This window comes from Scytonema sp. PRP1, from assembly GCF_036697665.2.
In the GTDB taxonomy this organism is placed as follows: Bacteria; Cyanobacteriota; Cyanobacteriia; order Cyanobacteriales; family Nostocaceae; genus Kalymmatonema; species Kalymmatonema gypsitolerans.
In genome coordinates this window covers 1-57671 of sequence record NZ_JBAHYJ020000074.1, presented here as the reverse complement: position 1 = coordinate 57671, position 57671 = coordinate 1, and the positions used below count along the sequence as shown (strand labels likewise).

47 protein-coding genes and 4 pseudogenes (1 of these 51 running past the window's edge) are annotated in these 57671 nt (G+C 43.3%); 34 read left to right on the top strand and 17 right to left on the bottom strand.

The window, feature by feature from the left end:
• From V5G28_RS16955 to V5G28_RS16945, 3 genes and pseudogenes are all read left to right on the top strand, one after another.
• Positions 1-1420, top strand: partial view of a Tn3 family transposase gene (locus tag V5G28_RS16955; RefSeq protein ID WP_336231016.1) — the end only. The gene continues 1583 nt to the left of window position 1, outside the view; 1420 of the gene's 3003 nt are visible here — the last part of the coding sequence; its start codon lies beyond the left edge, outside the window; the stop codon is at positions 1418-1420.
• Between the two features lie 467 nt (positions 1421-1887).
• Entirely contained in the window at positions 1888-2106 is a 219-nt protein-coding gene (locus V5G28_RS16950; RefSeq protein WP_336231015.1) for a hypothetical protein, read from the top strand.
• A gap of 330 nt (positions 2107-2436) precedes the next feature.
• A pseudogene (locus V5G28_RS16945) lies at positions 2437-3340 on the top strand (IS630 family transposase).
• Positions 3341-3559: 219 nt separating this feature from the next.
• Here V5G28_RS16945 and V5G28_RS16940 read toward each other — a convergent pair.
• Positions 3560-3817: a hypothetical protein gene (locus V5G28_RS16940; RefSeq protein ID WP_336231014.1), complete on the bottom strand. Its 258-nt coding sequence runs from the start codon at positions 3815-3817 to the stop codon at positions 3560-3562.
• 337 nt (positions 3818-4154) lie between these two features.
• Between V5G28_RS16940 and V5G28_RS16935 the strand changes: the two genes are divergently transcribed.
• From V5G28_RS16935 to V5G28_RS16905, 7 genes and pseudogenes are all read left to right on the top strand, one after another.
• Positions 4155-4316: a hypothetical protein gene (locus V5G28_RS16935; RefSeq protein ID WP_336231013.1), complete on the top strand. Its 162-nt coding sequence runs from the start codon at positions 4155-4157 to the stop codon at positions 4314-4316.
• Between the two features lie 1311 nt (positions 4317-5627).
• The gene (locus tag V5G28_RS16930) at positions 5628-7754 is read left to right on the top strand and encodes an AMP-binding protein (protein WP_336231012.1); all 2127 of its coding nucleotides are present in this window, start codon (positions 5628-5630) and stop codon (positions 7752-7754) included.
• A gap of 15 nt (positions 7755-7769) precedes the next feature.
• Positions 7770-9059 carry a cytochrome P450 gene (locus V5G28_RS16925; protein WP_336231011.1) on the top strand — a complete coding sequence of 430 codons (1290 nt, stop codon included), beginning with the start codon at positions 7770-7772 and terminating at the stop codon, positions 9057-9059.
• Positions 9060-9104: 45 nt separating this feature from the next.
• A complete protein-coding gene (locus tag V5G28_RS16920) occupies positions 9105-16772 on the top strand; it encodes an SDR family NAD(P)-dependent oxidoreductase (RefSeq protein ID WP_336231009.1) in 7668 nt (2555 codons plus the stop codon).
• Positions 16769-20977, top strand: a complete 4209-nt coding sequence (locus V5G28_RS16915; RefSeq protein WP_336231008.1) for an amino acid adenylation domain-containing protein — start codon at positions 16769-16771, stop codon at positions 20975-20977. Before V5G28_RS16920 ends, V5G28_RS16915 begins: the two co-directional genes overlap by 4 nt.
• A gap of 197 nt (positions 20978-21174) precedes the next feature.
• Positions 21175-21810 (top strand): annotated as a pseudogene (locus tag V5G28_RS16910) (IS630 family transposase); the annotation flags it as partial.
• 485 nt (positions 21811-22295) lie between these two features.
• Positions 22296-25538: a DUF3987 domain-containing protein gene (locus V5G28_RS16905; protein WP_336231007.1), complete on the top strand. Its 3243-nt coding sequence runs from the start codon at positions 22296-22298 to the stop codon at positions 25536-25538.
• Between the two features lie 133 nt (positions 25539-25671).
• Here V5G28_RS16905 and V5G28_RS16900 read toward each other — a convergent pair whose 3' ends face one another.
• The gene (locus V5G28_RS16900) at positions 25672-26088 is read right to left on the bottom strand and encodes a type II toxin-antitoxin system VapC family toxin (RefSeq protein WP_336231006.1); all 417 of its coding nucleotides are present in this window, start codon (positions 26086-26088) and stop codon (positions 25672-25674) included.
• Positions 26072-26374 (bottom strand): hypothetical protein, encoded by a 303-nt coding sequence (locus tag V5G28_RS16895; protein WP_336231005.1) that lies wholly within the window; start codon positions 26372-26374, stop codon positions 26072-26074. The genes V5G28_RS16900 and V5G28_RS16895 overlap by 17 nt, the downstream gene beginning before the upstream one ends.
• A gap of 302 nt (positions 26375-26676) precedes the next feature.
• Between V5G28_RS16895 and V5G28_RS16890 the strand changes: the two genes are divergently transcribed.
• Entirely contained in the window at positions 26677-26988 is a 312-nt protein-coding gene (locus tag V5G28_RS16890) for a hypothetical protein (RefSeq protein ID WP_336231004.1), read from the top strand.
• 462 nt (positions 26989-27450) lie between these two features.
• A pseudogene (locus V5G28_RS16880) lies at positions 27451-28835 on the top strand (IS4 family transposase).
• Between the two features lie 11 nt (positions 28836-28846).
• Here V5G28_RS16880 and V5G28_RS16875 read toward each other — a convergent pair.
• Positions 28847-29458, bottom strand: a pseudogene (locus V5G28_RS16875) (RNA-guided endonuclease InsQ/TnpB family protein); the annotation flags it as partial.
• A 401-nt stretch (positions 29459-29859) separates the two neighbouring features.
• Between V5G28_RS16875 and V5G28_RS16870 the strand changes: the two are divergent.
• The 4 genes from V5G28_RS16870 to V5G28_RS16855 all read left to right on the top strand — a co-directional run bounded on the left by V5G28_RS16870 (position 29860) and on the right by V5G28_RS16855 (position 32862).
• The gene (locus V5G28_RS16870; RefSeq protein ID WP_336231001.1) at positions 29860-30582 is read left to right on the top strand and encodes an SDR family oxidoreductase; all 723 of its coding nucleotides are present in this window, start codon (positions 29860-29862) and stop codon (positions 30580-30582) included.
• Positions 30583-30715: 133 nt separating this feature from the next.
• Positions 30716-31105 (top strand): DUF6130 family protein, encoded by a 390-nt coding sequence (locus tag V5G28_RS16865; protein ID WP_336230999.1) that lies wholly within the window; start codon positions 30716-30718, stop codon positions 31103-31105.
• Positions 31106-31161: 56 nt separating this feature from the next.
• Positions 31162-32577: a mercuric reductase gene (locus V5G28_RS16860; RefSeq protein ID WP_336230997.1), complete on the top strand. Its 1416-nt coding sequence runs from the start codon at positions 31162-31164 to the stop codon at positions 32575-32577.
• A gap of 90 nt (positions 32578-32667) precedes the next feature.
• Positions 32668-32862: a hypothetical protein gene (locus tag V5G28_RS16855; RefSeq protein ID WP_336230995.1), complete on the top strand. Its 195-nt coding sequence runs from the start codon at positions 32668-32670 to the stop codon at positions 32860-32862.
• A 95-nt stretch (positions 32863-32957) separates the two neighbouring features.
• Here V5G28_RS16855 and V5G28_RS16850 read toward each other — a convergent pair whose 3' ends face one another.
• Positions 32958-33200 carry a hypothetical protein gene (locus tag V5G28_RS16850; RefSeq protein ID WP_336230993.1) on the bottom strand — a complete coding sequence of 81 codons (243 nt, stop codon included), beginning with the start codon at positions 33198-33200 and terminating at the stop codon, positions 32958-32960.
• The gene (locus tag V5G28_RS16845; protein WP_336230991.1) at positions 33193-33477 is read right to left on the bottom strand and encodes a hypothetical protein; all 285 of its coding nucleotides are present in this window, start codon (positions 33475-33477) and stop codon (positions 33193-33195) included. The genes V5G28_RS16850 and V5G28_RS16845 overlap by 8 nt, the downstream gene beginning before the upstream one ends.
• 553 nt (positions 33478-34030) lie before the next feature.
• Between V5G28_RS16845 and V5G28_RS16840 the strand changes: the two genes are divergently transcribed.
• From V5G28_RS16840 to V5G28_RS16810, 7 genes are all read left to right on the top strand, one after another.
• Positions 34031-34384, top strand: coding sequence for a plasmid mobilization protein (locus V5G28_RS16840; protein WP_336230989.1), 354 nt, complete (start codon positions 34031-34033; stop codon positions 34382-34384).
• A 5-nt stretch (positions 34385-34389) separates the two neighbouring features.
• Positions 34390-34533: a hypothetical protein gene (locus tag V5G28_RS16835; protein WP_336230987.1), complete on the top strand. Its 144-nt coding sequence runs from the start codon at positions 34390-34392 to the stop codon at positions 34531-34533.
• Positions 34530-36158, top strand: coding sequence for a relaxase/mobilization nuclease domain-containing protein (locus V5G28_RS16830; RefSeq protein ID WP_336230985.1), 1629 nt, complete (start codon positions 34530-34532; stop codon positions 36156-36158). The genes V5G28_RS16835 and V5G28_RS16830 overlap by 4 nt, the downstream gene beginning before the upstream one ends.
• Before the next feature lie 249 nt (positions 36159-36407).
• A complete protein-coding gene (locus V5G28_RS16825; protein ID WP_336230984.1) occupies positions 36408-36701 on the top strand; it encodes a hypothetical protein in 294 nt (97 codons plus the stop codon).
• 20 nt (positions 36702-36721) lie between these two features.
• The gene (locus tag V5G28_RS16820) at positions 36722-37003 is read left to right on the top strand and encodes a hypothetical protein (protein ID WP_336230983.1); all 282 of its coding nucleotides are present in this window, start codon (positions 36722-36724) and stop codon (positions 37001-37003) included.
• Positions 37004-37203: 200 nt separating this feature from the next.
• The gene (locus V5G28_RS16815; RefSeq protein ID WP_336230982.1) at positions 37204-37653 is read left to right on the top strand and encodes a DUF6932 family protein; all 450 of its coding nucleotides are present in this window, start codon (positions 37204-37206) and stop codon (positions 37651-37653) included.
• Positions 37650-38168, top strand: coding sequence for a hypothetical protein (locus tag V5G28_RS16810; protein ID WP_336230980.1), 519 nt, complete (start codon positions 37650-37652; stop codon positions 38166-38168). The genes V5G28_RS16815 and V5G28_RS16810 overlap by 4 nt, the downstream gene beginning before the upstream one ends.
• Positions 38169-38303: 135 nt before the next feature.
• Here the strand turns inward: V5G28_RS16810 and V5G28_RS16805 are convergent, their stop codons facing one another.
• Together V5G28_RS16805 and V5G28_RS16800 are read right to left on the bottom strand one after the other, a co-directional pair.
• Positions 38304-38552, bottom strand: a complete 249-nt coding sequence (locus tag V5G28_RS16805) for a DUF4058 family protein (protein ID WP_336230978.1) — start codon at positions 38550-38552, stop codon at positions 38304-38306.
• Positions 38553-38774: 222 nt separating this feature from the next.
• Complete coding sequence (locus tag V5G28_RS16800; protein ID WP_336230977.1) at positions 38775-39668, bottom strand: tyrosine-type recombinase/integrase; 894 nt, start codon at positions 39666-39668, stop codon at positions 38775-38777.
• Between the two features lie 87 nt (positions 39669-39755).
• Here V5G28_RS16800 and V5G28_RS16795 point away from each other — a divergent pair, with 87 nt between their 5' ends.
• Both V5G28_RS16795 and V5G28_RS16790 read left to right on the top strand, forming a co-directional pair.
• Positions 39756-40238 carry a double zinc ribbon domain-containing protein gene (locus V5G28_RS16795; RefSeq protein WP_336230976.1) on the top strand — a complete coding sequence of 161 codons (483 nt, stop codon included), beginning with the start codon at positions 39756-39758 and terminating at the stop codon, positions 40236-40238.
• Positions 40239-40246: 8 nt separating this feature from the next.
• A complete protein-coding gene (locus tag V5G28_RS16790) occupies positions 40247-43225 on the top strand; it encodes a Tn3 family transposase (protein ID WP_336230974.1) in 2979 nt (992 codons plus the stop codon).
• A gap of 8 nt (positions 43226-43233) precedes the next feature.
• Here V5G28_RS16790 and V5G28_RS16785 read toward each other — a convergent pair whose 3' ends face one another.
• The 6 genes from V5G28_RS16785 to V5G28_RS16760 all read right to left on the bottom strand — a co-directional run bounded on the left by V5G28_RS16785 (position 43234) and on the right by V5G28_RS16760 (position 49938).
• Positions 43234-43836 (bottom strand): DUF4058 family protein, encoded by a 603-nt coding sequence (locus V5G28_RS16785; RefSeq protein ID WP_336230973.1) that lies wholly within the window; start codon positions 43834-43836, stop codon positions 43234-43236.
• Between the two features lie 298 nt (positions 43837-44134).
• Positions 44135-44638, bottom strand: a complete 504-nt coding sequence (locus V5G28_RS16780) for a hypothetical protein (protein ID WP_041032066.1) — start codon at positions 44636-44638, stop codon at positions 44135-44137.
• A 102-nt stretch (positions 44639-44740) separates the two neighbouring features.
• Positions 44741-47173, bottom strand: a complete 2433-nt coding sequence (locus V5G28_RS16775) for a hypothetical protein (protein ID WP_336230971.1) — start codon at positions 47171-47173, stop codon at positions 44741-44743.
• Between the two features lie 758 nt (positions 47174-47931).
• Entirely contained in the window at positions 47932-48957 is a 1026-nt protein-coding gene (locus tag V5G28_RS16770) for a helix-turn-helix domain-containing protein (RefSeq protein WP_336230969.1), read from the bottom strand.
• Entirely contained in the window at positions 48954-49568 is a 615-nt protein-coding gene (locus V5G28_RS16765) for a hypothetical protein (RefSeq protein WP_336230967.1), read from the bottom strand. Before V5G28_RS16765 ends, V5G28_RS16770 begins: the two co-directional genes overlap by 4 nt.
• 166 nt (positions 49569-49734) lie before the next feature.
• A complete protein-coding gene (locus V5G28_RS16760) occupies positions 49735-49938 on the bottom strand; it encodes a hypothetical protein (protein WP_336230966.1) in 204 nt (67 codons plus the stop codon).
• Positions 49939-50693: 755 nt separating this feature from the next.
• Between V5G28_RS16760 and V5G28_RS16755 the strand changes: the two genes are divergently transcribed.
• From V5G28_RS16755 to V5G28_RS16730, 6 genes are all read left to right on the top strand, one after another.
• Positions 50694-51173, top strand: a complete 480-nt coding sequence (locus V5G28_RS16755; RefSeq protein ID WP_336230964.1) for a hypothetical protein — start codon at positions 50694-50696, stop codon at positions 51171-51173.
• Entirely contained in the window at positions 51160-51960 is an 801-nt protein-coding gene (locus V5G28_RS16750) for a hypothetical protein (RefSeq protein ID WP_336230962.1), read from the top strand. The genes V5G28_RS16755 and V5G28_RS16750 overlap by 14 nt, the downstream gene beginning before the upstream one ends.
• Positions 51961-52070: 110 nt before the next feature.
• The gene (locus V5G28_RS16745) at positions 52071-52391 is read left to right on the top strand and encodes a hypothetical protein (RefSeq protein ID WP_336230961.1); all 321 of its coding nucleotides are present in this window, start codon (positions 52071-52073) and stop codon (positions 52389-52391) included.
• Positions 52378-52830 carry a hypothetical protein gene (locus tag V5G28_RS16740; RefSeq protein ID WP_336230960.1) on the top strand — a complete coding sequence of 151 codons (453 nt, stop codon included), beginning with the start codon at positions 52378-52380 and terminating at the stop codon, positions 52828-52830. Before V5G28_RS16745 ends, V5G28_RS16740 begins: the two co-directional genes overlap by 14 nt.
• A 33-nt stretch (positions 52831-52863) precedes the next feature.
• The gene (locus V5G28_RS16735) at positions 52864-53190 is read left to right on the top strand and encodes a hypothetical protein (RefSeq protein WP_336230959.1); all 327 of its coding nucleotides are present in this window, start codon (positions 52864-52866) and stop codon (positions 53188-53190) included.
• The gene (locus V5G28_RS16730) at positions 53190-54740 is read left to right on the top strand and encodes an ATP-binding protein (protein WP_336230957.1); all 1551 of its coding nucleotides are present in this window, start codon (positions 53190-53192) and stop codon (positions 54738-54740) included. The genes V5G28_RS16735 and V5G28_RS16730 overlap by 1 nt, the downstream gene beginning before the upstream one ends.
• Before the next feature lie 69 nt (positions 54741-54809).
• On the opposite strand, the gene V5G28_RS16725 is transcribed toward V5G28_RS16730, so the two are convergent.
• Positions 54810-55061: an HU family DNA-binding protein gene (locus V5G28_RS16725; RefSeq protein WP_336230955.1), complete on the bottom strand. Its 252-nt coding sequence runs from the start codon at positions 55059-55061 to the stop codon at positions 54810-54812.
• Positions 55062-55203: 142 nt separating this feature from the next.
• Here V5G28_RS16725 and V5G28_RS36745 point away from each other — a divergent pair, with 142 nt between their 5' ends.
• Together V5G28_RS36745 and V5G28_RS16720 are read left to right on the top strand one after the other, a co-directional pair.
• Positions 55204-55377: a hypothetical protein gene (locus V5G28_RS36745; protein ID WP_442994271.1), complete on the top strand. Its 174-nt coding sequence runs from the start codon at positions 55204-55206 to the stop codon at positions 55375-55377.
• 77 nt (positions 55378-55454) lie between these two features.
• Positions 55455-56096 carry a hypothetical protein gene (locus V5G28_RS16720; RefSeq protein WP_442994270.1) on the top strand — a complete coding sequence of 214 codons (642 nt, stop codon included), beginning with the start codon at positions 55455-55457 and terminating at the stop codon, positions 56094-56096.
• Positions 56097-56266: 170 nt separating this feature from the next.
• Here V5G28_RS16720 and V5G28_RS16715 read toward each other — a convergent pair whose 3' ends face one another.
• Complete coding sequence (locus tag V5G28_RS16715; RefSeq protein ID WP_336230954.1) at positions 56267-56701, bottom strand: Hsp20/alpha crystallin family protein; 435 nt, start codon at positions 56699-56701, stop codon at positions 56267-56269.
• Positions 56702-57030: 329 nt separating this feature from the next.
• Here V5G28_RS16715 and V5G28_RS16710 point away from each other — a divergent pair, with 329 nt between their 5' ends.
• A complete protein-coding gene (locus V5G28_RS16710; protein ID WP_336230953.1) occupies positions 57031-57240 on the top strand; it encodes a hypothetical protein in 210 nt (69 codons plus the stop codon).
• On the opposite strand, the gene V5G28_RS16705 is transcribed toward V5G28_RS16710, so the two are convergent.
• Positions 57237-57458 (bottom strand): hypothetical protein, encoded by a 222-nt coding sequence (locus V5G28_RS16705; protein WP_336230951.1) that lies wholly within the window; start codon positions 57456-57458, stop codon positions 57237-57239. The two genes, V5G28_RS16710 and V5G28_RS16705, sit on opposite strands and share 4 nt — an antisense overlap.
• Positions 57459-57671 lie beyond the last annotated feature (213 nt).

Genomic DNA, 57671 nt, shown 5'->3' with positions numbered 1-57671 from the left:
TGCTAATTTACAGCGACAGATGCACGAAGCATTAACGCTCTTGGACAAAGGATTACCTAAAAACAAGTATGTAGAAATCCTTCAACGCCAAAACAAAAATAGTTGGATGAAACTATCCCCTCTGACTGCTCAAGACGAACCTGCCAACTTAGTCAGGTTAAAAACAGAAATTACCCGTCGCTGGGCGATGACTAGTCTACTAGATATTCTCAAGGAAACTGATTTACGAGTTGGGTTTAACGAGCAGTTCAAAAGTGCATCTCAAAGAGAAATTTTAGAACGTGATGTTCTACAAAAACGCTTGTTACTGTGTTTGTACGGTTTGGGAACAAACACGGGATTGAAACGTTTAAGCAGCGTTATTGGCGACGAAAGTTATCACGATTTATTGTACGTCAAGCGTCGCTTTATCCACAAAGAACAGTTACGTAATGCTATTGCTAGCGTTGCCAATGCAATTTTCAATATCAGAATGCCACAAATTTGGGGAGAAGGGACTACTGCTTGTGCTTCTGATTCTAAAAAGTTTGGTGCTTGGGATCAAAATTTGATGACTGAATGGCACATCCGCTATGGTGGACGTGGTGTGATGATTTATTGGCACGTTGAGAAGAATTCTGTCTGTATTTATTCACAGTTAAAGACTTGTTCAAGTAGTGAAGTGGCAGCAATGATGGAAGGATTGTTACGCCATTGTACTGAAATGAAGGTGGAGAAGAACTATGTTGATACCCACGGTCAAAGCGTTGTCGCTTTTGCCTTTTGTCATCTACTGGGTTTTCAGTTAATGCCGCGTCTCAAAGGTATTCACAAACAAAAATTATACAAACCTGACGCTGGTTTAAGTGGTGTTTATCCTAATTTACAACCTGTCTTAACCCGTTCAATCAACTGGGATTTAATTCGCCAACAATACGACCAAATGGTAAAGTATGCTACTGCGCTCCGTTTGGGCACGGCAGAAACGGAAGCCATCTTAAAACGGTTTACCAAGGGGAATTTAATGCACCCTACGTACCAAGCATTATGCGAATTAGGTAAGGCTGTCAAAACAATTTTTCTCTGCCAATACTTACATTCTCTTGAGTTGCGACGAGAGATTAATGAGGGTCTCAATGTCGTAGAAAATTGGAATAGTGCTAACAGTTTTATTTTCTACGGCAAGGGTGGCGAAATTGCGACTAATCGTTTAGAAGATCAAGAATTGGCTGTTTTGTCGTTACATCTATTGCAGATATCGTTGGTGTATATTAATACTTTGATGATTCAGCAGGTTTTATCGCAACCGGAGTGGATGAAACTGATGAAGCCGGAAGATTTGCGGGCGCTTTCGCCGTTGATTTGGGGTCATGTTAACCCTTATGGTACTTTTAAACTGGATATGAGTGAGCGGTTATCGATTGAAGCTGTGGCTGCGTGAAGTCTACTGCTTTGGGCTATTTGAGCGAGTGAGTCTCGTTCCAATAATGGTCGGTATTTAAACTATACGGTTTAGTTTGCCCCTGGTGTCAGCTACGCTATATCTGCCCCAACTTGGCAACACAGTCGCAAATTTCATTCAAGCTTCAACTGCACGCGAAGTCAATTTTTATGACTGGTGTGAATTAGTAAATGATCTGGCGTGATTAGCTTGCTCAATCGCGCAAACCTTCAACAAGCGCTTTGAAGCCGTCTCTAACTTGTAGCTTAACTTAGCAAACTTGAGTGTTCTGAATCAAATGAATCTTGAAGAATGAAGACAACGGAACACCTGTTTCTCAATCCAGCAAGTGGAACTGACTTTTCACGTCATGTGGAAAAGTCCACAAAAAATCTAACTTTCAAATCCAAAATTCAAAGTCTCTCTCCTTATAGGAGAGAGATTTAGAGAGAGGTTTTCGAGATACCGTGAAAAGTAAGCTTGTAGATTGGGTCACTCTCAACCCAAACAGTGACAGCCGCAAGAGTCCATCTGTTACCACCAAACCAACTACTCATGCACCAGAACGCATTGTAGAAGCTACTGGGTGGGTGATAAACTCTAAAGGTGAAGTGGAACTCACAGCCAATGCCGCCACTACGCCGAATGGTTCCTGGCAGAAACCCGTATCTTGCCGTGCTTCTTAGATGTCAGTGTCCATATATTAAGTAATCGTGATAACTGCGCAATTAATTATTGTACGTCTTGCGTTGTTTTTTGCCCGTTTACGATCGCAACGCCTTTTTAGCCAATCGACCAGCCTGCACGATTAGTCTTTGCGGTAATTTGAGTAATGAACATTGTACACGTCCTTAAATATAGCTATTTCGGCTTGACCAGTTGCACAAAAGTAGCTGGTCTATTTTTTTTGTACAGGGGAAGTACAGTAGCTGCGGTTAGCGTTGCTCTTGATATAGCAGTCGCCATCTCAGTTAGGACGTAGAATCTATAAAGAAGTGATTGATCTGCGCATTCTTATGGCAAACCCTTACAGTTATGACCTGCGACGAAAAGTGATAGAGGCGATCGAACTCAATGGGATGAAGCGCTCTTGAGCCAGTGAATTCTTCAACATCAGTCGTAATACCATCAATACATGGTTTCAGCGTCGCAGAGAAACGGGTGACTTTAATGCTAAAGTCAGAGCGCATCGGGGCAATGGGCACAAAATCACCGACTGGGAAAAGTTTCGAGCATTTGTAGAAACCTACGGGGATAAAACTCAGGCGGAGATGGCCGAACTGTGGGAGGGCAATATTAGCGATTGCCCAAGGGGCAGTGCCGAAGGCAATCGCACCATCTCACGAGGGCTGAAGAAAATCGGATTCACGCGAAAAAAAAGACCTATGGGTACCGCGAACGAGATGAGGACAAACGGCGGGAGTTCCTCAAACAGCTAGCCACGGTTAAGCCTGAGTTGATTGTGTATGCCGACGAGGCTGGTATGGATGAGCGCGAGGACTATGGCTACGGCTACAGTCCCCAAGGAGAACGCTTCTATGATTTCAAGTCAGGTCGGAGAACGGGGCGAGTTAATATGATTGCCGCGTTGTGTGCGACGCAGTTGCTTGCACCGTTCACGATTGAGGGAGCGATGCTTCCGCCAAGTCTTTGAGACATGGTTAGAAATATGCCTGATTCCAGTATTAAAACCAGGGCAGAAGTTGGTGATCGACAACGCCACCTTTCATAAGGGTGGACGCATTGACCAATTGGTGCAGGCTGCTGGTTGTGAGGTCTGGTACTTGCCAGCTTACTCTCCTGATTTGAATAAGATTGAGCGGGGAAAAGTCTTGGCTAAAAAGTCGTATCCGCAAGCAACTGGAGTACTTCCCTACCTTGCGGACGGCGATGGAGCATGTCCTGAGCTTAGTGTCCTAACCAACCTGGCGGTTGCTATACCTGTTAACTACCTCACGAAACCTACAAGGATAAATGAAAAACACGCACAAGCTATACGTGAAATCTCCTGGGGGCAAAACATTGTCATTTTTGAAGAGGGCTGAAGTCTTGCGTTTTCCCCGTTTTTATTTTATAAAAACAGACTTCCCAAAATCAGAAGCCTGCCAGAACCTACTTATTCAGTAGACAATTTATTAATTAACTGTGATTGAATTCAGCTTCTTGAAAGTGCTCAAAGTCGTAGCGCTCATGGTAGGGGTAATCTCCTTGCGGGTCTAGAAAAGAGGCTTGAGCTTGCAGTGACATGGCTGCATTCCAGCAGCATTCAGCTTTTTTGTAGACTTGATGAGCTACTTCGTCGGAGATTTCTTTACTAGAGGCCATAATTAGGGCTTGGCGATAGTTGACGTAGGCTTGATAGCCAAATTCTCTAATCCACTCAGATAAATGTCTCATAGTACCTGCTGTTGGCGAAATATTAACAACAAATTAATTGAGCTACTTATGCAACTAAAGTCGGATAAGATTTTCCCTACTCATAACGAGCAAGGTAATTGAGAATTACATTCTTTTTTTGGCTTGGTCAGAAAGCTGACTACAGCAAACTAATTCCCTTTTAAAGTCTTTATTGCAGCAGTTTTGTCAAGCTGAAGCGTTTACTTTAAGCAAGTTCTAGCGCCAATCTCTACTAGTGCAGTAACCTAAAAAGGAGGATTATTTTAAGGCCATAAGCTATTAGTTCAACTAATGGAACTTTAGAACTTTCTGGCAAAAAAAGTGCCTGAAATCCTTTGTGGATAAGGCAAATACGTCAACAGGGAAAAGTGGTAAGAAAAATGCAGTAGCTGCGGTCAGTACTTGCTTACTGTGGCTGTCGCTGGTTCAAACTCTGATTGAGTTTGCCGAAAAACCGGATATACTAGCTGGTTTTGTCCGTTTAAGCGACCAGCGGTAACTGTGTATGACTGAGACACACCCAAGACTTAGAAGATTTTAACCGCCACTGGCAGATGAGTTTGGAAGCAAACAACCCTCATACACCTACAGGGCTAAAGTTAGCCCCACCAGCAATCAGCGGCGCAAATAAGTTAGAGCCTATTTATAAAGTAAATATTAAGTAGGGTGTCCTGCGGCTATGCAAGGATTTCGGAGTTTGAGAGATTGAGGATTAGCCGCAGGGCACCATCTTTCTCGGTGTGTTAAGCGTTGCCATAACGCACCCTATAATTTAAGGTTTACTTTATAAATCATCTCTTAATGCAGGATTATTTTATAGTTTTCTAGCTTAAGTAGGAAAAGTAGGAAAAGTAGGAAAAAGTAGGAAGTTGTGTATCAATCGTTGACTGCTTTATTACAATATTGTAACTTGATGCATATTAGTTACAGCCTAGATAAACACTGAATTAATAAAGCTTAATTATTGGCCGAATTGTTCTGACACTTTAACTTTTCAAACGATCAGCTTTGCGTCACTACCTATGTAGAGATTGCTAATCAAGTTTGTTAAGGTTCATAACCGATACTACGATAAATTCAGAGATCAGAAGCCCTAAATTCTGATTCCCGGATTTAACGAAAGAATAGGCATCTACCTGGAGATTTCTAGAGAAATCGCGTTTATTTATTCAAGAATTCGACGTGTTATTCATGAAACTTCCAAAATTCCCTGTATTGCTTGCGATGGTGACTTGTTCATCGATTCCCTTTGTGTTTGCAGTTTCATCCGCTCAGGCTGCCGATTTCGCATTCAGCGCGAATTTTAGCAATTCCACGTCCCTATCGATTTTCGACTCAACTAATACACTTCTTCAGAGTGGTAGTGGGGTTACTTAGATCTTGCACCTAGGGGATAAACCAGGAGTATGGGAATAAAGCGTACAAAAAAATCACATCAGTTCGAGAAAAATCTACGTGAATAAATGTAAAATCAATTACTATTAAAATGAGAAAATAGCGTAAGCGATAGAGAGAATCACGACTTCTGCTTGTTCAGGCGATTGCCTCCGGCACTGCGCTCCGCGCAATCGCTAATTTTAAAAATCGCTCTCATTTGCTTTTGTAACCAGAAACTAGTCTAAACTCCAGGCTTTTGCCAAACCGCTGAAAGCTACAGAAATTTTTTGTGACTAACAACGCCGAAAAACTCTTTATTTGTATGCACTAGGACTAACTGATCTACACAAATTCAAGAGTGTCGAGAAAAACCCGCTCGATCTTGTACAAATATTCTCACTTTACTGATGCTTATAACGAGGCAGGAGAATTGATGGACAACAATTTATTTTCAGTACCCACTTTCAGTGAAGCGACTTTAGTTGACCTGTTACGCAAAAGAGCGCTACAGCAACCAAGGCAAGTAGCATATACCTTTTTGGTAGATGGAGAAGCTCAAGAAGTTAGCTTAACTTATCAAGCATTAGACCAAAAAGCGCGATCGCTTGCCGCTGTGCTACAAAGCATGAAAGCTACTGGAGAAAGAGCGCTGCTTTTATACCCGCCAGGACTGGAATTCATTGCCGCTTTTTTCGGGTGTCTGTACGCAGGTGTTACTGCTGTTCCCGTATATCCACCACGCCGCAATCAGCGCATGACAAGACTGCAAGCTATTGCACAAGACGCGCAGGCAACTTTGGCACTCACCACCACAACCGTGATTACCAACTTGGCGCAAAGCTGGAAACAAGAACCAGAATTAGCAGCTTTGCAATGTATAGCAACTGATGATATTAGTAACGACCTTGCAAGTAATTGGTTGAAACCAGAGATAACCAGCAACTCACTGGCATTTCTCCAGTACACTTCTGGTTCGACAGGGAAACCCAAAGGAGTGATGGTCAGTCATAGCAATTTGTTGCACAATTCTGCTTTAATTCACAAGTGTTTTGGGCATACGCCTGACAGTCATGGTGTCATCTGGCTTCCTCAATACCACGATATGGGATTGATTGGTGGAGTGCTACAGCCCCTATATGGGGCTTTTCCGGTGACACTGATGTCACCAGAGACTTTCCTACAAAAGCCTTTTCGCTGGTTAAAAGCTATTTCTCAATATAAAGCGACTACCAGCGGTGGACCCAATTTTGCTTACGACCTGTGTGTTGACAAAATTACGGACGAACAGCGATCTCAACTGGATTTGAGTAGTTGGGAGGTCGCTTTTAGTGGTTCGGAACCTGTGCTTGCCCAAACTATTGAGCGGTTTTCAGCCACTTTTGAAGATTGCGGCTTTAAAAGAAGTGCTTTTTACCCCTGCTACGGAATGGCTGAAACAACTTTAATTGTGTCTGGGGGTTTGAAAACCGCTCCACCAGTTATTCGCTTCGTTAAGGATAAAGCTTTTCAGCAAAATTTGGTAGAGACTGCACCTGAAGAACAAGAGGATACCAGGGCAATTGTTGGTGTGGGTAGAAGCCCCTTAGACCAAAAAATTGTCATTGCTCACCCTGAGTCATTAACTAAGTGTCGAGATGGACAAATAGGAGAAATCTGGGTCTCGGGACCGAGTGTGGCTGGTGGCTACTGGAAAAAACCTCAGGAAACTCAACAGACTTTTAATGCACAACTGCAAGACACAGGAGAAGGACCGTTTCTGTGCACGGGAGATTTAGGATTTTTACTTGATGGCGAGTTATTCGTCACGGGTCGTATCAAAGACATGATTATCATCCGGGGGCAAAATCATTATCCCCAGGATATTGAATTGACAATCCAAAAGAGTCATTCAGCACTGCGACCGAATTGCGGGGCTGCATTTTCTGTGGAGGTAGAAGGTGTTGAACGGTTAGTCATTGTTCAAGAGGTAGAACGGAGTTACTTACAAAAGCTAGATCTAGATGAGGTCGTTAGGGCTATTCGTCAAGCGGTGTCCGAGCAGCACCAGCTACAAGTTTATGCTGTTGTGCTACTGAAGACAGCCAGTATCCCGAAAACATCCAGTGGTAAGATTCAGCGCCATGCTTGTCGGGATGGTTTTTTGAATGGAAGTTTGGATGTTGTCGGAGATTGGACAGCAAGCCTTCAACAAATAGACTTACTACAACTCCAACAAGAAGCAGAAGCCCAATGTGACTCAATGCATTCAAAAGATGAGTCGCAGACCGATGGAAAATCGTTCAAACCAGCTTTTACAGAAGAAGCGATCGCAACCTGGGTTGTTTCTCATGTCGCCTTATACCTAAAAATATCTCCCGATGAGATAGGCATTGTACAGCCTTTTGCGACATATGGCTTAGATTCAGCAGTAGCAATTAGCTTGACGGGCGAATTAGCTCAATGGCTAGATTGTGAACTTGAACCCACTATTTTTTGGGAGTACCCCAATATTAAAGTACTAGCTCAATATCTAGAGGCAGAATGCCACCAGCTGCGTGAAGATTCTTTTATCGGTATTTGAGGAGAAATCTAAAAAATGGAGTCAGTTACCAATCTCAACCACCGAGCTATTAATTTTTTTGAGACTGAAAAATCAGGAGCAGCAAAAACGTTCAAATTTAATCCTCTCGACCCAGAGTTTCAAGCTGACCCCTATCCCACTTACCACCACCTCCGCTGTTTTGAACCTGTACACCGAACCTTTATGGGTGTGTGGCTACTTACTCGTTACATCGATGCCAAGGCAGTTTTACGCGATTCTCGCTTTTGCATTTGTGCGACACCAAAAAAGATAAAAGAGAGAAGCCATTACTTGGAACAGGGCGATTTCAATGGACTTGTACAAGCCACTGGCAAATGGTTAATCTATTTAAATCCGCCCGATCATACCAGGTTACGAGGTCTGGTTAGCAAAGCCTTTTCTTCTGCAACCGTTAAACGCTTGCGTTCCCAAATCCAGGAAGTAGCGGACGAACTGATTGACAAAGTTTGGGATAAGGGTTCTATGGACATTATGTCCGATTTTGCCTGCCCATTACCTGTCAAGGTCATTACCACAATGCTGGGTCTGCCGATGGAGGATTGTTCCAAGCTGCATCGTTGGACTGATGAACTGTCTTCTGTTTTAGATCCACTCAGGTCTCTGGAAGACTATGAGCGGATGAATAAAGTTGCCTTGGAGTTCACGGATTACTTCAAAAGCCTGATTGCAGAACGACAAAAAAAACCTCAACAGGATCTGCTGAGTGCCCTGATTGCAGCTAAAGAACAGGATAAGAAGCTCAGTGAAGAAGAAATTGTATCCGTGTGTATGCTGTTGTTTGTTGCTGGTGAAGAAACCACAATAAATCTTATAGGCAACGGTATGCTTGCCCTGTTGCGTCACCCGGACCAGATGCAAAAGCTGAAACAGCAACCAACGCTCATTCAAGGAGCTGTGGAGGAACTGCTGCGGTACGATAGCCCAATCCAACTCACCACACGAGTAGCAACTGAAAACGTTGATATAAATGGTGTGACCATTCGAGCAGGTGAGAAAGTTTTTGTTTCCTTGGGAGCTGCAAACCGCGATCCTGCCCAATTTACTGATCCCGATCACCTCGATATTACACGACAAAATAACAGTCACTTGTCTTTTGCCGACGGTATCCACTATTGTTTGGGTGCAGCACTGGCAAGGCTCGAAGCTGAAATTGCCATCAACACACTTGTGCAACAACTGCCTGCCCTGAAGCTATCTACACACAAGCTGAAATGGCGAAATAACGTCACTTTACGCGGTCTGAAAGCTCTCCCTATTGCCTTTACGCCAGAAACTACTGAATAAAACCAAGCCATCAATTGCAACATTGAGAGATCAAAGTCAAAACCCATGAACAGCATGATAAATAGAGAACCGATTGCAATTATTGGCATAGGATGCCGTTTCCCTGGTGCTGAGAATCCAGAAGGCTTCTGGCAATTGTTGCATGGTGGTGTGGATGCCATCACAGAAGTGCCTTCTTCGCGATGGAATTTAGAAACTTTTTACGAGCAGGACACAGAAAAGCCCGAAAAAATGAGTATCCGTTGGGGTGGGTTCCTTAAGCAGGTAGATTTATTCGATCCCCAATTTTTTGCTATAGCTCCACGAGAAGCTGTGAGCATAGATCCGCAACAGCGGCTTTTATTAGAAGTGGCTTGGGAAGCTCTAGAAGATTCCGGACAAATTCCGGAGCATTTGGCAGGTAAACCAACAGGCGTCTTTATTGGCGTTTCTAGCTTCGACTACTACGAGCTTTTAATAGGCAATCCCAGCAACATTGATGCTTATGCAGCCACAGGTAATACTAATTGCATTGCTGCTAACCGTATCTCCTACATATTTGGTTTTACTGGGCCAAGCATAGCAATTGATACTGCCTGCTCATCTTCTCTAGTTGCAGTTCATCTAGCTTGCCAAAGCTTATGGAGTGGAGAGTGCAGCTTGGCGTTAGCGGGAGGCGTGCATGTGATGTTATCACCCTGGGTTACGGTTGGCTTTGCCAAAGGGGGTTTCTTAGCTCCCGATGGTCGTTGCAAAACCTTTGACGCTCGAGCGAATGGCTATGTTCGCAGCGAAGGGGCTGGGATGGTTGTATTGAAGACATTATCACAAGCTCTGGCAGATGGCGATCGCATTTATGCAGTTATCCAGGGGAGTGCAGTTAACCAAGACGGGCGTAGCAATGGACTGACAGCTCCCAATCCCAAAGCACAAGAGGCAGTGCTGCGAGAAGCCTACTTTAAGGCGGGTGTCTCCCCTGGACAAATTCAGTATATTGAAGCACATGGTACTGGCACAAAGTTGGGCGATCCAATAGAGATGAAGGCTTTAGGAAAGGTGCTAGCAGAAGGACGCCCTCAAGGAAGCTATTGTAAGGTGGGTTCGGTCAAGACCAATATAGGACATCTAGAAGCAGCAGCGGGAATTGCTGGGTTGATTAAAGTGGCGTTATCTCTTAAACATCGACAAATTCCACCAAGCCTGCATTTCCAAAAGCCAAATCCTTATATTCCCTTTGATAAACTGCCGCTACGAGTTCAACAAACTTTGTCGCCTTGGCCGCAAGCAACTGGTTTGGCACTAGCTGGGGTAAGCTCCTTTGGTTTTGGCGGCACAAATGCTCATGTGGTTTTGGCAGAAGCACCACTAGAAAGTCAAAATTCAAAAGCTAAAAGTCAAAAGAAAGAAGCAATTGAACGTCAATTGCATCTTCTGACCTTGTCAGCTAAAAGTGAGAAAGCACTCTTAGAGATGGCGCAAAGTTATCAGGAGTTTCTTTTGAAACATCCTGAGGTGTCGCTAGCAGATGTTTGCTTTACTGCTAACACGGGGCGATCCCATTTTGACTACCGCCTCGCTATTATCGCTGAATCTAAGGTGCAGTTGCAAAAAGAACTATCTGCTTTTACGGCTTCAGGTGAGACTAACACAGTTGTCAGTGGTCAGGTAAAAAGCAAGAAGCGTCCAAAAGTCGCATTTTTATTTACTGGGCAAGGTTCACAATATATTGGCATGGGACGCCAACTCTATGAAACTGCGCCTATCTTTAAGCAAACCTTAGACCGTTGTGATGAAATTTTACGTTCTTATTTAGGCAAGTCACTGCTAACCGTTCTTTACCCCGAACCAGGAGAAACTTCGCCATTAGACCAAACAGCTTACACCCAACCTGCTTTATTTGCCATTGAATATGCACTCTCTGAGTTATGGAAATATTGGGGTGTCGTACCCACTGCCGTGATGGGTCATAGTTTAGGAGAATACGTTGCTGCTTGTGTGGCAGGAGTATTGAGTTTAGAAGATGGACTCAAGCTGATTGCAGCAAGAAGCCAACTGATGCAGAGTTTACCTGCTGGTGGTGAGATGGTAGCAGTGTATGCCTCGGAGGAGACCATACGTGCTATCACGGAGCTATATACTGATAAAGTAGCGATTGCCGCCTTAAATGGACCAGAAAACACAGTGATATCTGGTGAAGCGCAGACAGTCGGAAGTATCTGTGCCTCCTTAGAAGCAGCAGGAATCACAACGAAAAAGCTACAAACATCGCATGCCTTCCACTCACCACTGATGGAGCCAATACTGGCTCAATTTCGTGAGGTTGCTGCTACAGTCAACTACGCCACTCCCCAAATTGAGATCATCTCCAACCTCACAGGAGAACAACTGACATCGCAAGAGATTTCGCCTGATTACTGGTGTCAACATTTACGCCGTCCTGTACAATTTGCCAAAAGTATCAAGACACTGAATGCAAAAGGTTATGAGGTATTTGTAGAGATCGGAGCCAAACCGACATTGTTGGGGATGGGGCGCAACTGCTTAAGCGAACAAGTGGGAGTCTGGCTACCCAGTTTGCGTCCAGGAGTGTCAGATTGGCAGCAGATGCTACAGAGCTTAGCGGGATTATACGTACGTGGAGTCGAGGTAGATTGGGTAGGTTTTGACCGAGACAATAACCGTAAGCGAGTGGCATTGCCAACTTACCCATTCCAACGCCAACGTTATTGGGTGGAAAATACAAAGGTTACAATTGATAAAATAGTTAAATTATCCACAAATAGAGATCAATTTCGGCAAACACATCCCCTCCTTGGTCGGCGACTCAATTCTCCATTAAAGTTAAAAGAAATTCAGTTTTCATCTCAAATTAGCCAGAATTCGCCAGCATATCTACAGCACCATCGCGTTTATCAGAAAGTGATAGTGCCTGCTAGTGCTTATATAGAAATGGCTTTGGCTGCTGGGGCTGCTGTTTTGAAGTCCGATGATTTAGTTTTAGAAGATATCGTCATCCAACAAGCATTAATGCTGGATGATGAACAAGAAAAGACAATACAGTTAATTTTGACACCTGATGAAAACTCAGCCTACTCTTTCCAAATTTTTAGTCTAACAGAGGAGTCAGAAGACCAACAAACAGTTTGGACACTGCATGTTAGTGGAAAAGTCTTTAAAGCAGACCAATGTAGTCAAAGTTCGCCGGAAAATTGGGAGTCTTTCATTACACAAGACACACAAGAGATATCGCCGATTAATTTGTACCAAGAGTTTCGCAGCCGAGGAATAGATTATGGTGAATCGTTCCAAGCAATAGAAAAACTCTGGCACAAGCAAGGAGAAGCCATCAGCCAAATTCGCTTACCATTAGCATTAACTGCAACTGCAACTGAGTACAAACTACACCCAGTTTTACTAGATGCGAGTTTTCAAGTATTAGGTGCGATTTTGGCAAATGATCATGGCACAGATGCTTATTTGCCCGTAAAGATAGAACGTCTGCAATTTGCTTATCGTCCCAGTATCAATTTGTGGAGTTCTGCTCAAATCAATCCTGTCAAGAACTCGAATTCCGGGGTGCTTGAGGGTAACTTGTGTCTTTATAGCGAAGATGGGCAAGTCATAGCACAGTTAAAGGGTTTACAACTGATACGAGCGAGCCGTGAAGCTCTACTGAGGACGACAGAGGAATCTTGGCACAATTGGTTCTATCAAGTCGAGTGGCGTCCTCTTGTGCGTGTGGGAACAAAGCAATTACCGCCCGACTACCTATCAGCACCCATAGAAATTGATGCTCATCTCCGCTCAGAAGTGGCTGAATTGATGGCTCAAAAAAACTTGGAAGCTTATGGGGAATTACTGAGGGGGTTGGAAGCATTAAGTATTGAGTATGTACTCAGCGCCTTAAGTACAATGGGGTGGGAATTTCAGCTGGGACAGCACTTTTCCACAGCATTTATAGCACAGCAGTTGGGTGTAGTCAGTCAACATTGGCGGCTACTAGAGCGTCTGCTGATGATGCTAGTTGAAGTTGGTGTGGTGCAATCTATCGATTCGATGTGGGAAGTGGTTCGAGTACCACACAAGCCAAACCCGGAAAAGCAATTGAGTCAACTTGCACTTGAGTATCCAGACGCTGTAGCAGAATTAACCCTACTGCAACGTTGCGCTTCTAATTTGGCACAAGTCTTACGAGGAGAGTGTAATCCGTTAGAATTGCTATTCCCTCAAGGAGATTTAACCACAGCCACCCAATTGTATCAAGATTCTCCAGGGGCACAGGTGATGAACACTCTGGTACAAAAGGTGGTCAAAAAAGCTTTAGAGCGTTTGCCTTCTTCTCGTAGGGTGCGAGTGCTAGAAATTGGAGCCGGAACAGGGGGAACAACCTCCTATATTCTGCCTGTACTTCCCGCTCATCTAACAGAATATGTTTTTACCGACCTATCCCCCAAGTTTAGTACAGCTGCACAACAGAAGTTCCGAGATTATCCCTTTGTGCGCTATGAAGTTTTAGATATCGAACAAAACATTGAGCCTCAAGGGTTTGAGTTCCATCAGTACGATATAATCGTGGCTGCTAATGTGCTGCATGCGACCAAAGATTTGCGTACTAGCTTAGAGCATGTACAGCAGTTGTTAACACCAAATGGTATGCTTGTGCTGTTGGAAGGAACTACTCGCCAACGTTGGTTAGATTTGATTTTCGGGTTAACAGAAGGTTGGTGGCGCTTCGGTGATTTAGATTTGCGACCCGATTATCCCTTGCTGGCTACTTCCCAATGGCAAGAAGTGTTGCAGCAAATGGGATTTCAACAAGTTGTAACAATTCCGTCTACACAAAAGAGCCAACAAGTTATCTCTCAACAGGCTGTGATTGTGGCGCAAACTTCATCTGAGCCTAGGTGGGCAATTTCCCAGCCCAAGAATTGGCTAATTATGGCTGATAGCAACGGAGTTGGTCAGCGCTTAGCCACACAACTGCGATCGCAAGCACAGGCATGTACCTTAGTCTTTAAAGGGAAGGAGTATGAACAACTAGGCTCACAAGAATTTAAGATAGACCCAACTAAACCAGAAGACTTCAAGCAGCTACTAGCAGCAGTGGGAGCAAATCAATCTCTGCACGGAGTAGTCAACTGCTGGAGTTTAGATGCAGTGACAGCACAAGCCTTAACAAGCGATAATTTACGAATAGCTTCACAGGAAATATGCGGCAGTACCTTGCACCTAGTTCAAGGAATAGTACAGGCAGGGTTTTCTCAGCTTCCGCGCTTGTGGTTAGTAACCCGAGGAGCGCAGTCTGTCGCAAGCACAAATTCTCAGGTTCCAGGAGTGGCTCAATCTCCCTTATGGGGTATGGGAAAAGTGATTGCTCTGGAACATCCAGAACTGAACTGCGTACGGGTGGATTTAGACCCTGAAGCTGTGGGGGATGAGGTGCAAGACTTGTTTGAGGAAATCTGGTCAAAAGATGCTGAAGACCAAGTTGCTTTCCGCAACCACGTTCGTTATGTAGCTAGGTTAGCTCCTTATCAAAAGACCGAAGATTCAGTTGTGGAAAACAGGCTTGAGATTCCGCAAAACGAGCCTTACCGACTAGAAATCTCCTCTCGGGGAACCTTAGAAAATTTGACGCTACAGGCGACGACACGCCGTAAACCCAATCCTGGTGAGGTAGAGATTCGGGTAATGGTTACGGGGCTGAATTTTTTAGATGTCTTGGATGCTTTGGGCGTGCTACCCTTTGAACGAGGTTGGTTTGGGGGTGAGTGTGCAGGCGAGATAGTCGCCATTGGCGAAGGAGTAGAAGGTTTTGAGATTGCAGACGCGGTTGTAGCTATAGCTTTTGACAGTTTTAGCCAGTATGTTACAGTCAATGCTGCGATGGTGGCACATAAGCCAGAAACTCTGAGCTTTGAGGAGGCTGCAACAATTCCTATCAATTTCTTAACAGCTTACTACGCTCTGCATCATCTAGCCAAAATATCAGCACACGACCGCATATTAATTCATGCTGCTGCTGGGGGAACTGGGATGGCGGCGGTTCAACTAGCTCAACAAGCAGGAGCAGAGGTTTTTGCCACAGCCAGTCCTAGCAAGTGGGAATTTCTGAAGTCCCTAGGGGTGAAACATACGATGAATTCTCGCACCCTGGATTTTGCGTCGGAGGTCATGGCTATCACTAAAGAGCAGGGGGTTAACATTGTACTGAACTCTCTGACATCAAAAGAATTCATTCCCAAAAGTTTGTCGGTTTTGAGTACCCAAGGTCGCTTTTTAGAAATGGCCAAGAGGGGTGTTTGGGACGCTAATGAAATTCTTAAGGCAAGATCTGATGTTTCCTACTTTCTTATTGATTTAGTGCAGCTGTGTCAACAAGAGCCTACCTTAATCCAATCAATGCTGCGCCACATAATGCAGCAGTTTGAGTCCGGGAATCTTAAGCCTTTACCACAAAAGGTTTTCCCTATCCATAACGTGGTAGATGCTTTCCGTTATATGCAGCAAGCCAAACATATTGGCAAGATTGTTGTCACCCACTACCCAGAAATTGTTGAAAAAACCGCGCAATTGCCGCAAGCCTTCTGTGAGGATAGTACCTACCTTATTACCGGGGGTACAGGCGGTCTGGGTTTGCTGGTGGCTCGTTGGATGGTACAAAAAGGAGCACGCCACTTGGTGTTGGTCAGTCGCAGTGGTGCGAGTTCATCTATCAGTAGCCAACTCAAAGAGTTAGAGTCGGCTGGCGCTCAAGTTATTGTAGCGAAAGCAGATGTGTCTGATATTGAACAAGTCACCGAAGTCCTGTCAAAAATTGAGCAATCTCTGCCACCATTACGGGGAATCATTCATTCTGTGGGTGTTTTGGATGATGGGATTCTACAACAGTTGAGTTGGGAACGCTTTGCGTCGGTGATGGCTCCCAAAGTCCAAGGAGCTTGGCATCTCCACGCTTTGACACAAAATCTGCCTTTAGATTTCTTTGTGCTGTTCTCCTCTGCTGCTTCTTTACTCGGCTCTCCGGGTCAAGCCAACCACTCAGCAGCAAATACTTTTCTGGATGCCTTGGCATATTATCGTCGATCTATTGCGCTACCAGGATTGAGCATCAATTGGGGAGCGGTTACCGAGATAGGAGCCGCAGCCAAGCGCCAAGCAGGTGAGTGGGTCAAGACGAAGGGAGTAGGAACTATAGCCCCCCAACAGGTTTTGGAGGTGCTTGAAGAAGAATTGTTCAATCAATCCTCTGTTCAAGTTGGGGTAGTGCCTATTAATTGGTCACAGTTTAATGAACAATCTGCACGCTGGTCTTTCTTAAGTGATTTTCAGCAAGCATCTGGGCAATTAGCACAACAGCATTCTCAATTGGTTCAACAACACGAGTTTTTCGAGCAATTAAAGAATGCTACCACTCATGAACAACAAACGCTTTTGATGACCTATGTTCGTTCCCAAGTTGCCAAAGTTCTTGGTTTAACCAACCAACTGGACGTAGATAAGCCTTTGAACAATATGGGACTTGACTCATTAACGGCTCTAGAACTAAGGAACTGGGTTCAAAATAACTTCGGGGTGGACATCCCGATAGTAAAATTTATGGAGGGACTCAGTGTCGCGAGTATAACAGCCTACGTGAGCGAACAACTAACAGAGGTGAAATCTACAACAGAAACATCTGTCGAATTAGCAGTGACATCAAACTTAGATAATTGGATTGAAGGTAGATTATGAATTTAGCACAGTTCCTCCACAATCTTTCGACGAAAAATGTACAACTGTGGGTTGAGGGTAACGAACTGTGCTACCGATCACCTCGGGACGTATTGACTCCAGCACTATTAAGCGAAATTAAGCAACATAAACTAGAAATTATAAATATTCTTATTAGGCGTGCTGCAACGCCTAATACAATTCCTCTGTCTCACGGTCAGCAAGCACTATGGTTTTTGTACAAGCTGGCACCTGAAAGCGCAGCTTATAACGTTGCCTTTACAGCCCGCATCTGCTCCAATTTAGATGTTCTAGCCTTGCGACAGGCTTTTGGAACGCTGATAGCTCGCCATCCAATGCTACGTACCACTTTTCGTGAGCAAAACGGTGAACCAGTTCAAGAAGTTCATCAGTTTCAGGAAGTCTGGCTTGAAGAGGTGGATGCTTCCACTTGGAATGGGGAGGAACTAAAGCAGCGGGTTGTTGAAGCGTACAAGCGTCCAATTAATTTGGAAACTGGACCTGTCATGCGGGTCAATTTGTTTGGTGTCACAGAACAAGACTATGTTCTGTTACTAACCATCCACCACATCGCTTGCGATGGATGGTCTCTTTGGATACTTGTGAACGAATTGCGGTTGCTGTATGCAGCCCAAAAAGAAAGAGTCAAGGCAACTTTACCAGCAATAAATTTTTTCTATCAAGATTTTATTCAATGGCAGGCTCAAATACTAAGTGGTTCTCAACGAGAGGATCTTTGGAAATACTGGCAACAACAATTAGCTGGTGAGTTGCCATTACTAAATTTACCAACAGACCGACCTCGACCATCAGTACAAACTTATCAGGGAGCCTCCCATGCCTTTAAGTTATCTAAAGAAGTGGTACAAAAGCTTAAAGAGTTAGCCCAAGTTGAGGGAGTAACCCTTTACATGATTCTTCTGGCAGCTTTTGGGGTGTTACTCCATCGCTACACGGGGCAGTCAGATATTTTAGTGGGTTCTTCAACCACAGGTAGGAGTAAGACTGAGTTTGCAAACATTGTTGGTTACTTTGTCAATCCAGTTGTACTGCGAGCAAATTTTTTGGGTAATCCTACTTTTAAAGCATTCCTAGCTCAAGTCCGTTCTAGGGTATTAGGAGCGATCGCCCATCAAGATTATCCCTTTCCATTATTAGTCAAACAATTGCAGTCGAATCGCGATATCAGCTATTCGCCAATTTTCCAAGTATCGTTTGTCTTACAAAAACCACAGCAAGATCAGGTCGTAGATTTACTCAACAACAGCGAAACAGGAATCCCAGTTAATTGGGGTAGTTTACTGCTGAAACCATTTGAAATGGCGCAACAAGAAGGTCAGTTTGATTTGACCTTAGAAATGGTTGAAACAAAGGAATCGCTTAAGAGTGCATTCAAGTATAATACAGACCTGTTTGATGTGGCGACTATTGAGCGAATGGCAGGACATTTTCAAACTCTGTTAGAGGCAGTTGTGAGTCATCCCTCTCAACGAGTATCTGATTTGCCATTGCTAGATGATGCACAACGCCATCAATTGTTGGTGGAGTGGAATCAAACACAAGTGAGCTATCCGCAAGACAAATGTATCCATGAATTATTTGAGCAGCAGGTAGAATGGACACCAGATGCAGTGGCAGTTGTGTTTGAAGAGCAACAACTGACATACCGAGAATTAAATAGTCGTGCCAATCAACTAGCACATTACTTGCAGAGTTTGGGTGTTGGAGTTGAGGTACTGGTCGGCATTTGCGTGGAACGCTCACTGGATATGGTAGTGGGACTGTTGGGAATTCTCAAGGCGGGTGGGGCTTATGTGCCGCTTGACCCCGCCTATCCAAAAGAGCGCTTGGCTTTTATGTTATCAGATGCCAAGGTACCTGTGCTGTTGACTCAACAGCGGTTTTCAGAAAATCTTCCCAAACAGCAAGCACAGATAATCTACCTAGACAACGACTGGGAAATTATTGCCCAGCAGAGCAAGGAAAACCTAATCAGCAAGGTAGTAGCTGACAATCTAGCCTACGTAATTTATACATCAGGAACCACAGGTAAGCCCAAGGGGGTAATGATTTCTCACCGCGCCATTTGCAATCATATGTTCTGGATGCAAGAAACCTTCCCGTTAACTGAGGCAGACAAAGTCCTACAGAAAACTCCATTTAGTTTTGATGCTTCAGTTTGGGAGTTTTACGCGCCATTACTTGTGGGAGCGCAATTGGTCATGGCTCGACCCGGAGGTCATCAGGACAGTGCTTATCTCATTAAAGAGATTGCTGATCGCAAAGTCACTGCTGTTCAACTTGTCCCATCTTTGCTACAAATCCTTCTAGAGCAAGGGGGTATCGAAACCTGTGACTCTTTAAGACGAATCTTTTGCGGGGGTGAAGTTTTGCCTGTCGCTCTTCAAGAGCGCTTGTTTGCAAATTTGAATGTAGAGTTGCACAATCTTTACGGACCGACTGAAGCTTGCATTGATACAACTTACTGGACTTGCAACAGCGGAATTCATCAGCAAACTATCCCGATTGGTCGCCCAATAGCCAACACGCAAATCTACATCCTAGACAGCAATCTGCAACCAGTGCCGATTGGCGTACCAGGAGAATTGCACATCGGTGGCGCTGGTTTAGCGCGAGGCTACCTCAACCGTCGGGAGTTAACACAAGAGAAATTCATCCCCAACCCGTTTAGCACTGACCCCAATTCCCGCCTCTACAAAACCGGAGACTTAGCACGCTATTTGCCCAATGGCAATATCGAATACCTGGGACGTATCGACAATCAAGTAAAGATTCGCGGCTTCCGCATCGAATTGGGGGAGATAGAAGCAATATTGAGTCAACACCCATCAGTTCATTCAGTTGTGGTCACAACCAGAGTAGACACTCCTGGAGATCAGCGCTTAGTCGCCTACATCGTGCCACAACAGCACACAGCACCCACAATGAGCAAGTTGCGCCAATTCCTGAAAACAAAGCTGCCAGAGTACATGGTGCCATCTGCAATAGTCATGCTGGAGTCGTTGCCCCTGACGCCCAACGGTAAGGTAGACCGCCGTGCCCTGCCTTCCCCTGATACAAACAACCTCGCTATGCAAGCTAGCTTTGTCCCACCGCTTGACATCGTAGAACAGAAACTGGCACAAATTTGGGCAGAAGTTCTGAAAGTCTACCCTGTTGGAATAAAGGATAACTTCTTTGATATAGGTGGCCATTCTCTTTTAGCCGTGCAATTGATGGCTCGGATTGAGCAGCAATTCAAGAAAAATCTACCCTTGGCGGCACTATTCCAAAACTCAACTATTGAACAACTAGCGACTATTCTCCGCCAGCCGATAGATGCTTTAAATTGGTCTCCAATAGTACCTATTCAGCCTAATGGTTCTAAGCGACCTTTCTTCTGCGTGCCTGGAACTGGTGGCAATACCATCTACTTGTACAACCTGGCACATCATTTAGGTAAAGAACAACCATTTTATGGATTGCAATCACTCGGTGTTGATGGGGAATCAAAGCCGCACACACGAATCGAGGACATGGCAGCTTATTACATTGAAGCAATACACTCCATTCAACCCTCTGGACCCTACCTTTTGGGTGGTCATTCCTTTGGCGGTATGGTAGCTTTTGAGATGGCGACTCAGTTACACGAGCGGGGATATGAGGTGGCTCTACTAGCCCTTTTGGACTCTCGTGCACCAGGTTATAGAACTAATGAACTAGATTTTGATGGCGATGATGCTGGATGGCTGAACATGATTGCCAGCATATATGAAAATATCTACGGAAAGAGCTTAAACGTATCCTCAGAAGCTCTCAAAGTTCTTGATCCTCTGGAGCAACTGAACTACTTCAAAGAGCGGTTGCAAATGGTGAATTTACTGCCTCCCGATGTTGGAATCAAGCAACTTCAAGGTATAATGCAGGTTTTCAAAACTAACTTTCAAACAGCTTGTGTTTATATGCCACAGGCAATTTATCCTGCTCAGGTTACGTTTTTCAAGGCTAGCGAGATAGATGCTGTTAGTCATGCCTACTCTGAGATTTTAGATGAACTAGGATTGGGCTGGGACAAGTTTTCTGCTCAACCTCTGGATATCCACCTTGTTCCAGGTGACCATTTCACAATGCTCAGTGAACCTCACGTTCAGGTTTTAGCAAAACAGCTGACAATCTGCATTGAGCGGTCACAGGCAGATGATTGAGGAATCACAAGATGGCGTAATATCCAACAACTATCAGTAGACCGAAAAGATTTCTAGAAGGCTTACCATCCGTTCATTTGACGGATTGCATACAATCTGCCAGAATGCGCGTATGTATCATCTGCTTTTTGAGCAATAGGGTTGTAAATGAGTTCTCCTGCTGTGGTAAGCGATTGCCCAAGGGGCACTGCGCAGAGCGCAATCGCTCGCTCAAACTGAGTCCCGACAGGCTAAGACGGGTACTCAAAAAAAGGGGATCATTTGGAAACGAGCGCGAAGGAGCCATAAGGGTAAGCAAGACCCGGTAGCGCGAGAAATAAAACAAGCAGACCTGGATATGTTGGAGTTAGCCGCAGCAGTGGGGGAAATTGACCTGAAGTATTTAGATGAATCAGGATTTTGCATGTGGAGCATTCCTGGTTACACATATTACCCAGTGGGTGAACAAAAACGTCTAGAACACTCCCTTGCGACGTGGCAGAAGACTTAGCATTCTCGGCTTAATTCAACCTTTAATTAGTTTTGTCTACGGTTTAGTAATTGGAAGTTTTAGTAGTATATCTTACATCTATATGATAGAGCAGGAGGCACAACAGGCTGCAACCATTGGACGCATTCGGGTAATTGTACAAGACAATGGTTCAATACATCGATGCAAGCAAGTACAACAATACTGGTCAAAGTGGGAAAGTCAGGGTTTATATCTCTTCTTTTTACCCAAATACTGCTCAGAAATGAACCCAATTGAATTGGAGTGGCAGCAACTTAAGAATTATGAACTGTCTGGGCAAATGTTTGATGACGAGTTCAACGAGTGCATATGCCGTCATTGAGGGCGTTGAAGCTAGAGGAGAAAAAGGAAACTACACTACACAACGTTTCAAATTTAACTCTAATCCTTCTGTTAACTTTTCGTTACATACTTAGAAATTTTTCCGCCGACCTACTTAGCGTACTAATTTTTCTGCAAAATCAGAAAGTTAAAATTTGTAGGTAGTTGCTCAACGGCTTTCAAAATCAATTTTAGCTCTAACTGTAGTTAATGTATAATTATTGCACCTGTCTACAAAAATAAGGGAGGAAAGAACAAAAATTATTTCTTTAAAACCAATAAGGCGTAGAAATGCAAAAGCACCCTGAGACGTAGGAAATCTAAGGTGCTTTTATCAAAACAAACCAACGGACAACTTGGACAACTTTAACAAGCATATAGTTGTTCCGCTTTAGCTATGGCTATTATAGCCTAAGCGATCGCCAAGAACAACTAGTTGCCCGAAAGTTGTTGTCCACCAAAATCAAGCATCTTGAGGACAACTAAATGCACAGCGAAGAGACAAGTGGACAACTAGTAGTTGTCTGCGGACAACTAGCTCAACAGCTAGCCCTGCTTGGATACCAAAAAGGCGACACCGTTTACATTAGGGCTTTTTACCATAAGGACGACCCACGCAAAGCAGCAGACGGGGGCAAGAAAGCTGAGGCTAGAAGTTTAAACGAGCTTATTGAGATTATTCAAAACTGGCAGGCAGAGGGCAGAGGAGTTTACCTAGTTGTCAACGGTGGCGGACAGCGCGACAAAGACGTTACTCAGTGTCGGGCTATTTTCTATGAACACGACAAGTTAGATAAAGAAATTTCTAGGGAGCTGTGGCGCAGACTTGAATTACCTGAGCCAACTTTCCAAATTGACACGGGCGGCAAGTCCATTCACTCTTACTGGGTATTTGACCAACCAATAGAGCCTGTAAGCTGGAAAGCCCTACAAACTGACCTCTTAGAGTACGCCAATGCTGACCGAGCGCTTAAAAACCCCTCACGGGTAATGCGTTTGGCTGGGGCTTACCATATTTCTCCTAGTGGTACACACCTATCAACAATTATTGCCGCTAGTGGAAATCGATACAACTTTGACCTACTACGGGCAATTGTACCAGTAAAACAAGTAACACCAGTTTCTGTGCAAGACACTAGGTCAAATACACTGCCTTCCATATCACCATTAACGGTTGATGAGAAGATACCGCTGCAAGAGTGTTTAACCCTAGAACAGAGGCATTTAATTGCCAACGGCGCACCCGATGGCAGAAGAAACGACACAGGCGCAGCCATAGCCCGAAACCTTATCGGGACAAGTGTAAGACTGCAATATTTAGGTGAAAACTATAGTGGTGAACCCAGACAACTGTTTGACAACTACTGTGCTAGATGCTCCCCACCCCTAGACTCTAAGGAAGCAGACCAGATTTGGAAATCGGCTGAGAAAGACAACCCCAGCCCAACCCTGACTGACGATGTAATTCTTAATTGCATCAAATCATGGCGCAGGCGACAGCAGACTTTAACTAGCAAAACTAATAATACCAACCAGTCAAGTAATAATGTCGCCCAGATTAAACTCCCTGTAGAAGTGTCTTTGACGGAGCGGATTCGAGAAATTCTCTCTCGTGGCTTAAAATCCTTTGAGGAGAAAGCCGCTCTGCTGGAGTTGGCTAAACAAACTGGTACTCAAAGTAAAGATATTGAGGGAATTGCCAAACTACTGCGCCAGGACTTAGAGCAAGAGGAGGGCAGGGAGGAGCGAAAAGCCGAAATCACCGAGCTGCTGACAGGCGACAACAACTCAATAGATTTAGCCAACTTTCTACCCAAGCCACTGGCCGACCCGCTCAAACTATGGTGCGGCTGGCTAAATATCCCTGAGTCGGTGGCGCTGACGGCAGTTTTAACTACAGTTTCCACTTTGCACCCAGTCGGGACGGAACTAGTAATCCACCGAGCAATGGATTTTTCTGTGCCTCCCATTCTGTTCTCGGCGGTGGTGGGGGAGTCGGGGCAAAAGAAGTCGCCAGTTTACAGGACACTAATTAAAAAACCTTTAAGACTGCTGCAAAACGAAGCTAAAGACAACTATCTGCGCCAGTTGACCCAATACGAGCAAGATTTGGCTGAGTGGGAGCAAAGTGCAGGAGAAGACCCCAAACCAACAAAGCCAGGACTGCCAGTTTACTTTTTCACAGATGCCACAGGAGAGGGAATCAAAACGCAGGCGCAGGAAACCCCTACTAAGGCCATGTTTGCCCTGATTGACGAACTGGCAGGACTTTTCAACTCAGCCAACCAGTACAGGGGAGGCAAGGGGTCGGACAGGCAGGATATGCTGTCTTACTACGATGGTCTTGGGCAAACGGTTCTGAGAGCAGGTGGCATCAAAGTTGATGTGGAGCGCATCTATGTATCAATTTTTGGTGGTATCCAGCCAGAAGTTCTAAAGGAGCATACTAAAGACTTAAAAGACTCCGATGGGCATTGGGCAAGATTCCTATTTGCTATCCAACCGTTGGCTGCTTCCACCCTTCCAGACGATGACACGGATATTAATCTGAATGAGCTGCTCTCTGGCTGCTATCGCCGTATTGCCTCCCTGCCGCTGTGCCAGTATAAACTGTCGAGGGAAGCCTTTAAGCGATACCAAACAGTTTACAACGATTTGGAGCAAAAGCGGGTTAATCACCCTCAACCTGGCATGAGGGCAGTTTACTCCAAAATGGAAGGGGCAATTGGACGCTTGGCTCTAAATTTGCACGTACTGGAGATGTCTTTTAATGGCAGCGCGGTTGCCAACGCTTTTAATGAAATCTCCCTAAAGACCATGAATCAAGCGATCGCCCTGGCTGAATTCTACACCTGTCAGATTAAAACGCTTCATGCCGAGAGCAAAGCTGACAAGGGTGAATTGTCCGCACTGCTAGCTAAGATTTTAGAATTTGCTACTGAAAAAGGTAGTATCACTCCAAGAGATGCTGCTCTTAAATTTTATGCCCTCAGAAGTAGCCAAAAAGCCCTTGAGCATTTTCGCGAACTAGAGGCAATGGGTTACGGCAAGGTTGAGAAGCAAAAGAGAAATTGGGTCTTTACACCTATTATCTTTTGGCGTGATGGTCTCAAAACTTTATCCAGTAATAGTTTGGGAAGTTCGCGTGATGAATCAACGTTTTTGCGTGATGACTCGCGTGATGGTTTTTTCAAGGAAAAATCCTTATCCAACAATACTTTGGGGAGTTCGCGTGATGAACGTGATGAACGTGATGAATTTCCCGAAAAAACAAACTCGTCTTTTGTAAACTTGGATAAACAGGACTTAGAAAAAAACCAAAAAACATCACGCCCATCACACCATCACGCCAACGTGATTGTAGAAGGTCAAGAGCTTACAGAGCCAGCCTCACAGCCGCGTGATGACTCGCGTGATGGATTAACATTTTTGCGTGATGACCAGTGCGTGAATCAAAATGCAGTAGAAAATTCTAAACCAGTTGATAGTGCTGACACCTCTCTCAAACCTTTGGGCTTCTCCCTAAAAGCAGGGGAGCGTATCAAATGCTATCCCAGTGAGCGCCACTTTGAGAATAAATGGGAGGTGAGCGCCACCATAACCGAGCTGGAAACAGAACGCGGCTGGTTTGTGGGTTGCTCAATCCAGTATCAGAACAAAAGTAGGCAGACGCTAACTACTCGAATCTCGGGGGGTAGGGCTGATTGGATTTTAAAGAAAATTGACTGAGGTGGTACAAAAAACAGTAAAAGTGCAGTAGGGCTATAAAATCCCAACTAGAGGGCGTTGTTGCCTGTTTTTGAGCAACTGAAGTTGTAGAATCGACCACCAATGCAGAGTTTTTGACTTTTTATAAGTCAAACTACTTTTTTGGTGCAGTTTCAAAATAAAACTTCTTTAGTTTCAACTTGCCTATTTTTTCAAAGTCCTGGTAGTTGAAGGTTGTTAAGGTCAATTTATGATTTATAGCCTGAGAAGCAAGTAAAACATCTAAAGAGTCATTTCTATTCCCAGATTTCTTTAAGTTGTCGTAAATCTTGCTGGCTTCACGGGCATCTTCTAGAGTAAAATCTAAAATCTTGTAAGTTTTGGCTATGTCGTTGACATATTCCATGCCTTTCTTGCTCTCAATATAGCCAAAGCCTTTTAAAAGTTCAAATATAGTTAGGCTGGAAACAAAAATATTTTGAGCTTCAATATTTACAAACCAGCTAGCGAATGCCTCATGCTTACCGTAAAAAAAGTAAATCAGGCAGTTGGTGTCAATTAGTAAATTCATACTCTCTGCTGGCAACTGTTTTATTCTCTTCTAAATATTGAGTTAGTTTTTCAAACTCTTCTTTACTTTTCTCGGACTGTCCGTAACCTTTCCAGTGAGCTAAGGGGTTGCTTGATTGGGTAGTTTTATCTCTACTGGCAATATACTGCTCCAGTGCCTGATTCACAATGTGGCTTATAGTGGTGTTATCAAGCTGGGCATAATATACAAGCTTTGGCTTCAGCTTAGTTGACCTGACCTGAATATTGTTGCTTGCTTTAGTCTTTATAAATTGTATGACACTCATATTTCAAGTGTCATACAGATTTAGATTACTGTCAAATTTTCACACACTCTATTTCGTGAAAAACAAATGGTTTAGAGTTTTTTCAATAGGGTTTGTAAATATCGCCAAAACTCGCCAGCCACAACTAACCACTGAGATTTAGGAATTTAGACAAAAATCCTAGATTCTAGTTAGTTCGTAATCTATTACGAGAAATTTGATTAACAAGCAACCGCAAACCTACACGCTTTAGAAGGGAGTCAAAGCTATAAAAATTGACAAAAATGGTTTAGCAAACCAGAATTTGAACACTAAACAAATGTATGGCTGTAACTACCAAGTTAAAACTTACTACTGGGCAAGCCAAAAAAGCAGCTCGTAAAACTGTGCGCGTTGTCATTGATGATTCTCTACAAACTGTTATTGATGCCCGCAAAAGCTCTAACGCCCTGCTGGCTGATAGCGATGTGGTGAAAATCTTGCTGGGAGAGAAAGTAACGGAGGAATTGAGAAGCAAACAAAAGCAGGCAGGTCAAGAATTATTGAATTTAACAAAGCTTGTGCAAAGTCCTCAATCTTTTTTAAATAAAACTCCAGAAGAACAGGAGGCTTATATCGACAGTATCTTTTCATGACCAGAAGCAGACTTGTTTTCGATTCCGTTTTTTATTTCAGCTTAGCCTTGCAAGGTAAAATTGCCACTAAAATTTGGGAGCTGGTTTTAAACCAAGCCCACCTTGAGTTGTGTTTATCCGCTGCCCATTTTAACGAAATCAAAGCCAACTCACATCTTGCACCAAGAAAAATTGATGGAAATGAATAACTCAGTATTAAATTAAAACCCTTAATTTAGCGATAAAAGCTAACAAAAATCAGGTAGCCTTATTGCGTATATTTTTACATTCCCTGGGTTTGTACCCAGAGGTGCAAGATCTGAGCCAAGCTCTATGGTGAGCAGATGCGCCAGATACTTGGTATCCGGTACGATGAACTGACTTTTCCCGTTAAGTCTCAAAAAGCTTGCTCACAAAGGATTCTGGATAAAGCACAGCATATACGGTACAGTAATTGAAATCCGGTGTTAAAGGTGACAAGTCATGTTGGACTGGTGGGAGAAAAATTTTGCCACCTGTGATTTAGGCGATCGCAGATTAAATGAGCGTGCAATGTCGATTGGCAAGGCTCTTAGCCAAGGATTTGGCAAGGCGCTGTCAGAAATCTTCAACCGAGCAACCGTACTTAAGAGAGCGTATGAGTTTTTGCTAATTCCAAGGCAGAATTTGCCAAGCTGATTGAGCCTCACTGCCAGATGACGGCGGAGACGGTTGCGGAGCATAAGGTAGTGCTGTGTGTCGGAGACACCACTTTCCTTGATTATAAGAGCATTGTGGCTAAAACATTTATGTTACGGTCCGATTGGTAAGGGAGGCAATGGCTTAATATTGCACAGCGCTAAGCGCGATAGAACCTGAGAAAGGTCAATCGATAGGTCTGCTGTGGCAAAAACTTTGGAACCCTTGACCAAAACAGAAGCTACCAAAAGATGAAACCCCAACACAGAAGAAAAAACGGCAAGCAGCAGCCCGTTCTTCAGCCCGAAAACGCCCCTTTGAAGAAAAAGAATCTTACAGGTGGGTAGAGGCACTCACCACTGTGGAAAATCTTGTAAGTAAGTCCACTCGTGTCATTCATGCTTTTGATAGAGAAGGTGATATCACAGAAGTTTTCGACAAAGTTCGTCAACTTCAGCACACAGGAATTTTGGTACGACGGTACGAACCGTAGTTTAGATCAAAATAGTGAACGCCTATGGGCAAGGCTGGAAGCGCAGCCCGTCTCTTTTCACCAGAAAATTGATCTGCCAGAAACGAGCAAGCGTTCTGCCCGCAAAGCTAAATTAGTGGTGCGGTTTTGTCCAGTTAATCTCCGTACTCCCTACCGTTTTGACAACCGTGACCCTCTACTGGTGTATGCTGTTTATGCCACTGAGATTGATTGTCCAGAAGATGAAACACCCTTGGAATGGATGTTGCTGACAACAGAAGTAGTTGCTGATGCCCAGATGGCTACTACGATTTTACGTTGGTATTCTTACCGTTGGCACGTGGAGGAATATCACAAAATATTAAAATCCGGTTGCCAGGTGGAGCGATACAGACTTGCTGCTGATGGCATGAAAACTTTGCTTGGTTTCTTGAGTGTGATTGCTGTTGAGCTTTTGCAGTTGACTTATCTACATCGCACCCAGCCAACCGCTGGCGCTATTGAAGTCCTCAATCCCCTTGAGCTTCAAGTTTTGAAAGTCAAATCATCCAAACTACCCAAGGTGTTAACAGTTGCTTGGGCTGTGGAAGCGATCGCCCGTTTAGGAGGTTACTTGGAACATCGTCATAATACACCCATTGGTATTGGGGTACTGTGGCGGGGCTGGTTAAAATTGCACGACCTCTGTGAGGGTTGGCAGCTTGCTAGAGAGACTTAACGGGAAAAGTCAGGTTCTACATTGCCTTTGTTATCAGCGATGAAGTACTTCAAACCCAAGTCAATGCCAACTACTTGACCAGTTGGTTCAGTCTCAACTTTCAAGTCAACATCAACAGCAAATTGAGCATAGTACCCGTCAGCACGACGCACCAACCGAACACGCTTAATCTGCTTGATGTCGTAGTAGTTGAGGTCATAGGTTCCTTTTAGTTTCAAGGTTCCTATGTTTTTTTTATCTGAGAAAGTTATTGCTTTTCGAGTAGTAGAAAGCTTCCATCCTGATGTTTTGTATTCCACTGAACGACAGTGTTTTTTAAAACTTGGGAAACCTTTTTTACCTTTAACTTTCTTTTTGCAGTTATCGTAAAACCGAGCTATTGCGCTCCAAGCACGTTCCGCCGCAGATTGTCTAGCCATTGAATTAAGTTCATCAGCAAAAGGAAATAAAGCCGCCAGTACAGCGCAATGTTTATTCAAGTCGTATCTGTTCAAGTTCGCGCTTTTATTATCCATCCAGTAACGTAGGCACTTGTTTTGAATGAATTGACTAGTACGGATAGCATCGTCTATCGCGCGGTATTGTCTGTCTTTTCCTTTGACTTTGAACTCGTAAATTATCATCGGCTCGACCTAACCAACTACTATTTTATGTTAACACGATTCACATAAGACATATGAAGATATCTTCTGTTCCTTCAGCTCGCGCTGCCTTCTGCCCTCTGCCTTGCCCGAAGGGGCTTGGTCATACCTGTCAAATTTGTCAGTTTATCAGTTGCCTCATTTGTCAGCTTATCAACTGAAGTTTTTCTCAGCGACACAATCGACGAAACTCTCTAAATTAAGATTATGTAACAGATAACAGAGCGGCATTGGCCTACCCAATTGAGAAAGAGGTTTCATAGCAATCATCTGTCTCTACCTGCTGCACTCCTGTTGAAAGCAACCCACTGCGAACGATTCTTTCACCCCTCAACAATCACAGGACTCATCCAAAATGAAAAAACTAGAAGGAAAAGTTGCTCTTGTCACCGGCGGTACTTCCGGCATTGGTCTTGCCACTGCCAAGCGCTTTGTCGCCTTTATGTGCCTTTGTCTTCATCACGGGTCGTCGCCAAACTGAACTTGATGCCGCCGTCAAAGAAATCGGTAAAAACGTCACGGGTGTTCAGAGTGATGCCTCCAAAATGGAAGACCTTGATCGCTTGTTCGCCACGATCGAGCAAGAGCAAGGACACCTCGATGTACTCTTCGCCAATGCTGGCGGTGGAGGAATCGTCCCACTCGGAGCAATCACCGAAGAACAGTTTGACAAAACGTTCAACACTAACGTCAAAGGTCTGCTGTTCACTGTGCAGAAGGCACTGCCTCTGTTGCCAGAGGGTGCTTCCATTATTCTGAACGCCTCGACGGCTTCTACCGTAGGCACCCCAGCGTTCAGCGTTTACAGTGCTACCAAAGCCGCCGTGCGCTCGTTTGCCCGGAATTGGACACTCGACCTCAAAGAGCGCAAGATTCGGGTTAACGCTATTAGTCCTGGCGTGGTTCCTACTCCTGCTTTCAATCACTTGGGACTGAGTGATGAGCAGGTGCAGGAATTCGTGGATAGCCAAGCCAAGAATATCCCACTGGGAAGAGTAGGCACGCCCGATGAGATTGCCAAAGCCGTTGTCTTTCTCGCTTCAGACGACAGCAGCTATGTGAACGGCATCGAGCTGTTTGTCGATGGCGGTATGGCACAGATTTAAACGCTCTAAAGCGATCGGTAATGTTCCGGGCGGGCTGTGTATCGTTCACTTTCCGCTCCGGAGCTATGACCCTGCGCCTGTTCCCCTTTTCAAAGGAACCGTCATACAAACTACTTTCAAGTACCTAACAGCTATGGACAACCACACCCCGAGCGCCAAGGATATTCTAGGACCGTCACCGTTGATCCCTATCGAAAATGAAGCACCAGCCAAGCTGATTGTTGATCCACCGCTTCCCGAACCGCTAGCCCAGGGTCGCGTCTTCATCCAGTACCGGACCGAGAACCTGCGCGTGCTGCCGGTATTCGGCAAAGGTGCCCTCGAAGTATCGCCGCGCATCGGGCATATCCACATCACTGTTGACGACACGCCGTGGCACTTTGTCGACACCAGCGGCGAAACGTTGATCCTGGTGGGACTGGAACCTGGTCCGCACAAGGTGCTGATCGAACTAGCCGACCCTACGCACAAAGTAATCACCAGCGAAACGGTGACGTTCACGGTACCCGATCCTGAGCGATGAGTAAACACCCCGCTCTTCTAGCTGACCTTCGCACGTCAAACTCAAAGGAGATAGAAATGGATATCCAATACTATGACGACATTATTATCGGTAGCGGTAAAGCGGGTAAAACCCTGGCACCTGCACTAGTCGCGGACGGACGCAAAACCGCTCTGGTGGAACGTAGCTTAAATATGATTGGTGGCGGGTGCCCTAATATTGCCTGCGTTCCCAGCAAAACGATGGTGGCAAGTGCAGAGGTGGCAAATACTGTGCGAAACAGTGCTGCCTATGGCATCAACACGGCACCGCCCACGGTTGATTTGGCGGCAGTGATTCAGCGCAAACGATCAGTCGTGCAGTCCCTGCGACCAATAAATTTTAACAACTTACACACCTCATTAGGAGATGGTCTGATCATTGGCACCGCTCGCTTTGTGGCACCTAAAACGATTGAAGTGGCAACGGCTGAAGGCGATACTCGCTTACTCACCGCAGAACGATTGTTTATCAATACAGGCACGCGACCGTTGATTCCATCGGTGCCGGGACTCAAAGAAGCTGAGTTTTTGACCAGTGAGTCGATTATGGAGCTAGAACAGTTGCCGGAGCACCTGATCGTGCTTGGGAGTGGCTACATTGGGTTGGAGTTTGCCCAAATGTTTCAGCGCTTTGGCTCTCGCGTCACCGTGATTGGGCAGAGTGAGCAAATCCTGTCACAGCAAGACCCAGATATTGCGATCGCCGTTCAAAGGCTGCTGGAACGAGACGGCATTGAATTTCTGCTGAAGGCGAAGGTGTTAAGGGTCGAGCGCTCTGGCAATGCAACTAAACTTTTTCTTCAAGTCGCTGATCAGGAAATGGAACTTCAAGGAACGCAATTGCTCGTTGCCGTTGGTCGTACACCAAACTCCGAAAGCTTAAATCTAGCTAGTGCTGGTATAGCAACCGATGCACGCGGATTTATTCGAGTCAATGATCGCTTGGAGACAAACGTACCGAATATCTGGGCGTTAGGTGATATCAATGGGGGACCGCAATATACTCATATAGCATTGGACGATTATCGGATTGTCAAAGCGAATCTGATTGATGGGGGCAACCGCAGCACGCGCGATAGCGAAGCGCTGCTGCGAAGCGCAGATCGCTTGGTACCATCTTGTCTGTTCATCGACCCAGAACTGGCTCATGTGGGTCTGACCGAAACCGAAGCGCAACAACAAGGGTATGCCATCCGAGTGGCAAAGCTGGATGCAAGAGACATTACGCGAGCCCAAACAGAAGGTAAAACCGATGGACTAATGAAGGCGATCATTGATACCGAGACAGGTCGTATTCTCGGTTGTTCACTCTTGTGTCATGAAGCAGGTGAAGTGATTTCGACGGTGCAGATGGTGATGCAAGCTCAGATGCCCTACACCGTTCTGCGCGATGGAGTTTTGACTCATCCCACGATGACCGAAGGGTTAAATATGCTGTTTTCAAAGTTTTAGGCAGCAAGTGCAATACCACTGGACTAATAATCATGAAAAAACTAGAAGGAAAAGTTGCTCTTGTCACCGGCGGTACTTCCGGCATTGGTCTTGCCACTGCCAAGTGCTTTGTCGCCTTTATGTGCCTATGTCTTCATCACGGGTCGTCGCCAAACTGAACTTGATGCCGCCGTCAAAGCGATCGGTAAAAACATCACGGGTGTTCAGAGCGATGCCTCGAATCTTGCAGACCTCTCACGCCTGTTCGCCACCGAAACGCTGTACATCACAGGTGGTCTTCGTTGATTTGTATCAGGGCGTAAAGCTAGAGGTGCGATGTAGAAAGTCGAGTGTTAGAGGATTAAATAAATCCTCCCAAAAAGTGAGTGGAGAGGTAATTCTCAGGCGTGGAGTCTGTCCCACCGTCCCCACGTAAAAGGGGCGATCGCTCTACTCACTCGTACTCCACCGCTCAACGTGGCATAAAAGTTGTTCGGCTTGGAGGTTCGGGGATGCACCGTACGCTCTGTACAAGCGTTTCCATTCGAGAAGTCATAGCAGTGACCAACTCCATCAACAATGAGCATGGTGTAGCAGTTGCCATTGCTCTCATAGCCAATCCGGATTTCTACCGGATTAGTCATTCAATCCAAAATAAATCTTCATCTTTAATATATGGCTCTCCAAGTGGCGGATGCACCAAAACGCCGCTTCTTTGGCTTTTTCTTGATTTCCCTCACGCTCCAACACAAACGGCCAGTACAAAAGCCAAGCCGCCTGCAACACCAACTGACTCGCCGTCTTCCCATCTTCGTTGATCCAATGATTGTAACAATTCATTAAGAACTGAAACAGCCGACCTGCACTTGAGTTTTTATTTCTTCTTATCCTAATTTCAACAACATCCGTGCTTTTCGTCATGAACTTCGTCTCAGTATAAATAAGTTTTTTATTTTACTTTTTTAGCACGCAGGGACAAATATCACCTTGTAGTAGGGTAAAACTTTCCAAAACTGTCCAAAACTCGCCTCATTATGGACAATTCTTTCTTCATAAAAAATTACTAATTATTCTACATAGAAAAAATTGTCCATATTTTTCCATCAAAAGTAGGCATAACACTCCCAATTATGTCCAAAACTGTCCCATTGATTCCAATACCCCAGACCTCGCCACAAATACTCCGAAACCCCCTCTGTACAACACGCGAGCGTGTTTGCTAGACTCATCGTATCCCGCCGGAGCATTTTGGCTAGCGAGCAATGGCGGCGTATTACATTTTTTCTGGGAAATTTTAGTTTGTAGCGCCGCCTGCTCGCCAAAAGGGGGTGTCCCCCTTTTGGATTACCCCCAATACTCGATAGGAAAATCGTATATTTATGTCACCAATATATAGCGATCGCGCTATTAATCACATATAAATTTATTGACTTGCCGTAGATTAAAAAACTTTCTTATATACTTCCTTATATATATGGATAAAAAAACTGAAACCAAAAAAGTTTTTAAAGCAGGACGCTCTTCCCAACCCAAGCCAAAGCGCACTAATCTTATCAGCCTCAGACTTACCGACTCAGAAAAAGAAGATTGGGAAGCAAAAGCCCTTGCTGCTGGTATGGGGAAGAACCTCTCCAAATTTATCCGCTACTGTGTAGAACGTGAGCGTATTTACCTCGCACCCCCAGTACCCGCCATCAACTCTGCGACATATGCACAACTTGGTCGAATTGGCAATAATATTAACCAAATCGCCTATGCAATCAACCGGGCTGTGAAAATGGGAGAACCCATCGATGATGTAGACCCCGTCCGGAAATCGAAGCCTTAAAACCATTGCTGCTGTCCGTAAAGCAGATATTACTGGGAATGCCCGAACATCCCTCTGAGTCTTCTGAGTCAGAACAATCTGCACCTGTGGCTAACCAACCCGAACAATCCGACCTAGTGGTTGCTAGAGAGGGGGAAGACTCCGAATGATTGGCAATATCACTAAGGGGAACGGCTTCTACGGTTGTGTTGCCTATGTTCTGGGTAAATCAGACGCGCAACTAATCAATACTAATATGGCAGGAGGAACGCCCGCCCAACTTGCCTGGGAATTTCGCTCCTTCGCCAATAAAAACCCCAGAGTCCAAAAACCAGTACTGCACCTATCGTTTAGTCCCGCCGTTGGTGATAGAATGCTCGACGAGTGGGAACTGTGCCAGATAGGACAACACTTGCTTGACGGGTTGAAACTGTCGAACAACCAGTTTATTTTAGTTCAGCACAATGATGCTGAATTTGACGGACAACCCAGACCCCACGCCCATATGGTCATCAATCGGGTATCCTACAACGGTGAGTGCAATGATGACTACTTAGATTACTACCGTACTGAGAAATTACTGCGCCAAATTGAAAAACAATACGATTTGATTATTCAACCATCCAGTTGGGAAGTCCAGAAGAAAAAAGCATATCCCAAACACATCCAACAAGCAGAAGCAGAAGGCGAATTAAATTTAGTTGAAAGATTGCAGAGTGCGATAGAACAAGCGGCGGCAGATAAACCCGCGATGCCAGTATTTGTTGCCCGGTTGTTAAAAGAAAATATCCAAGTCGATTGCAAGTTTACCCGTACTGGCAAACTCAAGGGGATAAGCTACTGCTTGGAGGGACAAGCATTTAAGGGTGGGGATTTAGGTAAGTTATACACGCACATAGGTATCAAGGAACATTTAAAAGTAGGTGTTCATGAAGATTATCGACACCCAATTGAGTCGCTAATCGAAAGCTACAAACGTGGGCGAACAATTGACAATTACCGGATAAATCATCTACAAACTTGGATTGATAACCGCAAGCATTCTACTGATGACACTAACTCCAACTACGAGGAAGAATCCACAAATTTAGAATTAGCCGCGACACCAACGCAGCCAGTAGCAACAACACCAACAAGCAATATTATTCTGCTACCAACTCAACAACCAAAAACCAAAATTAATTCTTTATATGTTCCATCCGAGGAACTTCAACAGACGGTGGTGTCAGGAGAAACAACAATCTCAGAATCAGAAGCAATTACACCACGCGCAATTTTATCACAGTCGGAACAATTAGTACCACCAGAGGCTCGAGCAATAACGTTATTGGGAGAATTAGGTTCACCCAAAACACCGCCAAAATTGGAGCCAGAAGAAGAAGCGATGGCGAGCGAGCGCCCGCCGCTCCGGGCGCTCGCACGATTGGAAGTTTTAGAAGTTGCAACAAAAGCCAACAGTGACAACAACCTTTCTCAGCAACACTCTTACGCTATGGCGATCGCCTCCGGCGCAGCGAAGCAGATCGCACAAACTGTACGTCAGTTGTGGGAACGACAAGACCTGGTTAAAAAATCGAAGAAGTACGGACTCCAGCTTGGTGAGGACAACGTTATATATTTAAGCCGCAAATCAGGAGAAACAATTGCGTCCATACCTCTCGATGATTCCCAAACCCCACAAGGGATTGCACTTACCCAAGAAGATGTAAACAACTTCCAAAAAATACAAGAAATATTGGATGCACTAAAGCAACAGACTAAATCAAGTAAAAAAGCTAGCGATATAGAATACTAAAGCACATGAATGCGCTCACAACAATAATATAAAGTCAAAAATTGTTCATTATTATTTACATCTCTGGTGATGAAAGCACGTTTTATTGGCAGACATATATAGGCTACACGCAATAAACGAAAAGCTCTCCATCCCACACCAATTAAAATAGGAGTCAGTGTCATACAAGCATCTAAATTATCAAGCTAATTATCCCCTCGACTACCGCAAGCTATCCCATCTTCCCCAATGCTGCTCGATTGTAAAACAATGACTGGGGTAATTCATAATTGCCCCAACTTATCAGAATGCTTGAGAAATTCTCGCCTCAACCGAATCCAAGCGCTGGTACTTTATTTCCTCAATCAGGGAATTAAACCCTCAGATATCAAAGTCGATGGTCAACCTTTACAAGTAGGTCAAATCCTAAATCAATTATCTGACCTCGACCGAACAAATTTTGTTTACAGCAGGGACTATCAAACTAGAGATACAATTATTTTTGGCACTTCTTTAGAGTGGTCAGAGGTATTTGGTGGTGCTAAAAATTTTTCTATAACCTAAGTATTGACCAATTGCAACAATTGGTTGATTCGGGGTTTGCTTCTCCTATTGAGAAGCATAATGAGTCGCCCGCTATTATTGAATTTCTAACATTTGCTCGTATCCAGCTTTTTAAGGGATTTATATTTACGTTTGAGGGGTATGTAGTTAGCCCCTTCCGTGAAGATTATCGGGTGAGTATTGATGGAATTGTTTTTAATGGTACTTGCGAGCCGGAGTTAGTTGCAGATTTCCAAGCATTTGTTGGTTGTCCAGATGAACTTGATATTAAACCTAATTATCTGCGGGCTTGGTGGGATTAGAAAGATTAGTTGTATCGGCTGTCGTTAAATATTAAGTAGATATAAGGCACGAAAATGCTCCGCTGAGAAAAAGACTTCTCTTTTAACAATCTTAGTGTTGGTATTTTACTTGGATTATTTTGACAAGACTGCTTTGCTCTAATATCTATTAGTATTAATGGTATGCTTATTAACGTTAATTGGCTGCTGTTTATTAACTAATGATTCCGGATTTTGATGAAAACGGTAATCTACCACCAGGGGTACACTTTTGTAATTGGGAGGAGTTTAAAGAAAGATTTGGTTATACCATAAGACGCGCACAAATGATTTTAGGAATGGAAACAGCAATGGTTGAATTAAAAGCTGCTGGATGCAGGACTTTTTATATTAATGGTTCGTTTGTAACAAGCAAACCCAAACCCAACGATTTTGATGCTTGTTGGGAGCCAGATACTGTTGATATGGACTATTTAAGAAACAATGCTCCAACATTATTAAATTTTGCGAATAAACGAGCTGCTCAAAAAGCCAAATATAAGGGCGAGTTATTTCCGTCTGACCAGCCAATTGATGATGAAGGTACTACATCTATAGATTTCTTTCAACTCGACAGGAGAGATAATAGAAAAGGTATCATTGCTATAGATTTGTCGAGGTGGGAGCCATGATTAAAAATGAGCAAGAGTATGCTGTCACCCTCTCTTGGGTAGAGAGAATGGGGCGAGCAATCGCGATGTTAGAAAAAGATGAAGATAAGAAAAAGAATCAGCCTGATGTTTGGCAACTTCATTATGATGGGGTCACTTCCCAACGAAGTGACCTTCAAGAACAGGTCGCTGAATATGAAGCACTCGTTACTCATAACCCCAACGAATCTATCACACTCCAAGTCGAGTGTATGAACAAAATATCCGACTTATTAATAAAAGCCAGGATTGCATTCAAAATTACGCAAAAAGAACTGGCTGCACTGTGCGAACGCAGCGAAGAACAAATTAAATTATTTGAAGATAAAGACTATCAAAACGCAACATTTCTGGATTTTTTAGCAGTTTCTGATGCTTTGGGTGTTGAAATTATTGATGGTAAATTTCTTGCCAAAATGGATGAATTTTACCTCAAACGTTTAGAGGCGATGCGCTCTTCAGAAAATATGGATGCTGGGCTAAAAGCAGCATCTTAATATTAAGGTAATACTAATTCTCCAAATAAAAACTACAGATAGGGCAGAGCGTTTAAACCTATCATTAAATGAACCTACTTCCTCAATGAACCATCTGTAGTCAGCTGGAAGCAAGTTGGTATAACTCTACACGCGCTACGCAGAAGATTTTCCCAACCGTGTTTGCATCCACTCGATATCAGCTTTACTAAATGCTGGTGGGGGTGGAGTCTGGGTATAATCTATCGACAAGTCGTACCCAGCTTCATCATAAATTGCCTGAAGGGCAGCTTGCAGGTCGAGAACAGCATCGGGGTCGGGGTTGCGAAGAGGAACGGGAATTGTGGGAAGCGTATCTTGTAACGTTACGGGCCACACGTCGATAACTCCAGATCCCGGCGTCACCGTGCCAAAACGGGAAAATTGTACGCTAAGGCTGAAACCCTTGTCCTACAATCGTTTCAGACCTGGAAACAAGTGATTTGACTAATACTTGTATAATAAGCAACTGGAAGACTGTTTACCCTCAGTTTGTTGGTGCAGAGTAGTATGTATTCCCTGCACCTTGATAGTATTTTTGGAAAAAAGTATTTTTTACTGCCACATTTGGGAAGTTATACACTGAAATTATTCAGAAAAATTTGGCAGGTTTTTTAACGCCAATTGTGCTACTTCTTCAGCACGTTGTGACGTTATTTTTTGATACCGTAATGTTGTCTGAATGTTCTCATGTCCCATCAGGGCTCTGAGTTCTTCAATTCCCATCAGTCCCACTCGCTCTGTAGCAAAAGTATGTCGTAGGTCATGAATACGAATCTCTTGGAGTTCTGGAGTTTCCCCAATTAGGCTTGTCCAGGACTTATGCGCCATTCGGTACGAAAGGCGAGAGACTTCAAATGTTTTTGGCTGTTGAGCAGTAAACAGTGCTGGATGATTGGGGTGTCTGTAATATTTAATGTAGTAATTCAGACTCTTGAGCGCAACTTCGCTGTAAAAGCACCAACGTTGCTTGTTGCCTTTGCCAATAACCTGAAATTTCCTGGCTTTGAGGTCAATGTCATCTAAATTTAGAGCCAACATCTCCGCAATTCTAGCGCCACTGGTATGTAATAAACGCACCAAAGCAGACATCCGAGCATCTTTTTGAATGACACGATACAGAATATTTAATTGATGGTGAGTAAGGTAGCGCACAGCTTCATCCGTAGCATGTTCTCCTTTGTCTTGGTTGGGTTTGCGCCTTGAAAGTCCCACAACCGGATTTGATTTAAGATAGCCCATATCAACAGCAAAGTTGAATAAAGCTGTGATGACAGCTTGATGACGGTGGTGGGTAGTGTAAGAAAGGTCAGTCAGTTGATTGAGATATTCCACCAACACTTGTCGGTCGATGATTTCTATTGACCATCGACCATACTGCTTGAGTAAGGGGATAATCGTAGATTCATAGGAACGCAGAGTACTTTTGGCTAGTCCCGGACGTTCTAAAAACTCGGTGGCTAAAGCGGCTAAAGTCATCATCACTTTAGAGGGGCTTTTTGCAATTCATTTGAATAAAAGTTTTGATATTAAATTATCATTAACAAATATATTTTCAGATATATTTTGATGGTTGTAACAGAACATTCGACGCTTCCAAAGGGGGAAGAAGGGCTTGCTAATTACGTCCAGAGATTACGGGGTCAGCTTTCCTTAACCCAAAAAGAGTTGAGTTTAAAAGCTGGAATACATATCCAAACCATCCGCAAAATTGAAGGTGGACAAACTTCAAGGCTCAATCAAAAGGCTAAAGGTGGTTTGGCTTCGGCGTTGGGGATACCACCAGAGTACTTGGATGCAGCAGCTAAGAAAGTCTCTCCAGAAACCATAACTTCGCTCAAGTTTTGCCCCAAATGTTGGACTCCAGGAACTACCCCTGACCAAATGTGGACTGACTTACGGTCGAAGTATTGCTTTGCTTGCGGTACAGCTTTACGGAATCGTTGCGTTAGTTGCAATGAACCAATTATGTCGCTGAAATTTAAATTTTGTCCTTACTGCGGTACGAACTACAAGCAAAATCAAACCACTTCTGATAAATCAAATATATAGGTATCTAATTGGCAACGCGCGAACTTTTATCTCCAGCACAGCGACTACAATTTACTGAAATTCCCGATTCTATTACCACAAGAGATATAGCTCGCTACTATACTTTTAGTAATGACGAACTCAAAGTTATAAAAGAGCGTCGTAGACCACACAATCGTCTGGGTTTTGCCGTACAGTTGTGTTACCTACGCTTTCCCGGCCGTGTTTGGAGTCTAGGAGAAATAGTACCGGAATCTGTACTATTTTATATTGCATCTCAATTAAAACTTGACCCAGCAATAATAACAGAATATTCCCAAAGGGATACAACTCGACGTGAACATTTGGCAGAAATTCAAAATAATTTTGGATTTCGGACTTTTAATACATCTACATACAAGCAACTCTCGAAATGGTTATTACCATTTGCCATATCATCAGATAAAGGGATGGCGCTTGTGGGAGTATTAATTGATGAGATGCGCTTGCGCCAAATTATTATTCCAGCTATTTCTACGGTAGAACGTTTAGCCTGGGAAGTCAGAAATCGCGCTCAAAAATTAGTATGTCTTGAGTTAACTAAAAGTTTAACAACATTACAAAAGACAGCACTGGATAAGTTATTAGTTGTAGAGCCTGATAAAAAGCTGACTGATTTAATTTGGCTGCGTCAAGCACCGGGTCTAGCTAATCCGAGAAACTTTTTAAAGGTGGTGGAAAGACTAGAGTTTATTCGCCATCTCAATCTCGACTCTGGATGCTTGAAAACAGTACATCAAAATCGCCTGCTGCAATTTACCAGAACTGGTGCGAAGTCTACACCTGCTCACTTATCTAGGTTGGATGAATTGAGACGCTATGCTATTTTAGTTGCTTTTCTCATTGAATGGAGTGCTTCATTGGTCGATTATGCCATAGGTATGCACGATAAAATGATGGGTAAGTTATTTAATAAAAGTGAGCATCAACATGGCGATAAGTTTCAACGTGATGGCAAAGCAATTAATGAGAAAGTCCGATTGTATGCTCAAGTAGGTAAGGCATTAATTGCAGCTAGAGATGAGTCCAATGATGCCTATCAAGCAATTGAGTCTGTATTGGATTGGGAGAAATTTATCAGTAGTGTTGCCGAAGCTGAGAAGCTAGCAAGACCTGCAGATTTTGATTATCTTGAATTGCTTGATAACCGTTATTCACAGTTGCGACGTTATACACCCAAGTTGTTGGAGGTGTTTGAATTCAAAGCTACCAGAGCTAGTTTACCAGTGTTAAAAGCTTTGGAGATAATTAAAGAATTAAATATATCAGGTCGGAGAAATGTGCCGGAATCTGCGAACACTAGTTTCGTTAAACCTCGTTGGTCAAAACACGTATTTAAAGGCGATACTATTGAGCGTCACTACTATGAGATGTGTGCTTTAACTGAGTTACGCAGTGGTTTGCGTTCTGGAGATATTTGGGTAGCGGGGTCGAAACAGTTCCAAGATTTTGAGGATTATCTGTTAGCAGATAGCGCATGGCAGTCAATGCGTTCTTCTCTCACGATACCTGTGGCAGTAGCGACGGATTTTACTACCTATATTGAACAACGAACACTCGAATTATCTGAACAATTATCGCTGGTTTCTTCTTTAATGGCAGAGAAGAAACTGGTTGATGTCAGATTAGAAAACGAGCAGTTAATTATCACTCCTCTTACCAATGCTGTGCCGAATAATGTTGATGAATTTAGCAGAAAATTTCATAGTTTACTGCCAAGAATTAAGTTGACTGATTTGTTAGTAGAAGTTGATTGTTGGACGCAATTCACTAAACATTTTACGCATTTACATTTAGGAGAACAAGTATCCGATAAAGTTGTTTTGTTAAGTGCCTTGCTTGCTGATGGTATTAATTTAGGTTTAACGCGGATGGCTGACGCAATTCAAGGAATGTCCTTTGAGCGTTTAGCATGGGTGGCAGATTGGTATATTCGGGATGAAACTTATTCCAAGGCTTTAGCAGAGGTGGTAAATTTCCACACACAAGTGCCATTTGCTGCTTATTGGGGTGATGGGACAACATCTTCTTCTGATGGTCAACGGTTTAGAGCAGGCGGACATCGCAGTTTTAATGAAGAGATTAATGCCAAGTATGGTAAAGATAGAAGCGTGATTTTTTACACGCATATCTCTGACCAGTATGTCCCATTTCACGTTAAAGTAATTAACGCCACGATTAGGGATGCAACTCACGTTTTGGATGGTTTGTTGTATCACGAGAGTGATTTACAGATTCAGGAGCATTATACGGATACAAGCGGTTATACCGAGCATGTGTTTGCGATGTGCCATTTATTAGGGTTTAGATTTGCACCTCGAATGCGAGATTTACCTGATAAGAAATTGTATACTTTTGAACCTACTCCTGCTGATTCTGTTTTGGCACCCTTGTTAGGCGACAAGATTAATGTGAAATTGATTCAAGAGTCTTGGGATGAGATTCTACGCCTTGCTAGTTCAATTCGGACGGGTACGGTGACAGCTTCTTTGATGTTGAGGAAATTAGCTTCCTATCCTCGCCAGAATCGTTTAGCTTTAGCTTTACGGGAGTTGGGAAGGATTGAGCGGACTTTGTTTACTTTGGAATGGTTGCAGAGTCCAGAATTGCGGCGACGGGCGACTGCGGGCCTAAATAAAGGTGAGGCGAAACATACCCTGAAAAGAGCGGTGTTTTTTAATCGGCTGGGGGAAGTACGCGATCGCTCTTATGAAGACCAGTTTTATCGGGCTAGTGGGTTGAATTTGGTGATTGCTGCTATCGTCTTGTGGAATACGGTGTACTTAGAAAAAGCCGTTGATTATTTGAAGCAACAGGGGATGGATATTCCTAAAGAATATCTGCAACATTTATCGCCGTTGGGTTGGGAGCATATTAATCTTACGGGTGATTATGTCTGGAATTTGAAACAGGCGACCAGTTTTGACAAGTTGCGTCCTTTGCGAGTGAAGGAAAATAAGTATCGCTGAAACCCTTCTTAATCATACGTTTTAGCCTTAGCGTACAATTTTCCCGTTTTGGCACGGTGATGCCATCCCGCACGGGTGAGAGTAACCAAGTAGGGAACGTCTGGGAGACGGGGATGGTTGAAGGGGCGCGTCCCTCGGCGTAGTAAATCGATTTCAATCAAGTGGACATTGGCATTGTATAACGAGGAGCGTTTTTTACGGTAATCGGTCAAATTGGGTTCGCGTTTGTTTACGGGGGAGAGGATTTCGATACAGCTTACCAGTACGTTGTTGGCTGTATCCCGAATCTCAACGGTGGGGATGCGGACAACGACTGGTTGAATGACTGGAAGCGTTAGTGGTGCGGGGGTTGTTGCAATATTTGATGTGGGGGTAGGAGGAGTTACGTCGCGGCGTTGTCTTATCTGCAATACCTCGACATCTGGGTACAAAATACCAATTTCACTTGAAGGGGAAGTATCCTCTACGACATATACGAACAGCCGTGCGGCATATTTGGGACGCAGTTGTGGGGCGAGGAAAGCACGAAGTTTGCTGGAAAGCGCGTTATGCACGTCGGGCCACAGCCCTGCTTCGAGGTATGGGTCCATGCCGGGGAAGGGAGAGGGCATCGCAGCGACCAATGTATGTGAACCTACGCCTTTATTTTAGAGGCTTGTTATTGGAAATTTCTTCTCTATCAAATTTTAATGTGTCCCTTGAGTGATATACTATCGCCCTAAAAGTGCAGGTGTTTTGGAGCATCAATAATCGTTCTCTCGAATCAATGATTAAAGATGAGCTTTTTGAACCAATTCAATAAGTTTTTCAGTTGAAAATGCTCTCAAAAGCCTTTTCTATTTTTCACGATAAAGTTTGGGAGATTTTCACCGTATCAAAACAAGATTTCTTATCACAGATGAAAAATAACTAGAAAGATGCTTTAGTTTCTATTAAATGCTCAAGGACTTCTTCTAGACTGGGAAAACTCTTTAGTTGCTCGACTTGCTTTCTACCAACATTTGTATCCAAATCAGGCGTACCATAAGCTGCTTTCCAACCAGTCGTAAAACGCAGAATCGTTAAGTGTCCATCATGCTTAATTCGGGCATAGGTAATTGCTTGATTTAACAAAAATTGTAGTTGAGGATTATTGGCAGTGACAAATTCTTCTCTAGCTGTTCCGTAGTAGCAGTTAATTACAATCTGGTCATCGACAGATGGATTTTCAGCACAAACAAGATTATCTAGTTCGCAGCGTACCGCATCAACCTTCGCCCTTGCAGAATCTAATTGTTTACAAGTATTACTTGACTTGCCATAGGCATCTTGAAGTTGGAAATAAATATCAGCTAGTTCTTCCCTAAGAAGCTTCAATTTAAATCCCAACAACTGATGTTCTTCTAATGACAAACCTTTCTTTCTTCTTGGCATACAATATGGCATTACTTAAAAGAAGTCGTCCAGGCAACTCAAAGGCTTAGTTTAACTCGGCAGCCTGCATTGATCCAAGTGCAAGTTTATAGAACGCAGCTGTCAGGAGTCGGCACGCTCATCATACGCAGTCTCTAAGCTAAAGGGCAGACAACCTGGATTCGCAGCTGCCCACGCTTCGGCTTCTGCAACCAGCACTTTGTCCCCTGAATCGAGGTAAAATTGCATTTTGGCAGTCTGCTCCAGGCGTGAGCGTTCCTGACCACCGATAATTCGTCCCACAATCAGGCAGTATTGTCGCACCGTTGCCCTCGCACGAGATCCCGCCATTAGCCGCAGTTTCGTCACGCGCTTGAGTTGTTCGATGCTTGGGTCAGTATCGGCAGTTGCATCGCCTCCAGATGCGTCCTGCAAGCCGTTGTTGGTATTTTGGAGTGGCGGTTCTGGTGTCACTGTAGCAGGGGTCAAATCAGCCTCAGATACGCCTTGCAAGCCATTGTTGGCACGTGAGCGCGATGATTCTGCTCTCCCCACAGCAGGTGTCTCTTCACCCGACGATGCGCCCGGAAAGCCGTTATTGGCAATTTCCTGTGGTGGTTCTGGTACAACAACCCCACCAGGTGTCTCAACACAGGCAGATGCACCCTGCAAGCCGTTATTGGCAATTTCCTGTGGTGGTTCTGGCGCACCCGCAGCAGGTGTCGAAACTACGCCCAGCCCGTTATCCCCTGCAATTGATAATTTTTTCTTATCATTTTTTGGCGACGCGCCGGAGCTACAAGGGTATATAAAATCCTGATGAGAATTGAATTCATTTGATTGTAAAATATTTGTAGAAACTGAATTCTCTAATTGATTGCTGGGTTGATTGAAATTAATTTCAGCACTATTAGAAGAATTTATGATTTCAAGATTTTCCTCCGGCTGAGTTACACACTCGTCCTCCTGAGAAACCGATGTTTCTTCAAGAACCTCTGCTGACTCCAGCCCTTGAGGGGCTGTCGCAGCAGGAGGTAAACATAATACCTTCATATAGGGGGGAAATGTGTATCCTTCGATTTGGTAAGGGTTTTGAGCTTTTTGATTTTTTTCAGAGGTTTCAAAGTTGTCTAAACACCTGTATCCTTCGATTTGGCAGGTGTTTGAGCTATTTTCACCGTTAGAAGCCCAGGGGTCTTCTATGTAGGTTTTGGGATGCCACAAATGTAAATATTTGTGTAATGTCTGTAGGCTCAGAGATTTGCCAAACTGACGTTTGCACTCAGAACATATCTGTTTGGCACGTGCTTTCGCTCCTGGGGCTAACCCGGTTTCCCACTCTATGGCTTTTACTGCCCACTTGATGCGTCTTTGGGCTTGTTGGCTGCGCTGTTCACTCTGAGTAATGCGACGGTCAAAGGGGATTACGTTGTCTTTGAGTTTTTTAATTTTTCTACATAGAGCGATCGCCTCAGCAAAGGTGTTGGCGAATGTGCCCAGTAGACGGGCTGGATAACTGGCATAAGGGGTGTACCATTCGTTGCGAATTGTGCATTGAACCCATTGTCTTACTCTGGCTTCGATTTCATGTTGGTGGCGGCAATATTGTGTGTAACCAGGGGCGCTTATAGCGGTCTTTAAGGCGTATTGAATTAGGTTTTCGCCTTGTAAGTCCTTAAAGACGATTCCGTAGCCTACAAGGATTTGTAGAATGGTGTTGGTTTGTCCAAAACCTGTCCAACCTGTGGCGATAATTTCTTCCCAGTTGGCTCGCCATTCTTCTACGTTGGCAGAGGCTTTTTTGCGATACTGTTCTCGCTTGTGGCGCAATCTTGCTTTTTTGCAGGCATATTTAAGTTTTGTTAAATCTTGGCGAACTGCGGCGCGATCGCAATGGTCAAGGAAGATGCTTACATCATCGCTAATTGGTTGTAGGTCATAATCGAGCAAAAACGCACCGCTACCAGGTTGCATGGGACAGCGGATGGCGTTGTAGTTAATTATGCAATCTTCGCCCCAAGGTTTGACGTTGGGGAAGATTTCTAAATGCCCTTTGCGGATGATGAAGCCTGCATCTTTTAGGGTTTGTTCGATGGCACAGGCTAGGTTGAAGGTGGGCAGTGGGGAGGTAAAGGTTATTATTAGGTGGTAGCCACCACTAAAGCTGGATTGGATGGGGATGATATCGACTATGCCGATGTCTTCTAGGGCGGCTTTGATACGGTTTACGGATTCATTGCTGTGGTAGTCGCCCCCCTTGTCGAGGTCAATTATGGCGTAACGGGTGGTGGAACCGAAGCGGACACCAACTTGTTTTGTGGAGTTTTGGTGCAATCTCCAAAGGGTGGAGGCTTGCATATAATGTCCGGTGGTGCGCCAGCTTGGTTTTGCGCCTTCAACTGGTGTTGTGGCGATTATCGCACTCCAAGGATGCCAGAAGTATTTTACGTAGCGCTTGCCCACTGGTGAGGCTGGCTGGTGGGGTTTGAGTTTTTTTGCAGGAAAGTGCGGATTTTTTGAAGGAGCGAAATCGTCTGAATTTTCTGGTGAAAACATAACTGACTACCTCGATACACCAAAAAAGGTCATCGGGTAGCCGCTAGTTGGTTTGGCTAGAAAGAGACTTATAACCTAGAATGAAATCAAATTGAATAAAACTAGGAAAACTAGTAGGTTGGATAGCTCCTCTAGCGTGCTGAGGCGACTGGTAATCGCTTCGCAGGGGTTTTCATTCTGGGCTTTTACAGTCTTAGTTCACTGAAACCAAGCACCTAGCGGACTACCCAGCTTTTTTTTTGCAATTGACATAACTTTTGATTAAGTTTATCCAGCAGTTTAATTTTTAGAGCCATACACAGAATTCCTCGGTAAATACAGTCATGCACCTTGTGACCATCTGACGCTGCAACCAACGTCGCGTTTAGGCAGAACATTTGACAAGTACGCCAAGAAGCGTGATTTGCCCCCGGAGGCAGACAGTCGCAAAAGTACTATTGCCATATCATGCCATATCTGTAAAAACGGTTCAGAAACTGCTGATTTCAGCACTTTAAGTTGTTCTAAAAAATAAAAACTCCCATATATCAATGGTTTTACAAATTTTTCGTTGCTCGATACTAGAGTTTTCGTTGCTCGATACTAGAGTTTTCGTTACCCGATACTAGAGTTTTTGTTCTAAAGCTCAAACCCATACAGGCTAAGGACTTGAAGGCTATTTTTTCAAGAAATTGTTCTAGAACAAAAATTAAAATTAAGAGAACGGGCACAGGAGGGTGAAGAGAGGTTATCAGCTTGTACTTGATAAGCATTAATACTTAAATTTCGATATCTAAAAGCTCTAGCAGATGGGCAGCAAGTTGTGGAGTAATAGTGCGTTTGCCCAGTTCAATCAAAGATACAAGCTTTTGAGAGACACCCAAGGAACCAGCTAGTTTAGCCTGCGACCATCCTTTGGCAGTACGTGCTTCTCTAACTTGATTACCAGTCAAACTAATATTTTGTAGCGATATTTCCTTGGTTTTAAACTGTAATCGTTTTACTTTTGATTCAGTTTCGGATGCTACGAGATCGAAAATAGGGTATGGAGGTTTGATTGTAAGTTCAGCATTCAGAAATTTGTTAAAGTAGCCTCTAGGCTTTTCTTCCTCCCAGCCTGGTCTTAGCCATTCTGGATATGTTTCAGGGTCATAATCAATCTGCAATTTTAGCTTTTCTACCAATATCTTTAAAGCAGTATCCCAACGTTCCTTCAGTTTAAAAGCCTTATTACGGTTATTTTGAGCTTCGATAATCGCTTTTTTAGGCAATGCTATTTCTAATAATTCTTCTACTTTGTAAGCTCTATCTAGGCGGTCTCGACTTTCTAATGTCGCATAGATAGCTAGTCTTAATGCAAGTTCTTCATGATAGGGGTCGATTGTCAAAAGTTGTTGAGCTAAATAGCCAAACTGATATAAAGCTTCCCGCGATTCTGCTCCAGCTCTATTGAGAAAGTATCGAGTCCAAGTACCAGGTTGAATAATTAGTTTAACTTCGTCAGGTTCTTCTATCTTTCCAGATGAACTCATTTGACCATATGGAACAATTGTAATATTCCACATCCGCCCTACAGGAGTGCTGGCATTTATACCACCTTTTTTATTTATACCTTCTACCCATACAGCTTTCACTAATAAACAATCCAAGGCAAATGCAGTTTTGGCAATTTCTAACAGTTTTTGATGTTTTGGTAAATCAGTTCGTTTATCCCAACCAATTTCCTTTATTAAATAACTACCATCTATAATAAATATACTCTCCCAAGGTCTTTCTTGATTCATAGCATGAGCAGCAAAAATCAAGTGTAATTTGGCAGTTGTAAAACCAAACTTATCAATAATTTGTTGAGCTTCATCCCAAGGAAGTAGAGTAATATCGCCTGAGTTGTGATGTAATGCTCAATATAATTTTTTGGGTTACGTTTATCGGAGTGCTTTGAAACTGCTATACCGTCTTCATTTGGTTGCCATGTCTCTTCTTTTTTGATTTGACACTGCACACTATAAAGCATCGCTGGTACTGTAGGAACAGGCTCAAATACTTGTGATTGAAATAGCTGGCTTTGTCGTTTCTCTAAATAAGCTTTTATTGTTTTACTATTGTTAATTATTTTATCAAGGGCTTGCTGTTTTTCTTGAAGAGAGAATAGCTCAGATTTTTTAGACTTTATACTTGCTATAGCAAGCATGCTGTAGAACACTTTATTAAATTCATTTTCAAAAAAACCTTGAATATAATTTTCTGTAGATAAAGATGTATTGGGAAAAACTAAACCTTCAGTCAAATCAATAGACTCATTATTTTCGATAAAATATTGTGCTGCTTTTCCAAGTACAGGCAAAATATAATTTATAAATTTCTCCGTATCATCATAATCTATAGAAGCAATAATTTTGGCAATATCTTCATTCATAGCATTAGTGCATTTTTTGCGCCTCTAGTTAGTAGAAATGAAAATAGCTATAGCAAAAATTGGTAGCCAAGCACAAAACTGCGCTTGTTGCTTATTACTACTGACCACCTCCTTGTTTTGATTATTAATACGAATTATCCACATGAGTTGTAGATCACTCTGTTAATCATGTATCTTTCTTAACCCCTTGATTTTCAGTAGGGGAAAAATGATTATCGGCTTGAGCAAGCCATAGTGCGATCGCCTGCTCAAGTCCATCACTATGACTTACCCCCCTACGAGTACAGGCAATTTTAAAGTCTTTAGCCATTTCACTGGGGATATGTCCACTTATTTGGGAATAATTCGGATCGTCTCGCTTAGAAACCACTATTAGTCCATCATCCAACACACTTTTACCTCCATATTCCCACACGACTGAAAGAATCTTAATATTCGTGCATACACGAATTCGTGTATGCGTGTATGATAGAAACTATCCTATCATCAACACACGAAAACTACCCAAAATCCTTACCCTGTGTAAAGCACAGCCTATTTTGGGAGAAATTCGTATTGCCTAAAAGCCTATGAGCGAAAACCTCGCTCATAGCGAACCCCAAACCCCAAAACCGCAAAGAAACCAAGCCTTCAGTTAGAAGTCGGAAATCAAGGCTCTTGACGTTTGTCCTACTTATGGAAAGAGATTTGCTACTTTCTTGTACGCAACGCCGTTTTTCATAGCTCGCTGCGGACAGTATTTTCAACGCCTGAGGACGATGCACGCGCGTTGCTCCCGGCGAGGGCGTCAATTAGAGGAGGTGCAACCACGAAAATTCTTTAAGCAAGCGCTATTGATGCTCAGTTTATGGGGGTGAGAAGGCAACGGTGCATCGCTACCCCAAGCGTGGCAGTAAATTCCAAAATCCTTATGGTGAAAACAGTTGCAGTTTTTGCAGTGCTTGCATCTTGCAGTTAATACCCCAATTTCAGCTTCCCTAACTGTCATCTCTATGCACCGTTGCACGGTTGCCAAATTTCTTTCAAAGCCACAAATATTAATTTTTCGTTGGTTGGGTTGCAGTGCAAAACAATAGTGTGCGTAGTAACGGCAGTGCAGTTGGTTGTCAGTAACTATCAATAAATATGAAAAACAACCATGCTAAAAAATACTTTGAGGTTCACTATGAATCTGAAATTAGTGATAGAGCTTGGTACAGACTTAAGCGTGCTTTACGCGAATCAGGACTGGAGATTAACAGAGATAATCTTCAATTAATTGCTGATTTAAAAAGGAGAATATCATACACAAAACTGTCTTTAAAACAGCTTATTTATTGCCACCAGCAAGCACTTCAGATAGCCGCCCAAAGAGTAGTAGTTAAGGGTGATGTAGTCTACAGAGAACTTCAGAAACTTAGCAGAAATAAGGCACACCGTACAACTATTCTCAGATGGTTTCAATCAGTTCCCCAGAAAGAAGGGAAATATTTTGATAAAAACAGGGACTATAAGGCGGAGGAATTAGTACCAGTATTTGCTGCTGCTTGTCTGTACGTTCAAAAGAAACTCTCACGAAAAATATCTAAATCGGGCGTAGGAGGAAACAAGAATGATTTCACGTAACTATATAGAAAACATTCGTAAATCTGTCAAACAAGAAGGTGACTATAAACCTACCGCAGAACAAATTAGAGCAGCAATTTTGAAAGTATGTCCTGACTGTAAAGATATACTTCAGCACAAATTGGAAATTGTGCAGGAAGTCATCAAAATGCAAGGTACTAGTAATGAAATAGTTCCTCTAAATACGGAAGAAACTATTGTGACTACCCCTGAAACACAAATACAAACTATGACCGACAAACAAAATCAAATTCAGCCTGCGTCAGAAGAATCACAAGCTGACTCAGATGGCATTACTGTTATTACTAACAATTCTACTCCTGAAACAACACCACCAGTTAACCAACCAGTAGAAAAAGAAGACTACCTCGCACTACTTGATGAATCCCACAAAACTACCACAATTACCACTACACAAAAAGGAGAGATTGTTCAAAAAGCATTCTCCCAACTGGGATTTACAGCCACAGAATCAGAAGTTTTTGAAATTGTCAAAGCATTTGAAACCACCACTATAGCCGAGGAGGAATTTTTCGCCTTGGTGCTACCAAGAGTGAAGGAGTGGATTAAAAGGAAAACAGAAGAGAGGGTGCAGAAGTATGAAAGTGCCTATCAGGAAATTGCAAGTGACGTATGTGAATCTCTCCAAGAGATTGTGGAAGCTAAAGAGAAGTTTGAAACCAATTTATTTACATTTAGACAGACTTTGGAGTCAGTTACAGACAACTTTCGAGACGATTCCAGAAAGAGTGTCCGCAATATCCAAGAGTTCTTTGCAGCAAGGTAACAAACTAATCGGTTGGTTATCCAATCTAGACAAGCAGCAAATAGTGAATGGTTTGATTTATGGACTTATCGCATTTCCACTAATATTCTTCGTCTTGATATTCTCAACCCATGCAACAAGAAGAGAAGAACCAGTTCAGAGAATTTCCCCAAGTGAAGGTCAAATTATTCAAATCAGGGGAACTCAACTTTGAAGGGGAATTAAATTCAGAAAGTCAAAAACTACTAGAGCAATGCTTACAGCAAGCAGAATATTATCGTCAAAAATCATCTGAAAGCGAAACCAAAGGATTAGATTTTAAACACCAAGTTGATTCAGTAGTAATAGTATTTTTCGCTTGCTTATTAGCTCTAGTTAGTTTTGGTAGCTATATCGTAGTTTCACACGTTACAAATTGGTTTAGAGAGGTAACAACAGATGTTCGGAGATAACCCACTGGGAGTTAATAACACTTCGGGAGTAACAGACCAAAACTCTGTGTTGAAATCTGGCTATGACCCTACTGTAGTAAAGGGTGCAGCAGGTCTAAGAAAAGATTTTGTAGAAGCATTGGAACTCAACCCAACAGAAGTTACAGAAGAGAAAATACTAGCAGCAGCTAAAAAAGGAGGAGATTTAAAAGGACTAAACGAAATGGTTAAACGCTGGTCAAAAGAAAAACTAAATGTGGGGCGACAAGCACTTAATGTTTACGGAACTGTCTTAAGCCACGCTAATCAATCTGCTGGATTAGAACTCCAGTGGGAACGAACCACACAGCGAAATTTAGAATCACTATCAACCAAACTTCTAGATATGGGAATTGTCCAAAACCAACACCAAGGGTTTGCAACTTATTGCAACCAAGCTGATAAACTGCTCAAATTCTAAATCCAACGACATAAGGGATAAGGAAGACGTTTTTTGGAATCTTCCCTCCTTCCTTCTTCCCTCTTACCCGTATTAATGATGATTTATAACCTCTCAATTAAATATACAGTTTACTGTGGTTTAAGTTTTCTAAGCTGTATTGCAGCCGTCTTTCCAATTACCCGTGTTGGGATCTACCTTATTCTTGCAGGTTGGACGGCTTGGCTAATAGCAGACACCGGGATCAATTACGCAAGAATCGAGAAAGAAAGATTGGAGAGAGATAAGAAAGCTTTATTGTGGGCTGTTCTTTGGAACTTACCACACTTTCTCCTCACCCTGATGGCAATAACAGTTGGATGTTATTTGGGTAATAGCTAATGCTGGGCATCAAATTATTCGACTCAGAAATATCTGAACTACAACGAGAGGTATGGCAGAAAAGATTAATGCAACTGGGGATAAGTCTAACTGCAATTACCCTACCTCTAACAGCAGTAGTTGTCCCCAACCAAGCAGTTGAGTTAAAACTGTGGCAGTTAGGATTAGGAACCTTATTTGGTGGGGCATCTGCGTATATAGCAAAACAAAGAGAAGATTTAGAAAATCGTTACCAAAGTTTTCTAAACTTAAGAAGGGAAGCAACCAAACAGAAGATTAAAAACGAGTTTGGTTTTGGTTTAGCAGTCCAACAAATACAAGCTGAATTAAAACTAGCTTCGGTGGTTTCAAGTCTTGACAGTAACGCACAACTTAGATACTTAAACCACTTCCAACTACACGGATTGCTAAATCCAAATCTACAAGACTCACCCCAATATCTAACCCTGGAAGGAACACCACAAGTTGAAAAATTAGAACCTCCAAAACTCACAAGCGATATCCAATGGTTAATAGAATTAGTTTCCGAACTCGTACTCAAACCACTTGATAAACGTAAGCATCATAATTTTATCATTCACGGTGGCTCGCAATCAGGTAAGAGTACCCTTGTAAGTGCAATAATCCTGCTAGCAGCCCACCTCCTGGGGCAGACAGGAATAAAAGTAAAAATCAACCTAATTGACCCCAAATATCCCGAATCCAACTGGGCTTTTGAGCCAAATTACAAAGATTACTCAGAAGTCCTACCAGGGTTACAAGCCAGCTTCCAAGAACTAGAGAAGATAAGAGGTGAAGCCAAAAAGCTAGGTAAAAGTGTTAGTAACAAGTATGGATTCACGTTCACCATTGTTGACGAGCAGGATAATATTTACGGTAATGGTGAGGGATATCCTGGGAAAATCTCTAAACCAGAAGTAGACCAAATTTTGAATCTAGAGTCAGCACTAATTAAAGAAGGTGCTGCTTACAATTTTTGTACTATAGTAATTGGTCAATCGCCCCTAAATCAAGATACTGGTTTCAATCGCCAAATCTATAAAAATGCGACTCATATTGTACTGGGAGACGCAGCGTTAAGTTGGATTAAAGATAATTCTTTTCCGTACAAAAAGTTTGCGGATGAACTAGAAACATTATGCTATAGGCACCTCAATAATGGGGAAAGGTTCGCGTTAGTAATTCCAAAAGGAGGACTCCCCTATATTACTGGGTTATCCCAAGAGATTAAAAAGCTAGTGGTTCAAGGATTTAACCAAACAATTGAAGTTGAAGCAACTACAGAAAACCAAAATTCTGAACAAGAAGACCAACCAACAGACCAGGTAATCGAGCAAGAACCACAAGAAGAAAGACAACCCAGTCAACAACCACCATTCAATCCAGTAGAAAAAATTAGGGAATGGTGCTTACTGTGTCGAGAAAGGTTTGGAAGTTTCCCAAACAGTGAAGAAATAGCAGAAGCTTGGAGGAGATTAACTGGACAACAACTAACACCAGAAGGTTTACAAGTATTAATAGAAAAACTGAATTTCAATTTAGAAGATTAAGGAGGAAGTTAGTACAGATAAAGACCAATAATTATCTCCCATTGATATGCTCAAAAAACGTCGCTACCATTACCCCTTGTAAGTAGACGACCAGCCAAACAACTTACGTAACCGTTGGGAGGGATTGAATTTGAAAACCCAACTTTCTCGTTCTACTCTTACGTAAAAAGTTCCAAAGTTCCGTAAGGAAACACTGTCTCCAAGTTTTAGCGATTCATAAATTTCTTCAAGCGTTGCATCGATGACTTCTTCCACCGTACCAGTTCCTTTGGTCAACCGTTGGGACACACGGCGTACCAGTTCCTTCTTGTCGATAGACATCTTTACACTAATTCACTCTTTACAATCACCAATAACGCTGATTAGATATTACAGCATAAGAACAAATTATAATTATTACGGTTGTAAAAAAAGATAAAATATTATTAATTATTTCAAATCAATTCCCAATAAATCAAATTGAATGACTCGATTTCTTCATGACCAATTCGCCAAGGACTATCTTGAAGAATTACTAAAACCTTATGGACAGGTACAAGCACCCAGTCGTGTAGCAGGAGAAGTGCGAGAAATTGATGTTTTATTTTCTCGACTCTGCACAACAAACTACCAATTTAGCAACCCACCGGTTTATTAGGAAAGTTTGCGACCAATCCTGCTATCTTTGAGCCATTCCGCAATGCGGCATCTAAAGAAGAAATTTGTGATTGTCTGTTGAAATTATTAGAAGTTAGGGGTGCATTACAACGAGAAGCTAATAAAAATAAAACCCCCATTCAAGAATTAGAAATTCCCAAATTATGGATTCTCACCCCAACAGCATCCGCGACGCTGCTGTCAGGATTTCGTGCAGTTCAAGGTGAAGATTGGTTGCCTGGAGTACATTTCATGGCAGAGTATTTACGGACAGCCATTGTAGCCATCCATCAGTTACCACAAACCCTAGAAACACTATGGCTGAGAATCCTGGGTAGAGGAAGGGTACAAGAGCAGGCAATTAATGAGTTAAAAGCACTACCATCAAATCATCCATTCCAGAAAGCGACGCTAGAATTAGTTTACAACTTGGGCCAGAACTTGAGAGTCAATCAAAATTTAGAAGAAGATGATAGGGAGTTAATTATGCGGCTAGAACCACTGTATCAACAAGACCGGGAACAAGCCAAACAAGAAGGGATTCAACAAGGTGAACGTCTTGTAGTGGAAAACTTATTACAAGTTCGCTTTGGTTCATTAGATAAAGAATTAAGCGCAATTATTGAACCAGTATTAGCATTATCACCTGAAGAATTTACCCCATTACTCATGCAGTTGTCACGGGAGGAATTGATTGCTAGGTTTGGTAGGCAATCTTGATATTTTCTTTGTCAGTTACATCCCATTATCAATTTCTAAAAGCTTTACGTAGAGTAACGCCACACACTTAAACCAGCAGCATTTAAAATAAAATACCTGGTTGATAAATTTCAACCAGATATTACATCATGTCACACTTTTAGTTGAATACCTGTTTACTGATATAAACTTTATGCCGCAGCTTCCCCAAGGTTAATTTTGACGACTTTATTTTTTTCTTGCTCGGTTTTTGGCAGGGTCAAATTCAAAATACCGTCTTTATATTCAGCTTTAACATTGGTATTTTGAATTCGAGATCTTAGAGGAATGACTCGTTGGAACTTGCCGTAGTAGAATTCACTTCTTGTTCTGCCATTCTCGTCAGTTTTGGTTTCTGATTTACGCTCGGCAACCACCTTAACTGCATTCTCGGTGACTGAGATATCTACATCTTTAGCATCAACTCCAGGAAGTTCGAGTTTTAGATGTACTGCGTCTTCTGTTTCGTGCAGTTCGGCGGCTGGAGCTTTGGTAAAGGTTGGTGCTTGGAAATCTTCAAAACGGGCATCGATTTGACGTTGCAGTGCGTTCAATTCTTGCCAGGGGTTGTAACGTACTAATACCATAACTCGCTCTCAGATTCGTAATTGTTTCTTTATTGACTTCAGGATTTATCAAGCAGCTTTGATTCTTATAGTAGTGATGATTTTCATGGCTGAAAATACGGTTAATAGCACCTGATAAATTGATGATTACCGCACAATAATTAGGGCATAATCAAAGGTGGTATAATCATGTATTTATTAGTACGGTAAACCCAACAATTAGGGAATATAAGCGAATAGAGAAATCACCACATCAAGCTGACAAATAAAGCTGACAAGGAAGGTAGTCAAGTCCAAAAAGAACACGAATGTAAAACCAATCGCTGTCAACCGATTACCTGCATGTAACGGTGCAGATATATACTGTTGAAGTCAAACCACTCAACCCATTGGCACAATGCCAATTCACCGCGAACGCTACCCCAAGGACTGGAACGCCATCGCCCACAGCGTCAAAAGCGCCGCTGGGTGGAAATGTCAGCACTGCGGTAAGGTATGCCTGCGTCCAGGAGAAAAACCAAAAACCACGAACCGAAGCGAATGGACGCACATGGTCTTAACCGTCCATCATGCAGACTTTACGCCGGAGAATAATAACCAGGAGAATTTGATACCGCTGTGCGCGCCGTGCCACCTTGCCCTGCACGCACGCACTAAACGGTCGAACACGTCGCCTGGGCAACTCTCGCTGTGGTGACAATTCAGCCACAGATATAGCTTTGGGACGAGTGCCCGCCCTTTGGGCGATGGCACAATCTCGAAAAAGTTTGAGAAACAAGCGGAAGTGCAAAATTCCGATCTTAGCAGCCGTCGCTCCCAGTCACCGTTTTGGCACGGTCAAAAAGCCTTGCTGCACTAATCGTGGACTTCTTGTTGGGTAAATTTGTGGACCAGAGTGCAATTTTGTCCAGACGGAATGAAACGGTTGCGACGAAATTGAAGTGTCATCGCAGCGCTTATTTGCGTGGTGGGATTGATTTTAAAGAAAAAT

Bases quoted from the DNA above. Each gene is read 5' to 3' on its own strand.
- V5G28_RS16765 (WP_336230967.1), bottom strand. From the start codon at position 49,568: ATGAATGAAGATATTGCCAAAATTATTGCTTCTATAGATTATGATGAT.
- V5G28_RS16780 (WP_041032066.1), bottom strand. From the start codon at position 44,638: ATGCCAAGAAGAAAGAAAGGTTTGTCATTAGAAGAACATCAGTTGTTG.
- V5G28_RS16725 (WP_336230955.1), bottom strand. From the start codon at position 55,061: ATGTCTATCGACAAGAAGGAACTGGTACGCCGTGTGTCCCAACGGTTG.
- V5G28_RS16740 (WP_336230960.1), top strand. From the start codon at position 52,378: ATGTTCGGAGATAACCCACTGGGAGTTAATAACACTTCGGGAGTAACA.
- V5G28_RS16830 (WP_336230985.1), top strand. From the start codon at position 34,530: ATGATTGGCAATATCACTAAGGGGAACGGCTTCTACGGTTGTGTTGCC.
- V5G28_RS36745 (WP_442994271.1), top strand. From the start codon at position 55,204: ATGACTCGATTTCTTCATGACCAATTCGCCAAGGACTATCTTGAAGAA.
- V5G28_RS16890 (WP_336231004.1), top strand. From the start codon at position 26,677: ATGGCTGTAACTACCAAGTTAAAACTTACTACTGGGCAAGCCAAAAAA.
- V5G28_RS16815 (WP_336230982.1), top strand. From the start codon at position 37,204: ATGATTCCGGATTTTGATGAAAACGGTAATCTACCACCAGGGGTACAC.
- V5G28_RS16745 (WP_336230961.1), top strand. From the start codon at position 52,071: ATGCAACAAGAAGAGAAGAACCAGTTCAGAGAATTTCCCCAAGTGAAG.
- V5G28_RS16915 (WP_336231008.1), top strand. From the start codon at position 16,769: ATGAATTTAGCACAGTTCCTCCACAATCTTTCGACGAAAAATGTACAA.
- V5G28_RS16905 (WP_336231007.1), top strand. From the start codon at position 22,296: ATGCACAGCGAAGAGACAAGTGGACAACTAGTAGTTGTCTGCGGACAA.
- V5G28_RS16825 (WP_336230984.1), top strand. From the start codon at position 36,408: ATGACTGGGGTAATTCATAATTGCCCCAACTTATCAGAATGCTTGAGA.
- V5G28_RS16730 (WP_336230957.1), top strand. From the start codon at position 53,190: ATGCTGGGCATCAAATTATTCGACTCAGAAATATCTGAACTACAACGA.
- V5G28_RS16715 (WP_336230954.1), bottom strand. From the start codon at position 56,701: ATGGTATTAGTACGTTACAACCCCTGGCAAGAATTGAACGCACTGCAA.
- V5G28_RS16850 (WP_336230993.1), bottom strand. From the start codon at position 33,200: ATGACTAATCCGGTAGAAATCCGGATTGGCTATGAGAGCAATGGCAAC.
- V5G28_RS16865 (WP_336230999.1), top strand. From the start codon at position 30,716: ATGGACAACCACACCCCGAGCGCCAAGGATATTCTAGGACCGTCACCG.
- V5G28_RS16925 (WP_336231011.1), top strand. From the start codon at position 7,770: ATGGAGTCAGTTACCAATCTCAACCACCGAGCTATTAATTTTTTTGAG.
- V5G28_RS16750 (WP_336230962.1), top strand. From the start codon at position 51,160: ATGATTTCACGTAACTATATAGAAAACATTCGTAAATCTGTCAAACAA.
- V5G28_RS16860 (WP_336230997.1), top strand. From the start codon at position 31,162: ATGGATATCCAATACTATGACGACATTATTATCGGTAGCGGTAAAGCG.
- V5G28_RS16940 (WP_336231014.1), bottom strand. From the start codon at position 3,817: ATGAGACATTTATCTGAGTGGATTAGAGAATTTGGCTATCAAGCCTAC.
- V5G28_RS16840 (WP_336230989.1), top strand. From the start codon at position 34,031: ATGGATAAAAAAACTGAAACCAAAAAAGTTTTTAAAGCAGGACGCTCT.
- V5G28_RS16895 (WP_336231005.1), bottom strand. From the start codon at position 26,374: ATGAGTGTCATACAATTTATAAAGACTAAAGCAAGCAACAATATTCAG.
- V5G28_RS16845 (WP_336230991.1), bottom strand. From the start codon at position 33,477: ATGACGAAAAGCACGGATGTTGTTGAAATTAGGATAAGAAGAAATAAA.
- V5G28_RS16930 (WP_336231012.1), top strand. From the start codon at position 5,628: ATGGACAACAATTTATTTTCAGTACCCACTTTCAGTGAAGCGACTTTA.
- V5G28_RS16900 (WP_336231006.1), bottom strand. From the start codon at position 26,088: ATGAATTTACTAATTGACACCAACTGCCTGATTTACTTTTTTTACGGT.
- V5G28_RS16795 (WP_336230976.1), top strand. From the start codon at position 39,756: ATGGTTGTAACAGAACATTCGACGCTTCCAAAGGGGGAAGAAGGGCTT.
- V5G28_RS16810 (WP_336230980.1), top strand. From the start codon at position 37,650: ATGATTAAAAATGAGCAAGAGTATGCTGTCACCCTCTCTTGGGTAGAG.
- V5G28_RS16755 (WP_336230964.1), top strand. From the start codon at position 50,694: ATGAAAAACAACCATGCTAAAAAATACTTTGAGGTTCACTATGAATCT.
- V5G28_RS16800 (WP_336230977.1), bottom strand. From the start codon at position 39,668: ATGATGACTTTAGCCGCTTTAGCCACCGAGTTTTTAGAACGTCCGGGA.
- V5G28_RS16920 (WP_336231009.1), top strand. From the start codon at position 9,105: ATGAACAGCATGATAAATAGAGAACCGATTGCAATTATTGGCATAGGA.
- V5G28_RS16785 (WP_336230973.1), bottom strand. From the start codon at position 43,836: ATGCCCTCTCCCTTCCCCGGCATGGACCCATACCTCGAAGCAGGGCTG.
- V5G28_RS16775 (WP_336230971.1), bottom strand. From the start codon at position 47,173: ATGTTTTCACCAGAAAATTCAGACGATTTCGCTCCTTCAAAAAATCCG.